Annotated in this window: 53 protein-coding genes (1 of these 53 cut by a window edge); 28 read left to right on the top strand and 25 right to left on the bottom strand. The window is 72.2% G+C overall.

Translation table 11 applies throughout. The features are described from left to right. The 8 genes from AAG827_RS05320 to pilM form a co-directional block, all read right to left on the bottom strand. On the bottom strand, positions 1 to 280 hold the 5' end (the start) of the coding sequence (locus tag AAG827_RS05320) for an EAL domain-containing protein (RefSeq protein ID WP_341924804.1). 1016 nt of this gene lie to the left of the window's left edge; 280 of the gene's 1296 nt are visible here — the first part of the coding sequence; the start codon lies at positions 278 to 280; its stop codon lies off the left edge, out of view. Positions 281 to 371: 91 nt separating this feature from the next. Beyond that, positions 372 to 1748: a bifunctional diguanylate cyclase/phosphodiesterase gene (locus AAG827_RS05315; RefSeq protein ID WP_341924803.1), complete on the bottom strand. Its 1377-nt coding sequence runs from the start codon at positions 1746 to 1748 to the stop codon at positions 372 to 374. 66 nt (positions 1749 to 1814) lie between these two features. Then, a complete protein-coding gene (locus tag AAG827_RS05310; protein WP_341924802.1) occupies positions 1815 to 2633 on the bottom strand; it encodes a prepilin peptidase in 819 nt (272 codons plus the stop codon). A 12-nt stretch (positions 2634 to 2645) separates the two neighbouring features. Beyond that, positions 2646 to 4070 carry a bifunctional diguanylate cyclase/phosphodiesterase gene (locus tag AAG827_RS05305; RefSeq protein WP_341924801.1) on the bottom strand — a complete coding sequence of 475 codons (1425 nt, stop codon included), beginning with the start codon at positions 4068 to 4070 and terminating at the stop codon, positions 2646 to 2648. A 1-nt stretch (position 4071) separates the two neighbouring features. Then, positions 4072 to 4944, bottom strand: a complete 873-nt coding sequence (locus tag AAG827_RS05300; protein WP_341924800.1) for a hypothetical protein — start codon at positions 4942 to 4944, stop codon at positions 4072 to 4074. Between the two features lie 52 nt (positions 4945 to 4996). Next, the gene (locus AAG827_RS05295) at positions 4997 to 5626 is read right to left on the bottom strand and encodes a hypothetical protein (RefSeq protein WP_341924799.1); all 630 of its coding nucleotides are present in this window, start codon (positions 5624 to 5626) and stop codon (positions 4997 to 4999) included. Next, positions 5623 to 6336: a hypothetical protein gene (locus AAG827_RS05290; RefSeq protein WP_341924798.1), complete on the bottom strand. Its 714-nt coding sequence runs from the start codon at positions 6334 to 6336 to the stop codon at positions 5623 to 5625. Before AAG827_RS05290 ends, AAG827_RS05295 begins: the two co-directional genes overlap by 4 nt. Continuing rightward, positions 6333 to 7376: a type IV pilus assembly protein PilM gene (pilM, locus tag AAG827_RS05285; RefSeq protein WP_341924797.1), complete on the bottom strand. Its 1044-nt coding sequence runs from the start codon at positions 7374 to 7376 to the stop codon at positions 6333 to 6335. The genes AAG827_RS05290 and pilM overlap by 4 nt, the downstream gene beginning before the upstream one ends. Positions 7377 to 7517: 141 nt before the next feature. On the opposite strand from pilM, the gene AAG827_RS05280 reads away from it, so the two are divergent. The 5 genes from AAG827_RS05280 to AAG827_RS05260 all read left to right on the top strand — a co-directional run bounded on the left by AAG827_RS05280 (position 7518) and on the right by AAG827_RS05260 (position 13297). Continuing rightward, positions 7518 to 8645 (top strand): PilT/PilU family type 4a pilus ATPase, encoded by a 1128-nt coding sequence (locus tag AAG827_RS05280; protein ID WP_341924796.1) that lies wholly within the window; start codon positions 7518 to 7520, stop codon positions 8643 to 8645. Continuing rightward, positions 8642 to 9103 carry a hypothetical protein gene (locus AAG827_RS05275; protein ID WP_341924795.1) on the top strand — a complete coding sequence of 154 codons (462 nt, stop codon included), beginning with the start codon at positions 8642 to 8644 and terminating at the stop codon, positions 9101 to 9103. The genes AAG827_RS05280 and AAG827_RS05275 overlap by 4 nt, the downstream gene beginning before the upstream one ends. Positions 9104 to 9214: 111 nt before the next feature. After that, positions 9215 to 10930 (top strand): GspE/PulE family protein, encoded by a 1716-nt coding sequence (locus AAG827_RS05270; RefSeq protein ID WP_341924794.1) that lies wholly within the window; start codon positions 9215 to 9217, stop codon positions 10928 to 10930. After that, positions 10917 to 12086 (top strand): type IV pilus twitching motility protein PilT, encoded by a 1170-nt coding sequence (locus AAG827_RS05265; protein WP_341924793.1) that lies wholly within the window; start codon positions 10917 to 10919, stop codon positions 12084 to 12086. Before AAG827_RS05270 ends, AAG827_RS05265 begins: the two co-directional genes overlap by 14 nt. After that, positions 12083 to 13297, top strand: coding sequence for a type II secretion system F family protein (locus AAG827_RS05260; RefSeq protein ID WP_341924792.1), 1215 nt, complete (start codon positions 12083 to 12085; stop codon positions 13295 to 13297). The genes AAG827_RS05265 and AAG827_RS05260 overlap by 4 nt, the downstream gene beginning before the upstream one ends. Positions 13298 to 13483: 186 nt before the next feature. On the opposite strand, the gene AAG827_RS05255 is transcribed toward AAG827_RS05260, so the two are convergent. The 4 genes from AAG827_RS05255 to AAG827_RS05240 are packed head-to-tail and all read right to left on the bottom strand — an operon-like array spanning position 13484 to position 17789. Beyond that, entirely contained in the window at positions 13484 to 14812 is a 1329-nt protein-coding gene (locus tag AAG827_RS05255) for a hypothetical protein (RefSeq protein ID WP_341924791.1), read from the bottom strand. 7 nt (positions 14813 to 14819) lie between these two features. Beyond that, positions 14820 to 15509, bottom strand: coding sequence for a prepilin-type N-terminal cleavage/methylation domain-containing protein (locus AAG827_RS05250; RefSeq protein ID WP_341924790.1), 690 nt, complete (start codon positions 15507 to 15509; stop codon positions 14820 to 14822). Further along, positions 15506 to 17317 carry a prepilin-type N-terminal cleavage/methylation domain-containing protein gene (locus tag AAG827_RS05245; RefSeq protein ID WP_341924789.1) on the bottom strand — a complete coding sequence of 604 codons (1812 nt, stop codon included), beginning with the start codon at positions 17315 to 17317 and terminating at the stop codon, positions 15506 to 15508. The genes AAG827_RS05250 and AAG827_RS05245 overlap by 4 nt, the downstream gene beginning before the upstream one ends. Then, the gene (locus AAG827_RS05240) at positions 17301 to 17789 is read right to left on the bottom strand and encodes a GspH/FimT family pseudopilin (protein ID WP_341924788.1); all 489 of its coding nucleotides are present in this window, start codon (positions 17787 to 17789) and stop codon (positions 17301 to 17303) included. The genes AAG827_RS05245 and AAG827_RS05240 overlap by 17 nt, the downstream gene beginning before the upstream one ends. A 157-nt stretch (positions 17790 to 17946) precedes the next feature. On the opposite strand from AAG827_RS05240, the gene AAG827_RS05235 reads away from it, so the two are divergent. From AAG827_RS05235 to AAG827_RS05225, 3 genes are all read left to right on the top strand, one after another. After that, entirely contained in the window at positions 17947 to 18339 is a 393-nt protein-coding gene (locus AAG827_RS05235) for a prepilin-type N-terminal cleavage/methylation domain-containing protein (protein ID WP_341924787.1), read from the top strand. Between the two features lie 91 nt (positions 18340 to 18430). Next, on the top strand, positions 18431 to 18643 hold the full coding sequence (locus tag AAG827_RS05230; RefSeq protein WP_341924786.1) for a hypothetical protein: 213 nt from the start codon (positions 18431 to 18433) through the stop codon (positions 18641 to 18643). Positions 18644 to 18693: 50 nt separating this feature from the next. Next, complete coding sequence (locus AAG827_RS05225; protein ID WP_341924785.1) at positions 18694 to 19419, top strand: FliA/WhiG family RNA polymerase sigma factor; 726 nt, start codon at positions 18694 to 18696, stop codon at positions 19417 to 19419. 21 nt (positions 19420 to 19440) lie between these two features. Here the strand turns inward: AAG827_RS05225 and AAG827_RS05220 are convergent, their stop codons facing one another. From AAG827_RS05220 to AAG827_RS05210, 3 genes are all read right to left on the bottom strand, one after another. After that, a complete protein-coding gene (locus tag AAG827_RS05220) occupies positions 19441 to 20382 on the bottom strand; it encodes a DMT family transporter (protein ID WP_341924784.1) in 942 nt (313 codons plus the stop codon). Positions 20383 to 20469: 87 nt separating this feature from the next. Next, positions 20470 to 21147 carry a response regulator transcription factor gene (locus AAG827_RS05215; RefSeq protein WP_341924783.1) on the bottom strand — a complete coding sequence of 226 codons (678 nt, stop codon included), beginning with the start codon at positions 21145 to 21147 and terminating at the stop codon, positions 20470 to 20472. Beyond that, entirely contained in the window at positions 21144 to 22298 is a 1155-nt protein-coding gene (locus AAG827_RS05210) for an ATP-binding protein (protein WP_341924782.1), read from the bottom strand. The genes AAG827_RS05215 and AAG827_RS05210 overlap by 4 nt, the downstream gene beginning before the upstream one ends. Before the next feature lie 121 nt (positions 22299 to 22419). Between AAG827_RS05210 and phoU the strand changes: the two genes are divergently transcribed. Continuing rightward, positions 22420 to 23079: a phosphate signaling complex protein PhoU gene (gene phoU / locus AAG827_RS05205; RefSeq protein ID WP_341924781.1), complete on the top strand. Its 660-nt coding sequence runs from the start codon at positions 22420 to 22422 to the stop codon at positions 23077 to 23079. Positions 23080 to 23187: 108 nt separating this feature from the next. Here phoU and AAG827_RS05200 read toward each other — a convergent pair whose 3' ends face one another. From AAG827_RS05200 to AAG827_RS05190, 3 genes are all read right to left on the bottom strand, one after another. Further along, positions 23188 to 23931 (bottom strand): phosphoglyceromutase, encoded by a 744-nt coding sequence (locus AAG827_RS05200; RefSeq protein ID WP_341924780.1) that lies wholly within the window; start codon positions 23929 to 23931, stop codon positions 23188 to 23190. A gap of 4 nt (positions 23932 to 23935) precedes the next feature. Further along, positions 23936 to 24481, bottom strand: a complete 546-nt coding sequence (locus AAG827_RS05195; RefSeq protein WP_341924779.1) for a hypothetical protein — start codon at positions 24479 to 24481, stop codon at positions 23936 to 23938. 75 nt (positions 24482 to 24556) lie between these two features. After that, positions 24557 to 25462 (bottom strand): UbiA family prenyltransferase, encoded by a 906-nt coding sequence (locus AAG827_RS05190; protein ID WP_341924778.1) that lies wholly within the window; start codon positions 25460 to 25462, stop codon positions 24557 to 24559. A gap of 211 nt (positions 25463 to 25673) precedes the next feature. Here AAG827_RS05190 and AAG827_RS05185 point away from each other — a divergent pair, with 211 nt between their 5' ends. Continuing rightward, positions 25674 to 26159, top strand: a complete 486-nt coding sequence (locus AAG827_RS05185) for a CarD family transcriptional regulator (RefSeq protein ID WP_341924777.1) — start codon at positions 25674 to 25676, stop codon at positions 26157 to 26159. A 93-nt stretch (positions 26160 to 26252) separates the two neighbouring features. Then, positions 26253 to 26816 (top strand): 2-C-methyl-D-erythritol 4-phosphate cytidylyltransferase, encoded by a 564-nt coding sequence (locus AAG827_RS05180; protein ID WP_341924775.1) that lies wholly within the window; start codon positions 26253 to 26255, stop codon positions 26814 to 26816. Here AAG827_RS05180 and AAG827_RS05175 read toward each other — a convergent pair. Beyond that, complete coding sequence (locus AAG827_RS05175) at positions 26800 to 27507, bottom strand: 2-C-methyl-D-erythritol 4-phosphate cytidylyltransferase (protein ID WP_341924774.1); 708 nt, start codon at positions 27505 to 27507, stop codon at positions 26800 to 26802. The two genes, AAG827_RS05180 and AAG827_RS05175, sit on opposite strands and share 17 nt — an antisense overlap. 22 nt (positions 27508 to 27529) lie before the next feature. After that, positions 27530 to 27865 carry a YnfA family protein gene (locus AAG827_RS05170; protein WP_341924773.1) on the bottom strand — a complete coding sequence of 112 codons (336 nt, stop codon included), beginning with the start codon at positions 27863 to 27865 and terminating at the stop codon, positions 27530 to 27532. A gap of 123 nt (positions 27866 to 27988) precedes the next feature. On the opposite strand from AAG827_RS05170, the gene nirD reads away from it, so the two are divergent. After that, the gene (nirD, locus tag AAG827_RS05165) at positions 27989 to 28351 is read left to right on the top strand and encodes a nitrite reductase small subunit NirD (protein WP_341924772.1); all 363 of its coding nucleotides are present in this window, start codon (positions 27989 to 27991) and stop codon (positions 28349 to 28351) included. Here the strand turns inward: nirD and AAG827_RS05160 are convergent. The 3 genes from AAG827_RS05160 to AAG827_RS05150 are packed head-to-tail and all read right to left on the bottom strand — an operon-like array spanning position 28327 to position 35748. Beyond that, complete coding sequence (locus AAG827_RS05160; RefSeq protein WP_341924771.1) at positions 28327 to 30129, bottom strand: hypothetical protein; 1803 nt, start codon at positions 30127 to 30129, stop codon at positions 28327 to 28329. The genes nirD and AAG827_RS05160 overlap by 25 nt on opposite strands. Further along, positions 30126 to 32987 carry a PQQ-binding-like beta-propeller repeat protein gene (locus AAG827_RS05155; protein WP_341924770.1) on the bottom strand — a complete coding sequence of 954 codons (2862 nt, stop codon included), beginning with the start codon at positions 32985 to 32987 and terminating at the stop codon, positions 30126 to 30128. Before AAG827_RS05155 ends, AAG827_RS05160 begins: the two co-directional genes overlap by 4 nt. Positions 32988 to 32991: 4 nt before the next feature. Next, positions 32992 to 35748: a M4 family metallopeptidase gene (locus AAG827_RS05150; RefSeq protein WP_341924769.1), complete on the bottom strand. Its 2757-nt coding sequence runs from the start codon at positions 35746 to 35748 to the stop codon at positions 32992 to 32994. 251 nt (positions 35749 to 35999) lie between these two features. On the opposite strand from AAG827_RS05150, the gene AAG827_RS05145 reads away from it, so the two are divergent. Together AAG827_RS05145 and AAG827_RS05140 are read left to right on the top strand one after the other, a co-directional pair. Further along, positions 36000 to 37295 carry a PrsW family glutamic-type intramembrane protease gene (locus AAG827_RS05145; RefSeq protein WP_341924768.1) on the top strand — a complete coding sequence of 432 codons (1296 nt, stop codon included), beginning with the start codon at positions 36000 to 36002 and terminating at the stop codon, positions 37293 to 37295. Continuing rightward, the gene (locus AAG827_RS05140; protein ID WP_341924767.1) at positions 37292 to 38374 is read left to right on the top strand and encodes a hypothetical protein; all 1083 of its coding nucleotides are present in this window, start codon (positions 37292 to 37294) and stop codon (positions 38372 to 38374) included. The genes AAG827_RS05145 and AAG827_RS05140 overlap by 4 nt, the downstream gene beginning before the upstream one ends. A gap of 6 nt (positions 38375 to 38380) precedes the next feature. Here AAG827_RS05140 and ispF read toward each other — a convergent pair whose 3' ends face one another. Further along, positions 38381 to 38866, bottom strand: coding sequence for a 2-C-methyl-D-erythritol 2,4-cyclodiphosphate synthase (ispF, locus tag AAG827_RS05135; RefSeq protein WP_341924766.1), 486 nt, complete (start codon positions 38864 to 38866; stop codon positions 38381 to 38383). A 32-nt stretch (positions 38867 to 38898) separates the two neighbouring features. On the opposite strand from ispF, the gene AAG827_RS05130 reads away from it, so the two are divergent. The 3 genes from AAG827_RS05130 to AAG827_RS05120 all read left to right on the top strand — a co-directional run bounded on the left by AAG827_RS05130 (position 38899) and on the right by AAG827_RS05120 (position 42002). Continuing rightward, the gene (locus AAG827_RS05130; protein WP_341924765.1) at positions 38899 to 40452 is read left to right on the top strand and encodes a molybdopterin-dependent oxidoreductase; all 1554 of its coding nucleotides are present in this window, start codon (positions 38899 to 38901) and stop codon (positions 40450 to 40452) included. After that, entirely contained in the window at positions 40449 to 41207 is a 759-nt protein-coding gene (locus AAG827_RS05125; RefSeq protein WP_341924764.1) for an SDR family oxidoreductase, read from the top strand. The genes AAG827_RS05130 and AAG827_RS05125 overlap by 4 nt, the downstream gene beginning before the upstream one ends. 216 nt (positions 41208 to 41423) lie before the next feature. Further along, entirely contained in the window at positions 41424 to 42002 is a 579-nt protein-coding gene (locus AAG827_RS05120) for a TMEM165/GDT1 family protein (RefSeq protein ID WP_341924763.1), read from the top strand. Between the two features lie 15 nt (positions 42003 to 42017). Here AAG827_RS05120 and AAG827_RS05115 read toward each other — a convergent pair whose 3' ends face one another. Further along, positions 42018 to 43304, bottom strand: coding sequence for a C39 family peptidase (locus AAG827_RS05115; RefSeq protein ID WP_341924762.1), 1287 nt, complete (start codon positions 43302 to 43304; stop codon positions 42018 to 42020). A gap of 86 nt (positions 43305 to 43390) precedes the next feature. Here AAG827_RS05115 and cysS point away from each other — a divergent pair, with 86 nt between their 5' ends. From cysS to AAG827_RS05060, 11 genes are all read left to right on the top strand, one after another. Then, positions 43391 to 44791, top strand: a complete 1401-nt coding sequence (cysS, locus tag AAG827_RS05110) for a cysteine--tRNA ligase (protein WP_341924761.1) — start codon at positions 43391 to 43393, stop codon at positions 44789 to 44791. Between the two features lie 3 nt (positions 44792 to 44794). After that, the gene (gene rlmB, locus AAG827_RS05105; RefSeq protein ID WP_341924760.1) at positions 44795 to 45739 is read left to right on the top strand and encodes a 23S rRNA (guanosine(2251)-2'-O)-methyltransferase RlmB; all 945 of its coding nucleotides are present in this window, start codon (positions 44795 to 44797) and stop codon (positions 45737 to 45739) included. An 82-nt stretch (positions 45740 to 45821) separates the two neighbouring features. Then, positions 45822 to 46487, top strand: a complete 666-nt coding sequence (locus AAG827_RS05100; RefSeq protein ID WP_341924759.1) for a TetR family transcriptional regulator — start codon at positions 45822 to 45824, stop codon at positions 46485 to 46487. A gap of 56 nt (positions 46488 to 46543) precedes the next feature. Beyond that, positions 46544 to 47692, top strand: coding sequence for an acyl-CoA dehydrogenase family protein (locus AAG827_RS05095; protein ID WP_341924758.1), 1149 nt, complete (start codon positions 46544 to 46546; stop codon positions 47690 to 47692). Positions 47693 to 47855: 163 nt separating this feature from the next. After that, complete coding sequence (locus tag AAG827_RS05090) at positions 47856 to 49340, top strand: ABC transporter substrate-binding protein (protein ID WP_341924757.1); 1485 nt, start codon at positions 47856 to 47858, stop codon at positions 49338 to 49340. Between the two features lie 60 nt (positions 49341 to 49400). Next, positions 49401 to 50894 carry an ABC transporter substrate-binding protein gene (locus AAG827_RS05085; RefSeq protein ID WP_341924756.1) on the top strand — a complete coding sequence of 498 codons (1494 nt, stop codon included), beginning with the start codon at positions 49401 to 49403 and terminating at the stop codon, positions 50892 to 50894. A gap of 3 nt (positions 50895 to 50897) precedes the next feature. Continuing rightward, positions 50898 to 52910: an ABC transporter permease gene (locus AAG827_RS05080; RefSeq protein ID WP_341924755.1), complete on the top strand. Its 2013-nt coding sequence runs from the start codon at positions 50898 to 50900 to the stop codon at positions 52908 to 52910. Further along, positions 52891 to 53703: an ABC transporter ATP-binding protein gene (locus AAG827_RS05075; protein WP_341924754.1), complete on the top strand. Its 813-nt coding sequence runs from the start codon at positions 52891 to 52893 to the stop codon at positions 53701 to 53703. The genes AAG827_RS05080 and AAG827_RS05075 overlap by 20 nt, the downstream gene beginning before the upstream one ends. Next, positions 53700 to 54407, top strand: a complete 708-nt coding sequence (locus tag AAG827_RS05070) for an ABC transporter ATP-binding protein (protein ID WP_341924753.1) — start codon at positions 53700 to 53702, stop codon at positions 54405 to 54407. The genes AAG827_RS05075 and AAG827_RS05070 overlap by 4 nt, the downstream gene beginning before the upstream one ends. Next, on the top strand, positions 54404 to 56131 hold the full coding sequence (locus AAG827_RS05065; RefSeq protein WP_341924752.1) for a hypothetical protein: 1728 nt from the start codon (positions 54404 to 54406) through the stop codon (positions 56129 to 56131). Before AAG827_RS05070 ends, AAG827_RS05065 begins: the two co-directional genes overlap by 4 nt. A 5-nt stretch (positions 56132 to 56136) precedes the next feature. Continuing rightward, the gene (locus AAG827_RS05060) at positions 56137 to 56700 is read left to right on the top strand and encodes a hypothetical protein (RefSeq protein ID WP_341924751.1); all 564 of its coding nucleotides are present in this window, start codon (positions 56137 to 56139) and stop codon (positions 56698 to 56700) included. Positions 56701 to 56758: the final 58 nt, after the last annotated feature.

Genomic DNA, 56758 nt, shown 5'->3' with positions numbered 1-56758 from the left:
CCTGGGCGACGGCGTGGTCGGGCTCCACCATCGCCCCGGCGAGGAAGCTGCCGAGTCGGGAGACCCGCAGCAGGTGGCACGGCACGGAGTCGTGCGCCTGGGCGCGACGCACGATCTCGGCAGTGGCGTCGTCGAGGCTCCGCACGCCGTAGACGTCCGCGAGGTCCGGCCCGTTGGAGAGGGAGGCGGCGATCAGCACCAGGCGGCGACCTCGGGCGACCGCCTGCGCGCGCAGGTCGGTGATGGAGGTCGTGAGCGCGGAGGTCGTCGTCGGGGTCACGCTGGTCCGTCCTGTTGGAAGGTTCCCTCCCTCCAGTCCTGGGAGCCTAGTGACTGATGGGACCCCTGGGGAGGATGTGATTCGATGCGGTCTAGACCGAGTGCGCCGGACCCGGCGGGCGGCCACGGTGGTCGATCCAGGCGGTCGTGTCCTCGACGGACGCGGGGGGCGCGACCCAGAAGCCCTGGAGCCGGTCGCAGCCCATCGCGGTGAGGCAGCGGGCGGAGTCCTCGTCCTCGATGCCCTCGGCGACCACATGGACCCCGAGACCGTGCGCGGCCGCCACGATCGCCCGCACCAGCCGTGCCACGGTCTCGTCGGAGACCTGGCGGACCAGCGTGGGGTGGATCTTGACCTCGCTGACACCGGGATACTGCGACAGCGCGGTCAGCGACGACCGGCCGGCGCCGAACTCGTGGATCGAGACGGCCAGCCCGAGCCGGGTCAGGCGTCGGAACAGGTCGACGACCGCCGGCACGGGGAACGGTGCCGGCTCGGTGATCTCCAGGACCAGGTGGGCCGCGGCCGGTGGTGTCGCGGCGAGCAGGCGGGCCAGCTCCGGCAGGAACGCCCGGCCGAGCAGGTCGCGGGGGGAGACGTTGACCGAGACCGACACCGGATTCCCAGCCGCGGCGGACAGGGCCGGCTGGTCGCGCAGCGCGAGCCGGACGGCCACCAGGGTGATCCGGTCGAGGAGGCCCGACTGCTCGGCTGCCGGGAGGAAGGCGCGTGGCGCCAGGAGTCCTCGGGTCGGGTGCTGCCAGCGCAGCAGTGCCTCGCAGCCGACGACGGCACCCTCGACGTCGACCTGGGGCTGGTAGTGCAGCCGCAGCTCCTCGCGCTCCAGCGCGCCGACCAGGTCCTCGACGAGCTCGGTGTCGGGGGTCTCCTGGAACCAGGCTGAGCCACCGACCCGGAGGGCGCCACCGGCCCGGCTGGCGGTCTTGGCGGAGTACATCGCCCGGTCCGCGGCGCGCAGCAGGGCGTCGAGGTCGTCGCCGTCCAGGCCGGTGATCCCGATCCCCAGGGAGCAGCTGATCGCGAGGTCGACGCCCTCGAGCCGGACGGGGCGGCTCAGCCTGTCGACGATCGCGGTGGCCAGGGCCGAGGCCTGCTCCGGGTCCTCCAGGGGTGCGGTCAGCACGGCGAACTCGTCACCACCGAGCCGCACCGCGACATCGTCGTCACCGACCGCGCGGGCGATGCGGGCGGCGACCTCCTGGAGGACCAGGTCGCCGTTGTGGTGGCCGAGGGTGTCGTTGACCTGCTTGAAGCCGTCCAGGTCGAGGAGGAGCAGCGCACGGAGCGTGTCTCCGGAGGAGATCTCGCCGGCGTGGGCGAACAGCAACGCCCGGTTGCCCAGGCTGGTCAGCGGGTCGCTGTGCACGCCCCTTCGACGGTGGACGAACGAGCGCGCGCGGGACGCCGCGAGGCGCCAGGCCTGCTTCGCTCGAGCGTCACGCGTCATGTGGTCTCCCGGCAGGACGGTCCCGGGGCGGTCCGGGGCTGGCGCCAGCCTAGATCGGAGAGGGGGTCAGGCCAGCCCGACGGTCCGGAGGTAGGCCTCGGCGACGGCCGGTCCCGCCAGGAGGCCCAGGGCGGCGCCGAGCAGCATGAACGGTCCGAACGCGATCGCCGTACGCCGTCCCGCGCGGCGGGTGGTCAGCAGGACCGCGCCGACCGCTGCGCCGGTGAGGAAGCCGAGCGCCAGGCCGGTGAGGGACTGTGCCGGGCCCACGGCGCCGAGCACCAGCCCGAGCACGGGGGCGAGCGCGACGTCGCCCAGGCCCATCCCGCGACCTCGGGTGGAGGCCCAGACAGCGGCGTAGACCGTGAGCCAGGTGACGGCCCCCAGCAGGGCCGGGACGGCGCGGTCCCAGGCCGCCCCGGGTCCGCTGTCGACCCCGGTGGAGATCCAGCCGGACGCGAGAGCGGCGAGGGCGAGGCCTCCGGCCCAGCCCGTCACGGCGAAGGGCAGCCGGCCGTGCTCGAGGTCGATCAGGGCCAGCGCGACGCCGGCACCGGTCACGGCCAGGATCGCGAGGACCTCGGGCAGACCGGGCGCGCGGGTGGCGACCAGGGCGAAGAGCAGTGCGGTGCCGGCCTCGACGGCGGGGTAGCGCGCGGAGATCGGTGCACGGCAGTCTCGGCACCGGCCGCGCAGCAGGACCCACGAGAGGACCGGGATGTTGTCGCGCTCGCGGACGAGACCGCCGCAGGAGGGGCACGAGGACCGGGGGCGCACGACCGACAGGCCGGCCGGCACCCGGTGCACCACGACGTTGACGAAGGAACCGACCAGCAGTCCCAGCATCCCGGCAGAGACAGCGGCGAGCAGGGTGAGGTCGGACATCGGGTCTCCGGGTCAGGGTCGAGGGGTGGTGACGCAGGGGTTATCGGCACCACGGATGCCCGACTGGAGGGCAGGGTGGTCACCGCGGGCGCGGGTCCAGTACTCGGTCCACTCGCCGACCTCGAGCAGGGCCATCGGCGGCGCGATCGCGAACCCCTGGAGGGCGTCGCAGCCCATCGACAGCAGGAGGCGGGCTGCTGCACCGGTCTCCACGCCCTCGGCCACGACGCGCAGGTCGAGCCCGTGGGCGGCGCTGACGAGCCCGCGCGCCAGGCGGGCCGCGCCGGGGTCGCGCTCGACGGCGGCCGCCAGGCTCGCGGGCAGCTTCACCTCGCGCACGAGGGTGTTGTCGCTGAGCGCGGTCAGTGACGCGTGCGTCGCGCCGAACTCCTGGACGCTCAGGCTGCAGCCCACGTCGGCGAGGGCGGCGTAGAGGGTCGGCGTCACCGGCAGGCTGGTGGCGGACTCGGAGACCTCGAGCCTCAGGAGGGAGCCCGGCACGCGCGCGGCGACCAGGAGCCCCGCGAGCCGCATCGGCAGGTCGGGGGCGAGCAGGCTGTGGGCCGAGATGTTGACCGACTGGCTCGCGCCGGGGGACCAGGTCGCGAGGGACTCGTGCTCACCCAGGGCGCGGCCGATCGCGGCCTCGTCCACCGCGGCGGCCAGTCCGTGCCGCTCGGCGACCGGGAGGAACGCGGACGGCGCGAGCATCCCCAGCGTCGGGTGCTCCCACCGCAGCAGCGCCTCGTAGCCCACCACGGCGCCACGCGGGTCGACCTGGGGCTGGTGGTGCAGGCGCAGGGCGGGGGTGCCCGGGGTGTCCAGGGCTGCGGCGAGGTCGCGGGCGAGGTCGCGGTCCGCCGGCGGCGTACGACGGGACCGCCGCGCGGTCGTGCCGCGCACCGAGCCGCGCCGGGAGCGCGGTGCGAACTTGTCGGCGTACATCGCCTGGTCGGCGCTGGCCAGCAGGGCCGCCAGGCCGTCGCCGTCGCGTCCGCTCACGGCGAGCCCGACGGACGCGCCGCCCGGCACGACCACGTCGCCGAGCACGACGGGCAGCTGCAGGCAGGCGCGCAGGTCGCTCGCGAACAGCTCGGCCGCCGCCACGTCGGCGCAGGGCTGGAGGACGGCGAACTCGTCGCCCCCCAGACGGGCCAGCAGCGCCCCGCCGCCCAGGCGTCGCTGCAGGCGGGCCGCCGCCTCCACGAGGAGCCGGTCGCCGGCGTCGTGCCCGAGGGCGTCGTTGACCCGCTTGAGGTGGTCGACGTCGACCACGAGCACGGCGACGACCTGCTCCGCCCAGACCGCGGCGGCCACCATGCGGCGTCCGGCCACGGCGAGGTGCCCCCGCCGCGGGAGCCCGGTGAGGTGGTCGCGCCCCGGCGTCGTCCAGGAGGGACGCGGGTAGGCGCGGATCCGGGTCCGCAGGCTGGTCATGTCATCGACCGTCCGCCACGAGCAGGTCGTGGTCGTGCCGGTGCTGCACGTGGGGCGGCAGCACCTGGCGGAGCGTCTGACGGACCAGGTGGGCGTCCTGCGTCGAGGCGGTCGCGGCGTCCGGAGCGGGAAGGGCGCGCACCACGGTCCGGGCCAGCTCACCCAGCAGCGCCGTCACGTGGTCGTCCTCGTCGCCGTGGCGCGCCCCCAGGCCGACCAGCAGCGCGTCGAAGCGGGCGAGCTCGGCCTCGCGGGCCTCGAGCCCGAGCTCGCCGAGGGCGGCCGCGGTCGAGGCACGCAGGGCCCAGTGCTCGGCCAGGGCGAGGGAGGCGTCGCGGTCGCTGGGCACGGCCGTGCGTCGGGCGCCGGCCCGCTGACCCTGGCCGCTCGGGCGCCGCGCGGTCGCGACATGGTCGGCGGGGACGAGCATCGCAGTCACCGAGCCGGTCGAGTCGGCCACGAGCGAGAGCGCGATCTCCCGTGCCCGGGCGAGGGTCGCGGCGGGCGTGTCCGCGGGGAGCCGTGCGAGCCGCTCGGCGAGCTCGGCCTGACGGCCCGACAGATGGGGGGCGAGCACGTGCAGGTCGGCCGCCCACTGCGCCAGCGCCGCACGCTCGGTGCGGCCCTCGGCGGCGAGGTCGCGGGAGAGCCCCGTCCAGCAGGCGACCTGATGCACCGCAGCGACCGCCGGAAGGGCGGGGCGGAGGGGCGCCGGCGCTGGGAGTGTCGGCAGCGCCGGAGCCACCGGGGCGAGGGCGTCGAGGGCGACCGACTGCTGGTCGTCCAGGTGTCGCCGGTGCCGCAGGTGGAGCAGCAGGCCCAGCAGGACGACGGCGAGCACGCCCAGGATGGCGAGGGTGGCGGAGAGGGGCACCGGCAGGCTCGATTCGGTTCGGGGGGTGGTCAGGGGTCGGTGCGGTCCGCAGTCAGCCCGCGGTCGCCGGCGGCAGCACCGGTGGGGCGACAAAGGTCGCTCCACTGAGGGTCACGGTGAAGCCCGTGTCCTCCGAGGTGCCGGTCAACGAGACGGAGCGGACCAGGAAGGCGCGGTCGAGTTGCTCGATCGCCCGGAGCAGGCGGCGGGCCTCGTCGAAGGTCCCCTCCGCCGAGAGCGTCACCACCTGGACGGCGAGGTCGGCCGTCGCCGGGTCGACCTGCTGCTCCGTCACCGTGGTGGTGTCGACCGGCAGGCCGTCGAGGACGGGGACCGGGGCGGAGGGGCTCAGGGTCGTGATGTCGTCGGGGCCGTAGCCGGCCTGACGGGCAGCGCCCACCACGGCGGTGAACAGCCCCGGCTGGTCGGCCGTGGGCGGGAAGAGCCGGTCCAGGTCCTCGGCCACGGCACGGGTGTCGCTGAGGTCGGCTGCCTGCTCCTGGAGGGCGCTGAGCTGTCGGCCGAGGGTGACGTTGCGGTCCTGGGCGTCGGTGACCGCCTCCCGGGACTCGCCGATCTGTCCGGTCACGGGCCCGAGGAGCAGGAGCCACCCGGCGACGAGCAGCAGGACCAGCGCGGCCGAGCCCAGGACCTGCGTGGCGGTGGCGGAGCGCAGGTTCACGAGGTGCCTCCGGGGGCTCGGTCGGGCAGGTCGTCGTAGCGACCGCTGAACGCGGCCGGCGAGAGGGCCACGGAGCCGGTGAAGGCGACCCCGCTGCCGTCACTGGTCGTGGTGGTCGAGACGAACGGCTCGACGAAGAGGCGGTCGCGCCCGAGCGCGACCACGAGGCGGCTCACCTGCGCGCGGTCGGTGGCGGTGCCGCTGAGGTCCAGGCAGCCGATGACCACCGCGGTCGCGAACGGATCAGGCCCGGGGCACACGGCACCGGCGAGGCCCCGGGCCTCGGCGGAGGCAGGCTCTTCCGCGCCCGCCTCCTCCGCGCCAGGCCCGGAGGCCCCAGTGGGCAGGACCACCTGGACGCTCTCGATCCGGGCGCCGTCGGGAGTCGCCCGGGCGAGCGCGTCGAGGACGGAGGAGAACTGCACCTCGGTGAGCATCGCGCCCTGCACGGTGACGGCTCGCCGCTGGACGCCCTGCACGTAGGTGCGGACCTCGGCGAGGTCGTCGATCCGGTCGCTGAGTCCGTCCGACACGGCATCCTCGCCGCGCAGGTCGGCGCGCACCTGCTCCAGCTCGAGACGCTGGAAGGTCCAGGCGCCGGCGAGAGCGAGCACCAGGGCGACGGCGCCGACGGCGAAACGCTGGCGAAGTCGGCGTACGCGGAGCTCCTCGAGCACCCAGGGCGAGAGGAGGTTGAGGGCCGGTCTCATGCCGTCTCCCCGAGACACAGTCCGAGCGAGACCGAGAGGTCGTCGACGGCGGCGGTGCGCAGCCGGGCCACCGACGCCAGGTCGAGCGTGGTGACCGGCATGCCGAACGCGGCCGCGCAGCGCTCGGCGAACCCCGCCTGGGCCGCACCGCCACCGGTGACGACCGCGTGGGTGGCCACGTGCTCGGGGTCGCCGGTGGAGTGGAAGTCCAAGGTGGCGCGGATCTCCGCGACCAGTCGCTCCGTGGCGGCGTCCAGGGCCAGCCGCGCGGTCGCGGGCAGGGCGGAGCCGGGGTGGCGCTTGGCCTCCTCGGCCTCGGTCCAGGTGAGGCCCTCGTCGACCAGGGCGCGCGTGAGGAGCTCCCCACCCACCCCGGGCACGACCCGCACGAAGTGGGGGACCCCCTGCGTGTGAACGGCGACCGACACCGTGTCGGCCCCGACGTCGATCACGGCCTCGGTCGCGGGACCTCCGTCGGGGTCGGCGGGGTGGCTGCTGCGGCTCACGGCCGCGCGGACGAGAGCGAGCGGGGAGAGGTCGGCGGTGACAGGCCGGAGGCCGGCGGCCTGCACGCACCGCACGAGGTCGTCGACGTTGCCGCGTGCGGTGGCGACGAGCAGGATCTCCACGGTGCGTCTCTCGATGCCGGTCTGCGGGTCCGTGCGGGTCTGCTCGCCGAGCAGCACGTGGTCGAGGTTGGCGTCGTCCACGGCCACGGGGAGCAGGTCGGCAACCTGGTAGCGCAACGCGCGTCGCAGGTCCTGGGGTGGCATCCAGTCGAGCTCGAGGTGACGCACGAGCACCGACCCGCTGCAGACGCCCAACCGCACGGAGCGGCTCCCGATCCGGTGCTCGCGCCACAGACGCTTGAGCGCGTCGGTCACGGCGGCCGGGTCGCGGACGACCCCGGCCTCGACGGCGCCCGGGGGGAGCGCGACGCTGCCGTGCCGTCTCACCACGAGCTTGCGGCCGGAGCGACGCAGCTCCACCGCTCGCACGGCGCAGCGGCCGATGTCGAGTCCGACGACGGTGGCGGGCATGGAGGTCCTCCTGGTCCGCCGGCGGCGGGAGCCGCCGGCACCTGGGTCATCGGTCGCCGTCGGGCCGGACTTGACCCCGGCCTACAGGTGGCCGCCCCGGCTGCCGAGACTCTCGGTGTCCCTCACGACAGGAGCCCCGCCGTGCCCTCGCTGACCCCCGAGCTGACCGACCTGCTCGCGGCCGTGCACCGCCTCGACGGGTCCGACCTGCACCTGCGCAGCGGTGCCACGCCCAAGATCCGGGTCTCCGGCTCGCTGCAGGAGGCCGCGGAGGTGGCATGGTCCGCCGAGCAGGTCACCCGCGCGCTGCGCGAGGCGATGAGCGCGACGGTGCTGCGCGACTTCGAGGAGACCTGGGAGGCCGACTTCGCCGTCACGGCCGAGGGGCTGGGACGCTTCCGCGTCAACGCGTTCCGCTCGCGGGGGCAGGACGGTGCGGTCTTCCGGCGCATCAGTGACGGGGCGGTCCCGCTGGAGCAGCTCGGCATGCCCGACGTCGTACGACGACTCGCGCTGAGGCCGCGCGGGCTCGTGCTCGTCACGGGGCCGACCGGCTCGGGCAAGTCCACGACGCTCAGCGCCATGGTCGACGTGGTCAACGCCGCGCGGCCGGTGCACATCCTCACCCTCGAGGACCCGATCGAGGTCGTGCACCGCGACCGGGTCGCCACCGTCACCCAGCGCGAGCTCGGCTCGGACACGCGCGACTGGCCGGCGGCGCTGCGGGCGGCGATGCGCCAGGACCCCGACGTCATCCTCATCGGCGAGCTCCGCGACGCCGACACCGTGCGCGCGGCCCTCTCGGCGGCGGAGACCGGGCACGTCGTCCTGAGCTCCATGCACACCACCGACGCGCGCGAGACGGTGCTGCGGCTGATCGACTTCTTCCCGGCCCACGAGCAGCCACGCGTGCGCGCTGCGCTCGCCGTCACCCTCGAGGGCGTGGTGTGCCAGCGGCTGGTGCCTCGCCTCGACGGCGACGGGCGGGTCTGCGTGGTGGAGGTCGCGGTGCGCGACGCACGTTTCGCCGAGGCGGTCGCCGACCCGGACAAGACCCACGGCATCACCGACGTCGTCGCCTCGGGGGCCTACTCCGGGATGCAGAGCTTCGACCAGCACCTGCTGACGTTGGTGACCGAGGGCACGATCAGCCTCGACACCGCGATGCTCGCGGCGAGCAACCCGCACGACTTCACCGTCGCCCTGCGCCGCACCGGGTGGGCACCGGAGCAGCCGGTCGGGCGTCGTGTGCTGGAATCGGCACCGTGAGCCAGCTGCCCGAGGTGCCCCTCGACACCCTGGACCTGCCGTCCCTGCGGGCCTACCGCCAGCAGCTTCGCGACGAGGAGGACCGGGCGTCCTACTGGCGGCGCCTGGTGCACGCTCGCCTCGACCTCCTCGAGGCCGGGCGCTCGACGGAGGGCTCGATCGCGCTCGAGGACCTGGTGCGCGTCCTCGGCGACACCGGCAGCGGCGCCTCGCGCTCGGCGCTGTTGCGGGTGCGCGCCGAGGAGCCGCTGCCCGACGTGCCGGACCTGGCGCAGGTCTGGCAGGTGCCCTCCACCCCGGAGGAGACCGACGTCGTGCTCGCGAGCCTGCGGCACGCCGAGGCGCAGCTGACCGGCTACCGCACGGCGCTCTTCGCCCGTATCGACGCCGCGACGGCGGCCCTGGTGGAGCGCTACCGCGCCGAGCCGGTGCTGGCCCTGGACGTCCTGCCCCGCTGATCGCGCCCGCTGATCGCCCCCGCTGATCCTCAAGGTGGGCCCCCGGGGTGCCGAGACTCCTGCTGACAGGCGGCCCACGACCGCCTGCGCCACCAGGCGGGAGCGCCACCGATGGACACGGACCTGCTGACCGCGCAGCCCGATCACACAGCGGCTCCTGCGGTGGCCGGGGTGACCGTCGAGGCGCTCCTGGCGGCCGGCCTGGTCACGGCCGCGCAGGTGGAGGAGGCTGCCGCCCACGGTGCCGAGGGCTCGCTGCTCGAGACGCTGGTGAGCCACGGGGCCGTCGCACGTGGCGACCTGCTGCGCCTGGCCGCGGACACAGCGGGCGTGCCCTTCCTCGAGCTCGCCGACCTCGTGCTCGCCCCGATGGCGACCGCCCTGCTGCCGGCGGACTTCGCACGACGAGCGTGCGTGGTCCCGATCAGTGACGACGGCGACACGTTGCTGGTCGCCACGCCCCTGCGGGGCCTGCTCGACCTGGACCTCAAGGACGACATCGGGCGGCTCACGGGGCGGCGCGTCGTCTTCGGCCTGGCGACCCGGGCCGAGATCGAGCACCAGCTCAACCAGGCCTACCGCGCCGAGGGCGAGCTCGCCGACCTGACGTCCGGGCTGACCGAGGAGCCGGAGCCCGAGGACCTCGGCTCGCTCACCGAGGTGACCGAGGACGCCCCGGTCGTCCGCTTCGTGAACCTGCTGATCAGCCAGGCCATCGCGGACCGGGCCTCCGACATCCACCTCGAGCCGACGGAGCACGACCTGCGCGTGCGCTACCGGATCGACGGGGTCCTCCAGGACGCCCACCACGCTCCGCGCAGCATCGTCAACGGGGTCGTCAGCCGGCTCAAGATCATGGCGTCCATGGACATCGCCGAGCGCCGGGTGCCGCAGGACGGCCGATTGACGGTCAGCCACCTCGGGCACGAGATGGACCTGCGCGTCGCCACCTTGCCGACGGTGTGGGGGGAGAAGGTCGTGGCCCGGGTGCTCGACAACTCCAACACCCGGCTCGGCCTGGGGGACCTGGGCTTCAGCGACGGCAACTTCGCACGCTTCGAGACGTCGTACTCCAAGCCCTACGGGATGATCCTCGTGACCGGGCCGACCGGGTCGGGCAAGTCGACGACGCTCTACGCGACGCTCAACATCCTCAACCAGCAGCACGTCAACGTGATCACCGTCGAGGATCCCGTGGAGTACCGGTTGCCCGGCATCAACCAGGTGCAGGTCAACCCCAAGGCCGGGCTGACCTTCGCATCCGCGCTGCGCTCGATCCTGCGCTCGGACCCCGACATCGTGCTGATCGGCGAGATCCGTGACCACGAGACGGCCAACATCGCCGTCGAGGCGGCGCTCACCGGGCACCTGGTGCTCTCCACGCTGCACACCAATGACGCGCCCTCGGCCGTGACGCGGCTGGTGGAGATGGGCATCGAGCCGTTCCTCGTCGGCTCCGCGCTCGACGCCGTCGTCGCCCAGCGTCTGTGCCGTGGCCTGTGCCCCCGCTGCAAGGAGGCCTACCGTCCCGAGCCCGACGAGCTGGCCGCGATCGGCTTCCCACCTCTGGAGGACTCCGACGCGCTCCTGCACCGCCCGCGCGGGTGCTCCTCGTGCGGGCAGACCGGCTACCGCGGTCGCATGGCCCTGCACGAGGTGATGCCCGTGACCGAGGAGCTCGAGCGCCTGACCGTGCGGCGGGCGTCGACCGAGGAGGTCGCCCGGACGGCGCGTGAGCAGGGGATGAGCACGTTGCGCGACGACGGCTGGCTGAAGGTCCGTCAGGGACGGACCTCGATCGAGGAGGTCCTCCGTGTCGTGGGCTGAGACCGTGGAGATGCGTCCACCGGCGCCGGTGCTCGACCTCGACCGGCTGCTGCGCCAGGTCGCCTCGTCCGGCGGCTCCGACCTGCACCTGACCGTCGACGCGCCACCGACGATCCGCGTGCGTGGCGAGATGACCCCGATGCCGGGCGAGGAGGTGCTCACCGCGCGGCTGCTCCAGGAGTCGCTCTACGCGGTGATGACCGAGCGGCAGCGCCAGGTGCTGGAGGAGACCCGCGAGCTCGACTTCGCCTACGCCGTGCCGGGCCTGGCCCGCTTCCGCGTCAACGTCTTCTGGCAGCGCGAGGCCGTGGGAGCGGTGCTGCGCCTGATCCCCTGGGAGATCCGCTCCCTCGACGACCTCGGCCTCCCGGCGGTGGTCGACACCTTCGCGGCCCTGCGACGTGGCCTCGTGCTCGTCACCGGGCCCACCGGGTCGGGCAAGTCGACCACGCTCGCCGCGGTCATCGACCGCGTCAACCGCACGCGCAGCGGGCACATCGTCACCATCGAGGACCCCATCGAGTTCCTCCACCAGCACCAGCGCTGCCTGGTCAACCAGCGCGAGGTCGGCGCCGACACGGTGGACTTCCGCACCGCGCTCAAGCACGTGCTGCGCCAGGACCCCGACGTGATCCTGGTCGGCGAGCTGCGCGACCTGGAGACCATCTCGGTCGCCCTCACCGCAGCCGAGACCGGTCACCTCGTCCTCGCGACGCTGCACACCCAGTCGGCGCAGGACACGGTCAGCCGTGTCGTCGACGTCTTTCCCGCGGGCCAGCAGCAGCAGGTCCGCACCCAGCTGGCCGCGACCCTGCAGGGCGTCGTGTGCCAGTCGCTGGTGCCCACGGTCGACGGCAGCGGTCGGGTCCCTGCCGTCGAGGTGATGGTCTGCAACCCCGGCATCCGGGCGATGATCCGCGACGGCAAGCTCCAGCAGATCCCCGGTGCGCTCCAGTCCGGGGCCCGTGACGGCATGCAGACCCTCAACGGCCACCTCGCCGCGCACGTGCGCGCCGGGCGGATCACCCGCGAGGCCGGCCTGGAGTTCTGCTCCAGCCGCGAGGACTTCCTGGCGCTCGTGGGCTCGGGGTCGGCGCTGCAGGCGTCGTCGTACGTCGGGTCCCCGGCGGGTCCTGCGGGCGGGTGGTCGGAGTGACCGCGACCCAGTACTCCTACAAGGTCCGCGACGCCGGCGGTCGCTTCCGCGAGGGCAAGGTCAACGCCGAGTCGGAGAAGGCGGTCGCGGAGAAGCTGCTCGCGATGGGTTACGTGCCGCTCGAGGTCAAGCAGACCGGCACCGGTCTCCAGCGCGAGATCACCCTCGGCCGCAAGCGGGTCAAGCAGAAGGACCTCGCGATCGCCTCGCGCCAGCTCGCCACGATGGTGGACGCCGGCCTGACGCTGCTGCGGGCGTTGAGCATCCTCGGCGAGCAGGTGGAGCACGCGGAGCTGCGCCGGGCGCTGGCGCGGGTGCGCCAGGAGGTCGAGTCCGGTCAGTCGCTGAGCGCCGCGTTCGCCGGCGAACCCACGATCTTCCCGCCGTTCATGATCAGCATGACCCGCGCGGGCGAGAGCGGCGGGTTCCTCGACGTCGCCCTGCGCCAGGTCGCCGAGACCTTCGAGGCCGACGTGAAGCTGCGCGGCAAGGTGAAGTCGGCGATGACCTACCCGGTCGTCGTCTTCTGCATGGCGATCCTCATGTGCGTCGGCATGCTGCTCTTCATCGTGCCCGTCTTCGAGAAGATGTTCGCCGACCTCGGTGGCACGCTCCCGGTGCCGACGCAGGTGCTCGTCGCCCTGTCCAACTCGATGCGCTACGTCCTGCCGACCGTCGCCGTCGTCGGCGCGGTCGGGCTGGTGTGGTGGCGCAAGCACGGCCAGGACCCCCAGGTCCGCGACGTCGTCGACCCGCTCAAGCTGCGGCTGCCCGTCTTCGGCCAGCTCTTCGCCAAGATCGCCCTGGCCCGCTTCTCCCGCAACCTGAGCACGCTGCTCTCCGCCGGGGTCCCGATCCTCTCCTCGCTGGACATCGTCGCCGACACCACCGGCTCGGTGGTGATCGCCCGAGCGCTGCACGACGTACGCCAGTCGGTCGCCCAGGGCGAGTCCTTCGCCGAGCCCCTCGGCCGGCACGACGTCTTCCCCTCGATGACGGTGCAGATGATCGCCTCCGGGGAGGAGGCCGGTGCCGTCGACCAGATGCTGCGTCGCATCTCGCAGTTCTACGACGAGGAGGTCGAGGCCACCACCGAGGCACTCACCTCCCTCATCGAGCCCCTGATGATCGCGGTCCTCGGCGTCCTGGTCGGCGGCATGATCGTCGCGCTCTACATGCCGATGTTCTCGGTCTTCGACCTGATCCAGTAGGGCGGCCGCCGAACCGGGGGTCGTGTGCCGGAGAGCGCGCTGTGCCGCTGGGTGGGGCACACGACGCGCACCTCGGCGCCACCATTCGATCGCCGAGCCGATCAAGCCACCTGGCACAACCTGGGCCCAGCGCCTCGCACCCCGTCCGCCCGCGGCGTGGTCAGCACGTCCGCCGCGGGACCAGCGTCAGCGGTCGAGCTCGCGGTAGTCGTCGACCACGACCGAGTAGAGGCTCGGGCTGAGGTTGTCGATGAAGCACTCGTTGAGGCTGATGTCGATCGTGCCGGCGAGGTTGACGGTGTTGGCGAACATGGTGCCGACGAAGTCCGGTGTGCCGTTGCCCTTGTCGACCTCGCCGTAGGTGCGCGAGGTCAGCACGATGCTGGCGGCGACCTCGCCGTTGCCGTTGAGGCGGACGTTCCCACCGTCGATCACGATCAGCAGGGACCGCTGCTGGCAGCCGTCCTGTGCCCAGGTGCTGCCGAGTGCCTTCAGGTCGACCACGCCGCCCGGGTCGGACGTCGCGAGGTCGAAGAACATCACGGCGTCGGGGGTCACGGCCGGGTCCGGCACAGTGTAGGTCCGCGTCGTGAAGTAGGTGCCCTGCGACTGCGCGACCGCGCGCAGCTCCTCGAGCTTGTCGAGGGGCAGCGGGTCGTCGTCGAGGCCGAAGAGCTCCAGGAGCGCGGCGTCGTCCTGCAGGAAGGTGCCGTCGACGTCGTTGGCGGCGTCGGCGTCGAGGTCCTGCGCCTGGTAGTACGTCGGGTAGGCGGCGGCGAGTGCGGCGCAGGCCGCCCCCTGGGAGTCCTGGTCCCAGCGCAGCGGGTCACCGGAGGCGCGGCACCGACCGGCGGCGGTCTTGTGGATCGCCTTGTTGTCGGTCGGGCTGCAGCTGCTGCCGCTGCCGTTGCCGTCGGTGATCACCTTGGAGGAGTGGACGGCCGGTGGGATCCCGTAGGCCGCGTCGAGACTTCCGAAGAACTCGATCTTGGTGCGGTTGAACACGCAGCCCGTCGTGAAGATGCTGATGCCGTCGAGGTCCGGCGTCCCTGCGCCCTGGACCGAGCGGGCGAAGATCCCGAGCGGCAGCCCGAGCTGACGCAGCGTCAGCGTGACGTCGACCTGGACGTCCCGCCGTCCCTGGCCGGCGGTGCCCGAGGACGTGATGCGATAACGCCGGTCGCGTGCGTCGCTGGCGGGCAGCGGCGCGATCGTGACGCTGTAGTCCTGGGCGGGACTCCCCACGACCTCACCCACGATCGGCGTCGTGCGCACGCTACGGCTGCCGGTGGAGCGCAGGTAGGCGATCGCCTGGGTGATCCCCGCGTCCGCCGCGTCGAGCGCCCGCGCGGAGTCCTGGGCGCGGCGCGTGGAGCCGAGGTTGGTCACGGTCGCGGTGAGCACGGTCGTGGTCAGCACGGCCACCAGGGCCATCACCATCAGCGTGATGACCAGGGCCGCGCCCTCGTCGCGGGGACGGCCAGGGGGGAGCACGTCGTACGTCGCGTCGCTCATGTCTGCCTCATGTCTGGGAGCGGTTGCGCAGGTCGGCCTGGAAGGAGAAGGTCTGGCTGCCCGAGCCGTCGGCGACCTCCAGCCGCACCGAGACCAGGTCGACGTGCTCGAGCTCGGGGTCGTCGGGTCGCCCGTTGCCGTTGCCCACGGGCGCGCCCGCGGCATCGAGCTCCTGCCAGGAGGTCGTGCCGTCGAGGACGCCGTCGAGCTCGCCGTCGTACTGCCAGAGGCTGCTGCGCAGCTGGAGGTCCAGGCTCACGACGTCCCCGGCGAGGATCGGTCGGGTGACCGCCGTGCCGGAGGCGTCGTCGGCCGTCAGCGTGAGGCGGGCGGTGCCCGGCTCCCAGCGGTACGTGAGCACCTCGGGGTCGGCGGCGCTCAGGTCACGTACGCCGTCGCCGTCGAAGTCGGTCCAGAAGGTGATCGCGGTGGTGGTCGACGTCGCGCTGTGGAACTGGACGGCGATCACGTCGCTGGCCTGGCGCAGCTCGCGCGCCATCCGCTCCATGGCGAGCCGCGACTCGCCGGTCAGGTCGCTGCTGGAGCGCGCGTCGTCACTCACCGACGCCGTCGAGAGGGCGAAGCCGAGGAGCAGGGTGCTCACGAGACCGAAGAGCCCCATCGCGACGAGCACCTCCACCAGGGAGAAGCCGGCGTCGCTGACCTCGGGCTGCTGGGAGTCGTCGGTCGGACTCATCGGGCGTCCTCGGCGCCGCACGCGAGGGAGCCGAGCGTGAGGGAGACCGCCGAGGTCGGGTCGGCCAGCTCCACGGTCGTCTCGGGAGGCACGGGAGTGGGTGTCGGCTGGCCGTCGGTGAAGGCGACGGACTCGCTGGCGGCGGTGGGGGAGCGCACGGGCTGGGTCAGGATGCTGACGATCCCGGGCAGGTCGAGCGTCGCCGTCCCCGCCACGGCGACGCGGGACACGCGTGCCGTCGTGAGCGAGGACCACGAGGCGACGTAGTCACCCAGGTCGCGGTCGGGCCCGAGCGGCACGGTCCGGGGATCGACGGCGGCGAGGTCGGTCGATCCGGGCGTCACCGTCGCCACGACGACATAGCCGCTCGGGCTCCAGCGCTCGACGACGGCCCGGTAGTCGTAGGTGGAGCTCGGGGTGTGGGCGCCACCTGACACGGCGCACCTGACCGAGGCACGCTCGAGCCGCACCCGGAGGACACCGTCGGGGGCGAAACCGGTCGGGAGGACCGACATGACCGCGGTGCGGGTGGTGCCGCACGCCTCGACCAGCGTGGGGGTCGGGTCGGTCGGCGACGTGGTGCGCAGCCAGCCTCCTGCCGTGACGCGGTTGCTGCCGCCGTCGCTGCTCGCCGCGCACGAGGCAGACACCCCTGGGCTGACGCCGGCCCCGTTGTCGACGCGGACCAGGGGGAGGGCCAGGCCCAGGCTGGGACGGTACGTCGCACCGGCCCCGCCCGAGAGCACGAGGGCATCACGGGAGGAGTCGGTGACCGAGGCGGTCACCGGTGTCGTCGGCGAGCCCACGCGGGGCAGGGCGTCCAGGGCGCTCACGGTGACGGAGCTGTGACCGGTCGAGCCCCAGCAGACCAGGGCGCAGCCGCTGGCGTCGAGCTGGCCGGCGCCCTGGCTGCCGGCCACTCCCGTGGTGTCGGGCGGCGCTTGGACGCTGGTCGTGGCACCGCTCGCCTGCTGGCCCGTGCCGAGACCCGTGAGGGTCGCGGTCAGGACGGCCCGGGCCTCGCTGGAGCCCGTGAGGGAGGCGGTGAGGTCGACGAGTCCCGCCGAGAGCGTCAGCGGCAGCTGGTCGATCGTGCCGGTGCCGATCTCGACCGCGGTGACCTCGACGGAGCTGCTCATCCGGGCCTGCACGACGTCCTGGCGCCCGATCTGGGTGGAGGAGGTGACGGGTGAGTGCGCGGTGCCGCGGGTGGGGAAGACGGTGACGGTCACGGCGACCTGGGACGCCGGGGGCGTGGCGCGACCGCTGACCTGGCTGCTGTAGCCCGTCGGTGGGACGACGACCGTGGGCGGAGTGGTGTTGGACAGGAAGCGGGTGTCGGTGACGACGACGTAGCCGGTCAGGTCCGGGTTGCTCGGCCCCGTCGCCGCTGTGCGCACGTGGCGGTAGAGCGGCCCCGTCGGCTCCCAGCCGCACCGCGGCGCGGTCGCGGGGACGTAGCCGGTCCAGGAGGTGGTCGGGACCGTCCAGCGCTCGCTCTGCCCGCAGGAGACGGGTCCTGTCGGCGTGGTGAGGTCGCGGTAGTAGCGGTCTAGCACGTCGATGTAGTCACCCGCCTCCGGGGCGACGTGGAAGGGCAGGTTGCGCATCCGCTCCAGCTCGGCCTGCGCCAGGCCCTTGGCCTGCGTGTTGGTGCGGGCCAGGTCGTTGCCGCGGATCCCCACCACGAGCTGGGGGAGGACCGCCACGACCAGCACACCGAGCAGCCCAAGGGCGACCAGCACCTCGACGAGGGTGAACCCCTCGTCGGGGCGGCCCGCCCCACGTCGGTCAGCGCGTCTCGACACGACCCGTGAGCCCTTCCACGCTGATGGTCCAGATCCGCGACGAGCCGTCCCGGCTGACCACGACGCTGCCTGGCGTGGCGGTCCCGCGGGAGCTGAAGGTCACTCCGGTCGTGGAGCCCGCACCGGCGCTGAAGGCGGCGCTGCGGAGGTGGACGCGCGCGCTGTCGACCTCGACGGGGCCTTCGATCGCGGTGCGTCCCGGGTCGGCGCAGGTGCCGCGGAAGAGCGTCCAGCGATCGCCTGTCGTGTCGAACTCGACGCACGTCGCCCGGCCCTCTGTCACCGCCCGCTGCTGGGCCTGGCGCAGGACGGACTGCACCTCGGTGGCGGCACCCTCGTGCTCGCTGGAGCGTGCCCAGGAGGCGTAGCCGCCCACGGCGATCGCCATCAGCATCCCGACCAGGGCGATCGTCACCACCAGCTCGACCAGCGTGACGCCGGCGTCGAGGGGACGCTCGTGGCGGGAGGACATACGGGGTTCCTCGGTCGTCGCGTGCCCCGCCTTGAGGCTGCAGGTCCCTGGTCCAGACCGGGCTCAAGGCCGCTGTCGGCCGCCCCGACAACCCCGGTGCAGCACCACCGCCGACTCGGGGCGGCAGCTCCCTCCCCCCTCACCCAGGAGAATCCTCATGCTCAAGACCCCCCAGCCCCGCTCGAAGGACCAGGGCTTCACCCTGATCGAGCTCCTCGTGGTCGTCGTGATCATCGGCGTCCTCGCCGCGATCGCGATCCCGACCTTCCTCAACCAGCGCGAGAAGGCCGCCGACGCCGGCGCCAAGTCCGACCTCAAGAACGCCGCCACCATCCAGGAGACCCTGTTGGCGAACGGAGGCACGACCTACACGACGGACCTGACTGCCCTCGAGGCAGAGGGTTTCAACCTCACGGTCGACCCTGCTGACTTCATCATTCTCAGCGCCGACGAGACGGGCTACTGCATGTCTGCTGTCGCCGCCCCGTCCGAGACGACTTGGTACTACGACTCTGAGAGCGGCGGCGTCAGCGAGACCGTCTGCACCTGATTCCGACTGCGGCGCGTCGCGGGGCCGACCCCCGCGGCGCGCCGTACCGGCACTGACCGCACCACCCGCACGACCGACTCGGAGGAGCACGATGGGCATCGAGAAGCACGAGGAACCCGGTCTCGTCGAGGACCCCGGACCGGCCCCGACACTGGGCGCCGACCTGGCCACGCTGACCCGGCTGCTCCTCGACCTGCCACTCCCCGTCCGTGAGTCACCGGCCGAGCCAGGGGCCGTGGATCCGGCGCCGGACTCCCGCCGCTCGACGGCGCTGCTGGCCGAGCTCGCCTTCCTCGACGAGTGAGCGTGGGAGACTGCGCGGGTGTCCCTACCCGCACGCACGCCCCGCAGCCGGTGAGCGAGCAGGACGCCGCGGCGACGCTGTGGCAGGAGTTCCAGGCCCAACCCTCGACCGAGCTGCGCAACCGGCTGGTCCTGCAGTACTCCCCGCTGGTGAAGTACGTCGCCGGTCGCGTCCGCGCCGGCCTGCCGCCCAGCGTCGAGTCCGCCGACCTGGTCTCCGAGGGCGTCATCGGGCTGATGGACGCGATCGACAAGTTCGACCCCGACCGGGGGTTGCAGTTCCAGACCTACGCGGTGTCGCGCATCCGCGGCGCCATCATCGACTCCATCCGTGCCGCTGACTGGGTGCCCCGCAGCGTGCGCACCAAGGTCCGCGACCTCGACCGGGTGCGCGAGGAGCTGCTCGTGCGGCTCGGCAGACCGCCGGAGGACACCGAGCTCGCGGACGCCGCCGGGCTGCCGCTGAGCGAGGTGCGCGAGGTGCTGGGGCGCCCCACCTCCGTCGCGAGCGTCGACCACGACGAGCTCGCCGAGATCCACGACGCCGGCCCCCGCCTCGACGACGCCTTCGAGGACGAGGGGATGCGCGACCTGCTGATGCGCGCCGTGCGGCTGCTGCCCGAGCGTGACCAGGTCATCGTCGCGCTCTACTTCTTCGAGGGTCTCACCCTCGCCGAGATCGGGCGGGTCCTCGACGTCACCGAGTCACGGGTCAGCCAGCTGCGCAGCCGTGCCACCAGGGCGCTCCAGGTCGAGCTCGCCGCGTCGCTGCGCTGAGGCCTCTTCCCACGAGGCCGGTCAGGCGGGAGGTGTGGCGGCCGTGGCCCTCGTGCGGGGCTTGCGTCGCGCCACCGCGACGCCGACGAGCGCGAGCGCACCGCCGAGGTAGGCCATCGTCGGCGGCGTCTCCCCGAGGAGGACGAGCCCCATCACGATCGTGATCGGCGGGACGAGGTAGGTCGTGACGCCGAGGCTGGAGGCGCTCATGTGCTTGAGGGCGAAGGCGTACGTCGTGAAGGCGATCGCCGTGGGGAAGATGCCGAGGTAGAGCACCCACAGCACCGACGACGTCGGCGCGGCACGGGTCTCGGTGAGGAGGGTGCCGAGGAAGGGCAGGCAGGCGACGGCACCGACCGTGCAGGCCAGCCAGGTGACGGTGAGCGCGGGCAGGCGGGCCACGAGCGGCTTCTGCAGGATCAGGCTGATCGAGTAGACGACGGCCGCCAGCAGGCAGAGCAGCACCCCGAGCACGTCGCTCTCGCCGCCCTCGGGCTGGGCCAGGCCGATCAGGGCGACGCCGCCGAACGCGAGGGCGAGCCCCAGGCCGAGGTAGAGCGTGAAGCGCTCGGACAGGAAGAGCGCCGCCAGCAGGGCGATCAGCACCGGGGAGACCTGGATCAGCATCGCGGCGGTGCCGGCGTCGATGCGCTGCTCGCCCTCGTTGAGAGCGACGTTGTAGACGCCGAACCACAGCACGCCGATCGCGACGATCGAGACCCACTCGCGACCGGTCGGCCGGGGGAGGCCGCGCGTCACGGCCAGGCCACCGAGCACGACGGCCCCCACGAGCAGGCGTCCCAGCGACAGCGGACCGGCGGAGAAGTCCTCGCCCAGGTGGCGGATCGCGACGAAGGCCGAGGCCCAGAGGACCAGGGTGACCGCCACGGCGGCCGGCGGGAGCCAGGTGGGCGCGCCGGCCTGGGGCTCGGCTGCGGTCGCGGGGTTCGTCGTGCTGCTCATCCGGTCAGCGTAGGTGCCGCCCACCGCCCCTGACACGCGGGTTTCGGACATGGGCCCGCGAGATGCGGCCAGGTCGCCGCACGCAGCTCAGAGATCGAGCTTGTAGCCCAGCCCACGCACGGTGACGAGGTACTTCGGCTCACTCGGCTCGGGCTCGAGCTTGGCGCGCAACCGCTTGACGTGGACATCGAGGGTCTTGGTGTCGCCGACGTAGTCGGAGCCCCAGACCCGGTCGATCAGCTGCCCGCGGGTGAGGACGCGACCGGGGTTGCGCAGGAACATCTCGAGGAGCTCGAACTCCTTGAGCGGGAGTCGCTGCTCGCTGCCGTCGACCGTCACGACGTGGCGCTCGACGTCCATGCGGACCGGACCGGCCTCCAGGGTGTCGGGGGCGAGGTCCGGGTCGGTGCCGCGGCGCAGGACGGCGCGGATGCGCGCGACCAGCTCACGGGGGGAGTAGGGCTTGGTGACGTAGTCGTCGGCGCCGAGCTCGAGCCCGACCACCTTGTCGACCTCGTCGTCCTTGGCGCTGACCATGATGACCGGCACGTTGGAGGTCTGGCGGATCGTGCGGCAGACCTCGGTGCCGGGGATCCCGGGCAGCATCAGGTCGAGCAGGACGATGTCGGCGCCGTTGCGGTCGAACTCCACGAGCGCCGCGTTGCCGTCGGCTGCGATCGCGACCTCGAAGCCTTCCTTGCGGAGCATGTAGGCGAGCGCGTCGCTGTAGCTCTCTTCGTCCTCGACGACGAGTACTCGCGTCACGATCTGTCCTCCTGGTGGGTGCTGCTCGGGGTCCCGAACGAATGGTGGGGCAAGGTGAGGGTGAACGTCGAGCCCTGGCCCTCGGCGGACCAGACCCGGATGTCGCCACCGTGGGTGGCGGCGACGTGCTTGACGATGGAGAGGCCCAGCCCGGTGCCGCCGGTGGAGCGGTGGCGGGCGGGGTCGACGCGGTAGAACCGCTCGAAGATCCGGTCGATCTCCCGGTTGGGGATGCCGATGCCCTGGTCGACGACGGAGATCTCGACCTGGCCCTCGCTCTCGCGGGTCGTGACGAGCACCGTCGAGTCGGGCTCGGAGTAGGCGACCGCGTTGGCGACCAGGTTGGCCACGGCCGCGGTGATCTGCTCCTCGCTGCCCAGGACCTTCAGGCCGTGGGTGCCGCTCGTGACGATGGTGATGTGCTTGGAGCCGGCGTCGATGGCGCTGGTGTCGGCGGCGATCGCGACGACCGCGTCGAGGTCGACCGGGGTCGGGGAGTCGGGCGGGTCGTCTCCCTGGAGCCGCGAGAGCTCGATGACCTGCTGCACCAGCCGGGAGAGCCGGTCGCTCTCGTGGAGCATCCGGTCGGCGAAGCGCTTGACCGCGACCGGGTCGTCCGCCGCCTCGTGCATGGCCTCGGCCAGCAGCCGGATCGCCCCGACCGGGGTCTTGAGCTCGTGGCTGACGTTGGCGACGAAGTCGCGCCTCACGGCTTCGACCCGCCGCTCGCGGGTGCGGTCCTCGACGAGGGCGAGCACGAGTCGGGAGCCGAGCGGTGCGACGCGGGCGGTCACGTGGCGGGCGGGCCCGATGGAGCGCGCCATGACCAGCTCGGTCTCGCGGATCTGTCCGTCGCGGCGGACCTGGCTGACCAGGTCGGCGAGCTCCGCGGACACCAGCTGCGTGCCCCGGACCAGGCCGAACGCGTAGGCCGGCGCGGAGGCCTTGAGCACGACGTCGGCCTCGTCGACGACGACCGCGCTGCTGCGCAGGACCGAGAGGACGGCCGCGACACCGGGGGGCACCACGGGCTCCTGGACGGCGGGGACCCGCTGCTGCTGACGGTCGCTGATGGCCCACGCCAGCACGGCGCTGCCGGCGACGACAGCACCGAGCAGCGCGGCGAGGAACGCCTGCGTCGTCGGGTCCATGCGTCGAATCGTACGGGCGAGTTCACCACGAATTCGCCGACCTGAGCGGGGCTTCGCACTGTTCACCCCGCGTTCACGACCCGACCCCGACCCGTCACCTGCGTCTTCTAGGGTGTCCCTCATGCGTGAGCTCTTCCATGACCAGCTGGATGCGATGTTCGTCGACCTCGCCGGCATCTGCCGCCAGGTCGAGACGGCCGTCGGTCTGGCCACCCAGGCCCTGATGACCGGTGATGCCGCGATCGCGGAGCAGGTGATCAGCGGTGACATCGAGATCGACCGTGCTCGCGAGGCCGTCGAGGAGACCGCGTTCTCCCTGCTCTCGCTGCAGCAGCCCGTGGCCGGTGACCTGCGCACCGTCGTGTCCGCGCTGCGGATGGTCAGCGAGCTCGAGCGGATGGGCGACCTGTCGGTCCACGTCGCCAAGATCGCCCGGCTGCGGGTGCCCGAGCTGGCCGTGCCCGTCGAGGTGCAGCCCACCGTGAGCCGGATGGGCGAGGTGGCCGAGGACATGGTGCGCCGCGTCTCGCAGATCATCACCGGCCGTGACGTCGAGGCCGCCATCGCCCTGGGCCGCGACGACGAGGTCATGGACCAGCTGCGCCGCAAGAGCTTCACCGAGCTGCTCTCCGACGACTGGGCCGGAGGCGTCGAGGCTGCGGTCGACATCGCCCTGCTGGGGCGCTACTACGAGCGCATCGCCGACCACGCGGTCTCGGTCGCCAACCGGATCGTCTTCGTCGTCACCGGGCACAACCCCAGCGCGCTCCCGCTGCAGTAGGGCCCTCGCCGGATCTCGACCCGCCCGTCACGACCTCGTTCCTCGGTCGTGGGGCTCGCTCGATCTCCCTGAGCCCACGCGCCGAGCTCGTGCCTCGCTCGGCGCTGCTCAGCGACCCTGGTTGGCGACGGCCGCGGCGGCGGCTGCGGCCGCCTCCGGGTCGAGGTAGGTGCCGCCGGGGGTGACCGGGCGGAACGCGTCGTCGAGCTCGTAGACCAGCGGCATGCCGGTCGGGATGTTGAGCCCCGCGATGTCCTCGTCGCTGATGCCGTCGAGGTGCTTGACGATGCCGCGCAGGCTGTTGCCGTGGGCGGCCACGAGGACGGTCCGGCCCGCCGACAGGTCGGCGGTCACGTCGGACTCCCAGTAGGGGAGCATCCGCGCGATGACGTCCTTGAGGCACTCGGTGCGCGGCAGGTCGGCGCCGAGGTCGGCGTATTGCGGCAGGTGGGCCTGGGAGAACTCGTCGTCGTCGTCCAACGGCGGGGGAGGCGTGTCGAAGCTGCGGCGCCAGAGCATGAACTGCTCCTCGCCGTACTCCTCGAGCGTCTGCTTCTTGTCCTTGCCCTGGAGGGCGCCGTAGTGGCGCTCGTTGAGGCGCCAGGACCGCTTGACGGGGATCCAGTGCCGGTCGGCGGCGTCGAGCGCCAGCGCGGCGGTGTTGATCGCGCGGCGCTGGAGCGAGGTGTGCACGACGTCAGGCAGGACGCCGGCGTCCTTGAGGAGCTCACCGCCGCGGACGGCCTCCGCGCGACCCTTGTCGGTCAGCGGGACGTCGACCCAGCCGGTGAAGAGGTTCTTGGCGTTCCACTCGCTCTCGCCGTGGCGGAGCAGGACCAGCGTGTAGGTCATCGCGTCACTCCGAGTGCTCTTCGGGGGCCTCGCACAAGTAGGGCTCGGCGTCGGCCGCTGCTGCGCCCTCGACCTCGGGGGCGGTGTCGAGACCCTCGTAGAAGTCGCAGGCCCGCACGACGGGGACGTCGAGCACGACCTCGTCGCCGTTGGAGAAGGTGAACGCCACCGGGATCTGGTCACCGGCGATGAAGTCGCCCGAGAGCCGGACGCCGCCGTCGACGCTCTCGACGTTGACGCCCTCGCGAGGGCCGATCACAAAGGAGCCGATGGTGCTCGAGGTCAGGACGGTGTCGCCCGAGCCCGCGACCGAGACCAGCTCGGTGGCCGTCGAGGCCCCGTTGACCAGGCGCGCGTGGAGCGAGCCGGAGCCCGGTGCCTCGGCGATGACCTGTGCGCCGATCACGTCGACCGCCTTGTCGCGGTTGAAGGTGGCGTTGGTGGTCGTGTTGACCCGGTCGGTGGCGTAGTTGAAGCCGCAGCCCGTCAGGACGGGAGCGGACAGCACGAGCGCGCCTACCGTGAGCGCGAGCTTGCGGTGGTGATGCATCGTCAAGGGCCTTCGGGATCGGACGGGCGCCGGGGCGGCGATGAACGCGCCCAGCCTAGCGTCCGGCGTCGGCAGTCACTGGCGCAGCCCGACGTACGTCGCCGCGAACGCCATCAGCACCAGCACGACCGAGGTGTAGACGCCTGCCAGCGCCAGCAGCCGGGTCGCGCCGAGCCGCAGCCCGAGGGTCAGCGGGAGGTAGGTCCAGCCGTCCTCGTTGTCGGCCACGAGCCCCCACAGGGCTCGGAGCACGTGGACGCCGACACCGAGCAGCGCGAAGAGCGCCGTCATCTGCCACGTGGGCGGCCTGCCCTCGAAGGCGCCGCCCCAGCCGCCGTAGGAGAGGTAGGCCGGGAAGAGCCCGAAGGACACCGCCCAGGGCAGCCACGACAGCTTGCCCTTGCGCAGCACGACGTTGCCCAGGAGGCCGACGACGAGCGAGAGCAGGTAGGCGCTGCCGGCGGTGATGCCGGAGGTGATGGAGAGGGGCACGACGAGCAGCACCCCGCAGGTGAGGGCGAACCACGCGGTGCCGGGATCCAGCCGCTCGGTGGCCAGCGGCTTGCCGGGCTGCTCGTGACGGGCGTCGCGGCGGCGGTCGACCAGGTCGTTGTGCCACCCCAGGATCACCTGACCCACGAGCACGGTCGCCAGGACGACCGCCACCTCGCGCGTCGGGCGTCCCGAGAGTGCGGCGGCGGCCGCCAGGCCGGCCGCGGTCAGCACCGCCTGGCGCGGGTGGGCGGCCTGCAGGAGCAGGACCGGCAGCCGGTCGCGCAGCCCGAGCCGCCCGGAGCTCCGTCGTTGGGGGTCGGGGGCCGTCGTGACCGGGGGTGCGAGGGTCTCGTCGGCCGGCGGCACCTCGGTGAGGACCGTGTCCCCTCCCCGGGACACCTCCTCGCCGTGGGTGCTGTCGCCGGTCCCCGGGACCGGCCCCTCCCCGGCGGAGCGACGTGACTTCCAGCGCTGCGTCTTCGCCATCCGTGCAGTATCGGTCACGAGGTGGTCCGGGTGAGGCAAACAGGCGGGATGCGGGGCGAGAAAGACCTGTCCGCAGGCCTCCGCGGCAGGGGCGCCACCACATGAGCAGCGATTCTGTCAAGCCCAGAATGGGCCTCTGACCTGCACAAACGCTGACGAGGTCGGCTGAAACCCGTGTTAGAATGGTCACCTAGGAAGGGGTCTACTACATATGACTTTCACCGTCGGCGAAACGGTTGTCTACCCAAATCACGGGGCCGCCATCATCGAGGACATCGAGATGCGGACGATCAAGGGCGAGGACCGGGAATACCTCGTCCTTCGGATCGTTGCCCAGCAGGACCTGGTCGTGCGCGTCCCGGCCTGCAACCTGGACCTGGTCGGAGTGCGCGACGTGGTCGACAAGGAGGGCCTCGACCGTGTGTTCGACGTCCTTCGTGCCGAGCACGTCGAGGAGCCGACCAACTGGTCGCGTCGTTACAAGGCCAACCTGGAGAAGCTGCACAGCGGCGACGTCATGAAGGTCGCCGAGGTCGTGCGTGACCTGTGGCGTCGTGAGCGTGACCGTGGCCTCTCGGCCGGCGAGAAGCGGATGCTGGCCAAGGCGCGCCAGATCCTGGTCTCCGAGCTGGCCCTGGCCGAGCACACCAACGAGGACAAGGCCGAGGCGATCCTCGACGAGGTCCTCGCCTCCTGATCCACCGCAGCACCTGATCCACCCAGCATCGATCGAAGGCCCCCGGCGCCGCGCCGGGGGCCTTCGTCGTGCCCGGCCTAGAGTGGCCGCACCATGACGACGTACGACGACGAACCCACACCTGCTCTCGGCGCCGTGATCGAGCAGGAGCGGGGCTCGCTGCCCTTCGCGCTGCTCCACGGCGAGGCGCTCGTGACCTGCGCCTCCTGGGCCCTGGGGGAGTCCGGCGTGACGCCGGTGGACCTCGGCACCGAGTGGGCCGGCCTGGTCGACGCGGGCGAGCCCTTCGTCCTGCACGACAGCCTGTGCCCGATGACACCCGGGTGGTTCATCACCGCCTGCCTCGAGCGGGCTGCGGCGACCTCGGCGGTCGTCGTCGGGGTCCGCCCGGTCACCGACACCGTCAAGGGCGTCGTCGACGGCGTGGTCGGTGAGACCGTCGACCGCGACGGACTCCTCACGATCTGCTCCCCGGTCGTGCTGCCCGCGGGCGTGGTCGCGGCGCTCGAGGAGCTGCCGAGCCTGGACTTCACGGTGCTCGTGGCGGCGTTGGCTGCCCGCTTCCCCGTCGACTACGTCGAGGCGCCGGCGCAGGCGCGTCGCGTCGGGTCGCTGGACGACCTCGCCGTCCTGGCGGCCCTCACCCAGCCGGCGTGACGTCCGGCGTGACGTCCTGCGTGAGCGCCTCGGCGACCGCGACGTCCTCGGGGAAGGTGATCTTGAGGTTGCGCGCGGAGCCGCGCACCGCGTGGATGGTGACCGAGCCGAAGCGCTCGAGGCAGCTCGCGGTGTCGGTGCCGCCGAAGCCCGCCGCCTCCGCCTGCTCGTAGGCGGCCAGCAGCGCCGGAGCGGCGAACGCCTGGGGGGTCTGCACCCCGCAGGGCTGCCCGCTCGGCAGGGGGGAGCCCGACCGGCTGACCACGCCGGCCAGCGGCACCACGGGGATGGCCCCCCCGCGCTCGCGCGCGGCCTCGAGGACGGCCTGGAGCAGTGCCTGACCGGCCAGGGGACGGGCCCCGTCGTGGATCGCGACCACGTCGACGGCGCCGGAGGTGATCTCGGGGGCGAGCGCCTGGAGCGCCGCCCACTCCGAGTCGTGGCGCGCGGCCCCACCGACGACCAGTCCGACCTCGCCGTCGCCGAGGAACGGCTCGAGGGCCGTCGCCACGGCCTCCTGCTCGCCGTCGCGCACGACCAGCAGCACCCGTCGTACGCCAGGGGTGGCGAGGGCGTCGCGGACCGACCAGGCGAGCACCGGACGGTCGAGGAGGGGGAGCAGGACCTTGTTGACCGCGGCGCCGACACGGGTGCCGGACCCGGCGGCGAGGATCACGACGGCGGCAGGCACGTGCACAGCGTAGGAGTCGTGCTCAGGCCGTGCGCGGGGCATACATGATCACCGCGACCCCGACCAGGCAGACGAGCGCGCCGATGACGTCGAAGCGGTCGGGCCGGAAGCCGTCCACGACCATGCCCCAGACGAGCGAGCCGGCGACGAACACCCCGCCGTAGGCCGCGAGGATGCGGCCGAACTCGGCGTCCGGCTGGAGCGTCGCGACGAAGCCGTAGAGGCCGAGCGCGATGACGCCGGCGCCGATCCAGAGCCAGCCGCGGTGCTCGCGGACGCCCTGCCAGACGAGCCAGGCGCCGCCGATCTCGGCGAGCGCCGCGAGGGCGAACAGCAGCAGGGACCGCGTCACCGTCATGCGTCCGATCCTCGCAGGTGAGCGCGCGCGGGTGCTGTCAGGTTTCCGTTTCACGGCTGTTACACGACGAAACAGGCCCCACACACGGGGCACCTATGTTCCAGATCACGAAAGGAGGTCGCGATGGCGCCTCGCTCCCCTGACGCCGTGGAGTGGCAACCAGTCTGCCGGGTGGCCGAGCTCGAGGTCGAGCGCGGTGTGACCGCACTGGTCCACGGCCAGGCCATCGCGATCTTCCGCACGACCGACGACCACGTCTACGCCCTGGGCAACCACGACCCCTTCGCGAAGGCCTCCATGATCGCCCGCGGCATCGTCGGCACCCGGGGCGACGTCCCGTTCGTCGCCTCGCCCGCCCACAAGCACGCCTTCGACCTGCGCAGCGGCAAGTGCCTCGACGACGCCCACGTCTCGGTGCCGGCCTACGACGTCAAGGTGGTCGAGGGCGTCGTGCTCGTGGGTCACCGCAAGGTGGACGCGGCCTGAGGGCTGCCCTCGGGCCCGACCTCGTCCTCCTCCGCGTCCTCGACGAGGTCGTCGGCGCGCGGCACCAGCTGGCGCCCGAGCAGCCACGCCGCGATCGGGATGCCGAGGTAGTAGAACGCGGCGTTGAGCTGGGCGTCGGGCGTCTGACCGTGGCTCGCGGCGTCCCAGTGCAGGATCGTGACGGAGAAGAGCAGATAGCCCACGAAGAGCAGGACGCGTGAGCCCTGCGGCAGGCGGCGGCTGCTGGTGGCGGTGAAGCCGGCGTCGCTCGCCACGACGTAGGCGATGCCGAAGACGGTCACCACGATCGCGGGCAGCCCCAGGACCGAGCCGAGGAAGGCGATGTAGTCGCCCCGGCTCATCACCAGCCACGCGAAGAGCGTGATCGCGGCCAGCGACACCAGCCCGGGTCCCTCCCAGCGGCGCCACCAGACGAGCAGGGCGCCCAGCACCAGCAGGGTGATCGCCACGTCGAAGAGCTGGTCCTGGAAGCCGGCGGTCAGCCCCGCCTGCGCGATGAGCAGCGAGGGGAGGGCCCAGGCCGCGACCACGACCAGGCCGGAGCCGAGCTCCGCTCCCAGCGTCGTACGACGGGCACGTCGCAGCAGCCAGGTCCCCACCGCGAGGGCGACGACCGCGACGGCGACGGTGCCCCAGTCGACCAGCCAGTCCGCGGTGAACCAGCCGACGAAGCCCGGCACGGCGTCGGTCTTGACCACCGTGACCGCGAAGATGCCGGCGCACGAGGCAGTGACCACGACGAGGAAGGTCAGCGCGAAGCCGACGCTGGAGCCGTAGATCAGCCGCTCCCGGGCGGTCCCGAAGTCCGGGGTGACGCTGAAGCGCGTCACGAGCCAGACGACCAGCGCCAGCAGCGCCAGCGACACCAGCGTGCGCACGACCGAGGGCCCACGCCCGGAGGCGTAGGTCAGCCAATAGTCCCAGCGCGAGACGAGCACGAACCACAGCTTGACCAGCACCAGCGCGAGGACGACCAAGCGCAGCGCGCGGACGGTGAGCTCGTCGAAGGTGCTGGTGATGCTGGTCGACACGTCGAGGCCGAACTTCACGACCGCCACCGCGGCGGCGTAGACGAGCGGCACCAGGAAGGCGTCGATCTCGTTGATCGCCCCGCCGACCAGCGACTGGGTGGTGGAGTCGAAGCCCTGGTCGACGTAGGCCACGTGAACCGCGAGGTCGCCGAGGAAGAACGCGACGACCGCCAGGAGCGAGACGAGCTGGAGGACGAGGGTGCCCCACCGACGCGCGCGGGGCAGGGGATGGAGGAGTGCGGAGACGACGACGCAGCCGAGGACGGTGTAATAGCCGACCTTGACCACCGTGGGCCCGTGCTCGAGGACCCAGGAGTCGCTGGTGTTGATCGAGCTCGGCGCGACGAACAGCGCGCCGGTGAGCCCGAACATCGCGCCGACGAAGACCTTCACCAGCGGCCCGGCCGACAGGGCTCCCCACAGCAGCAGCGACCACGCGATCGTCATCGTCACGAGCGTGACCGGCATCAGGCCGCGTGGCACGAAGGTCGGCGTCAGCTCGAAGTAGAGGCTCAGCAGCTCGCCGCGGCGCCACACGTCGCTGAAGAGCACCGAGACCAGCAGCAGGGCGGTCGCGACGAGCCCGACCTTGGCGAGCTGGCGCTGGAGCCCGGTCAGCCCGTCGAGCCGCAGGTGGCCGTCGCGCACGGGGTCGCGCAGCGTGGTCTCCCAGAGCGGCCGCGCGACCTTGGTGGCGCGGCCGACGGCCCGGCGGGGGCGGTTCACGAGCGGGGCTCCATCAGCAGCAGCGCGCCGAAGTCGGTGCCGTTGGGCACGACGACCCGCCCGTCGGGCGTGGCGGTGAGGACGGGCTGGGTGACGAACGGCGTGGTGGCCGGCTCGTAGGCGCCCAGGAACGCACCGGTGCGCAGGTCGTGGATGCTCAGCCGGAAGTCGCGGCTGAAGAGGTCCTCGGTGCGGCCGAGCTCGAGCAGGAAGACGCGGCCGTCGATGATGACGGGCCGGCCGCCGGGCGCCGTCTGCAGCTGGAGTCCCCACAGCTCGCTGCCGTCGGTGGCGTCGACCGCCACGACCCGCCCGCCGGCGTCGACGTCGACCACGACGCCGTCGTCGATCGCCGGCCCTCCGCCGAAGAGCGGGTTGTCGCCCTCGACGGTCCACCGCTGCCGGCCGGTCCCGGCGTCATAGGCCACGAGGCCGCTGGTCCCGCCGAAGCGCAGGACGTCGGCGACCACCAGCCCGTCGTCGTACGCCGGGAGGCCGGGCAGCTGCGCGTCGACGTCGGTCCACCGCGCCTCACCCGTGGCGCCGGCCAGGCGACTGAGGCCGCCGGCGCCGTAGAGGACGTCACCGCCGGGCAGGGGGAGCGGGCTGGTGGGGGCGAAGGCGTTGGGGATGGTGATGTCCCAGCGGGGCGTGCCGTCTAGCTCGACCGCGGCCAGGCCCTCGTTGTAGCGCGGGAGGAACACCGCGTCCTCGCCGATCGCAGGGCTGACGCCGGGCGAGGCGTCGGTCGCGGGCGCCGTCCAGAGCGGCCCGCCCGCGAGGTCGTCGGTCGCGTAGGCGACGAAGCGGTCGTCGAGCTGCCCCACCACGAGGCCCTGGCCGGCGGCCGGTGCCGGCTCGAAGACCGACGTGGTGTGCAGCCCGGTGGCCGTCCCCGAGGCGGGGACGGAGTAGAGCACGGAGTCGAACCCACCGACGAAGGCCAGGTCGCCGTCGAACGCGGGCGGCCCCGTCGGGGTGGCGCCCACGGAGCGCACGTCGTCGGTGGTGAGGAAGACGCCGGGCGTCGCGGGCACGTCGCCGAACGGGTAGGCGTAGAGCGCTGCGGTGGTCTCGGCAGCGGTGACCGCGGCGCCGAGCACGAGCGCGTCACCGACCACCGTCGGGTCGATGTCGGCGTCCAGCCTGGCGTCCGGGGTGACCCGCGGCAGCGACCAGCGCTCGGCGACGTCCCCGGTCGCGAGCGACCGGACCACGACCTGCCCGGGAGAGGAGACCGTGACGACCTCGTCGCCCACGACGACCGGGGCGCCGTAGAGCCGCGAGCCCGTCCCGCTCCACCGTGTCGAGCCGTCCTCGAGGTCGAAGGCCTCGATGCGCTCGGCGTCCTCCACCGCCACCACGAGTCCGTCCGCGACCGCGAGCGCCTCGCTGGGGAAGCCGCGCGGGGTCGTCTCCCACGCGAGCGCCCCGTCGTCGACGGCGTAGGCGTAGAGGACCCCGCCCAGGTCGGCCAGCAGCACCCGCTGCTCGTCGGCGGCGTCACCGATCGCGGGCCCGACCGCCAGGCCCTCCTCCAGGGAGGCGTCCCACAGCTCCTCGCCCGACTCGGCGTAGGCCGTCACCGCGCCCGACTCGTCGGCGACCACCCAGCGGTCGGCCGTCGCAGCGGGGGGACGTCGGGTGGGCGCGGACCGCAGGTCGCTCCAGGCGACCGCCCCGTCGGCCAGCGAGAGCGCGCTGACCCGGCCGTCGTCGGTCGCCACGAGCACGCTCTCGCCGAGGGCGGCGGGTGCGGCGGAGACCACGTCGTCGAAGTGGTGGACCCAGCGGGCATCACCCGTCTCGGTGGAGAGGGCGAGCAGGTTCTTGTCGGCATCGGCGACGAGCACCACGTCACCCACGACCACGGGCGGCGCGACGATGGGCCCGGGCACGGCCAGGCGCCAGCGCACCGCGCCGGTGGCGACCTCGGTGGCCGCGAGGTCACCGACCTGGTCGCCCATCACCATGACCTCGCCGTCGGAGGCCGGCCCGAAGAGGAAGCGCTGGTCACGCGTGTCGCTCCACGCCAGCTGCGAGGACAGCGCACCGTCGGGCACCGCGTTGGTCCGCGTCGGGGTCAGGGCCGCCGTCGCGCCGAGGGGTACGACGGACGGCTGGGCGACGCGGTCGGCCTCCGCGGAGCGCCAGTCCCGGTGGACCCCGTGGAACTCCACGAGCTCCTCGGTCACCACCCGGTCCTGGGCCTCGATCGTGGAGATGATGCGCACCGGGCCGTAGCCCGGGCAGGTCCACTCCTCGGTGGTCTCGTGGTCGCCCGGGGTGCCGTCGGCGAACACCAGGTCGAGCTCGGTGACGGAGTAGGCGCAGTCGGTGAACGTGCGACCACCGACCTGGATGTCCTCGATCCGCTCGAGCGTGACCTCGTAGGTGATCGCGGTCTCGCCGAGCGTGCCGTCGTAGGAGAACGCGGCGCCCTCCTCGAGGGGCAGCCGGTAGGCCGGCGCCGGCGGGTCGAGCGGGGTGTCGACGCGGTCCTGGCGCAGCGACAGCTGCTCGATCGCCTCGTCGCGCACGCTGAGGTAGACCAGGTTGGAGGACGGACCGGTGCCGGGGTAGTCGGTGTAGACGCTGGTGAGCTGCACCGCGTCGACCAGCCCGTCCTCGTCGATCAGTCCGGCGTCACCGCGCACGCTGCGGGTGCGGGTGCCCGACGGCTGCCCGTCGACGGAGACCGCGTAGACCCACGTCGTCCCCGGCTCGAGCGGGTGCAGCCGGGTCAGCTCGGGGAAGGACTCCTCGGGCTGGGAGACGACGAAGGCTCCTGCCATCGCCAGGGGCGCGACGACCAGGGCGGGCACCCAGGAGGCGGCCCGGCGCAGTCGCGCGCCCATGGACTCAGAGGCCGGAGGGGATGGTGGCGGTCAGGATGTCGTCGCCCCCGAAGGCGGCGTCCTGCCAGACGATCCGGTCACCCGAGACGGCCGGGAAGCCCTGCTGACCGGTCTGGGTCATCAGGGCGTAGATCGTCCCCGTCGCGAAGGAGTAGAGGAACAGGTCGGTGTCGGGGTAGCGGGACTCGCCCCCGACGACCGCCGCCCGCAGCGGTGCGACCGCCTCCGCCCAGATCGCGTAGTCCTCGTTGGCGGCCGCGCCGAACGGCGAGGCCGACGAGCTGAGCTCGGTCCGGTTGCCGGCAGCGTCGAAGAGCGCGGCGTTGCCGTCGAGGTCGACGGCGACGACGCGGTCGCCGTGGGCCGCCACCGACACGACGGCGCCGGGCATGGAGCCCAGCTCGCGGGGCTCGCCCTGTCCCGGTGTCCACAGCAGCACGGAGCCGGGGTCGGTGCCGATCGCGACCGTGCCGTCGCCCGTGCCGAGGCCCACGACCGAGGAGCTCCCGGCCGGCAAGGAGGTGCTGGTCAGGGATCCGGCGGCGTCGACGTAGTAGACGAGGCCCTCGGCGGCCGAGACCCAGGCCGCACCGGTGTCGGAGCCCGCCAGCCCGGCCGCGACGGCCGCGTCGGCCTGCACGCTCGCCAGCGCCTCCGAGCCGCCGTCGCCGAAGCGCGTCACCACCCCCCGGGCGTCGAGGGTGACCAGGGCGTCACCGGCGTAGGCCACCTGGATCGTGTCGCGGGCCCCGCCGACGGCCGAGGGGGTCGCACCGACCCTGGCCGAGGAGGCGACCCCGAAGAAGCGGTCGGCGGCGCTCAGGTCGAGCCACGCGATCTGGTCGCCGGAGACGGTGGGCGACTGCTGCGTCTGGGAGGCACCGGTGACCGGCGTGCCGGGGATGCTCCCGAGGTCCGAGCAGCCGGCGCAGATGTTGAGCTGGTCGAAGATCTCGCGGGCGGTGCGCAGCACCACCGGGTCGGCACCGGCGTCGGTGATCGTCTGCTCCACGGCCTCGCGGGCGTCGAAGAAGCCCGACGTGGGACCGAGCTGCGTCGTGAGCGCGGCGTAGACGATCTTGTCGAAGTCCTGCGCGAGCGGCGACTCGTTGCCGCTGACCCCGTCGATCTGGGCCAGCCGCGAGCGGATCGACCAGAGCGCGTTGTTCCAGATGGCGGAGTTGGAGTGCACGCCGCCGTAGTCCTGGTCGATCTGCAGGAGCAGGAAGCGGTAGCCGAGGTCGAGGACGCGCAGGTAGTCGTCGAAGGACGTCCCGTTGAGCAGGTAGCGCTGGGAGAGGCGGCCCTCGGGGTCGGTGGAGCAGTAGACGGTGTCGGCCGGGACGGCCGAGCAGCCCCCCTCGAAGAGCGACGCCCCGTCGTCGCCCGTGGCGGCGTTGCCGATGACGTTGCCGAAGTAGTCGGCGAACGCCTCGTTGAGGGCTCCCGACTGACCGGAGTAGGTCAGGTTGGCGGAGGTGTCGATGACGCCGTGGGTGATCTCGTGGCCGGCGATGTCGATGTCGACCTCGGTGGTGTCGAGGAGCTCGGCACCCGGCTGGCAGGGCTCGCCGTAGACGATCTGCGGGGGCTGCAGGCCCGAGCTGAAGAACGCGTTGCAGAAGTCGGACTCGCCGTAGTTGACCGACGAGACGAGGGTGCCGCCCAGGCCGTCCCACGAGGCGCGGCCCAGGGCGGCGTAGTAGTCGTAGACGGTCCGCGCCGCGGCATGCGCGCCGATGGCCTCGGGGTCCGCGATCCGGGCACCGGGGCTGGTGACCAGCCGCCCGGGCAGGTCGGCGTCGCCGCCACCGGCCACGTCGTAGGTCTCGATGCCGCCCTCGGTCGTCGCGGCGTCGTACGTCGGCACGGTGGTGTCCCACAGCGCGATCGTGCCGTCGTCGAGTCGCACACCGGTCGCGCTGAGCGGGCCTCGGCCGGTCGGGTCGTCGCCGCTGACCTCGACCGCGTCCGCGGCGGTGGGGTCGAGGAGCCCGGAGGCGGGCAGGGGTCGGACGGTGCGGGCCCGCCCGAGGTAGTCGGCGATGGCTCCGGCCGCCGGCGTGAGGAGCTTGCCCTCCGCGGAGGCGGGCCGCACGCTGTCGAGCTCCCCGGTGGCGGCGTCGATGAGGTAGGCACCGTCAGCGAGGGTGCTCCCACCCTCGACGGTGGCGGTGCCGGCGACGTAGACCCGCCACGCCAGCCGGCCGGTGCCGGTCGGGACGACGACGAGCTCCGCCGTGCCCTGGGACGAGCCTCCGGAGAGGCGTGCGGCGATGCGCGAGGCCCGTGCCGCCGTGACCTCCGGCGTGGTGGGCGTGGTCAGCTCGGGGAAGACCCGGCCGCGGACCGCGGTCAGGCTGGGGTCCTCGGCGGCCTGACCGATCGTCAGCACCAGCTCGCCGTCGAGCACGGGCACCCCGTCGATCTGCTGCTCGGCGCGCAGGGTCGCGCTCCCGGTCACCGTCGGGGCCGAGGGCGGTCCGAGGGTCAGCTGCTCGGGGGCGACGCCGAAGAGGTCCAGGGCGGTCGCGTCGACGAAGGCCTCAGCCGGGTCCTCGTCACCCTCGGCGACGTAGCGACCGCCCGACAGCTCGGTGAGGAAGCCGGTCACGTCGTCCTGGCGGCCGACCCACCCGGAGCCGGTGGAGTCGCGCAGGTCCTGGACCCCGGCCCGCAGCGCGGCGATGCGCGACTGGCTCGCGTCGCGGTCGGCGTCTGCGCCCTGGAGCCAGACGTCGGAGACCACCAGCACCTGCACGGCGGCACCGTCGGCGGACAGGGGCGGGTCTGACTGACAGGCGGTCAGGAGCAGCGCACTGGTACAGACCAGCGGAACGACGCGCGACGCCCAGCGCGCGGGACGACGCTCGCCTGCGCGGAAGGGAGACAACCGGAGTCGCGACATGGTGGCGAGAGTGTGGGCGGGGCCGTCGGCGCTGTCAATGGCCCGCCACGCCGTCGGGGGATTTGCCGACAAACCTGGCGCGGACGGGTGGGTTCGGTGTCATCATGCGCGCGTCGGCGCTCCGACATCCGGTCCACGAGGAGGTCCTCATCGTGTCGTGCCCCACCTGTTCCTCCGACAACCCGGACGTGGCGGCGTTCTGCTACCGGTGCGGGACGTCGCAGCACGCCAACGCCACGGCGCAGCGCACCTATGCGGTGCAGTCGTCCGAGGGGGTCAACCAGTTCGCGCTGATCTCCACGATCATGCCGCACACCAACCGTGAGACGGCTGACAGCTATCGCTGGGCGATGATCATCTCCGCGGTCCTCATCGTCGCCGCCACGGGCCTGGGCCTGCTGCCCATCGCCATCGCCGCCGCGGCGTTCCTGATCCCGATCTCCTACCTGGTCTACATCTACGACGTGAACCTCTGGGAGGACGCGCCCGCGCCGGTCGTGATCGGGCTCTTCCTCGTCACGGGGATCCTCGCGGCCCTGGTGTCATTGGTGTTCTTCCAGTGGGTCTTCGACACCGAGTTCGCCAGTTTCGCGGCGCGTGGGGGGATCGACGGGCTGTCGATCCCTGCGCTGCTGATCTTCGCGGTGCTGCTGCCCGTCGTCGCCGAGGTCGTCAAGAACCTGCCGGCGGTCTTCCTCGCGCGGCTCCCGCAGTTCGACGACATGATCGACGGGCTGACCTTCGGCGTCGCCGCCGGGACGGCGTACGCCGCGTTCGAGACGATCGTGCTCTACCAGGCGGTCTTCACCAGCGGCCAGTTCCGCACCGAGCAGGGCCTCGCGACCTGGATCGTGGTCGTAGTCAACCTGATGGTCGTCAAGTCCCTGATCTACGGCACCGCCACGGGCATCGCGGTCGCCGCGTTCTCCGGCAAGGGCGAGGGCTACGACGGGTTCACCGCCTACTACGCCAAGAACTTCGCGCTCGCCGCCGGCGTCAACGTCCTCTACTGGGTCGGCGTGCGGCTGACGTCCTACCTGCCCTTCGGTCAGGCGCTCGGTCTGGTCTGGGGCTTCGTCATCCTCGGGGTCCTGGTCATCCGGATCCGCGTGATGATGCAGGCCGCGCTGCTCGAGGCCGCCGTCGAGGCCGCCGCCAAGTCCGACGTCTCCTCGCGCGAGACCTTCGTGGAGACCTTCTGCCCCGAGTGCGAGAACATGCTGCTGACGGGCTCCCACTTCTGCATCGTGTGCGGCACCTCGGTCCGCTCCACCTCGCGGCAGGCCCGCAAGGTCATGACCACGCAGGCCGCGCCCGCCGACGGGAGCCCGCCCTACGGCGCACCGGCTCCCGATGCCGGCGCCGATGCCGGCTCCGGCACGACGGGAGGCGTGGCATGAGCGACCCGACCCAGCCCCCGGTCACCCCCCAGCAGCCGGGACAGCAGCCGGGACAGCAGCCGGCGCCCGCGACGCAGATGGTGCCCCAGCAGCAGCCCGGCCAGCAGCAGCCACCGGCCTATCCCCAGCAGGGCTACCCGCCCCAGCCCGGCTATGCCGCACCGCAGCAGGGCTACGCGCCTCCTCAGCCCGGCTACGCCCCACCCCAGCCCGGCTACCCCCCGCAGCAGGGCTACCCGCCCCAGCCCGGACAGGCCTACGCCGGTGGACCACCTCCGGCGGCCCCGTGGCAGCAGACCGGTCCACCGGCGGGCAGCAACCACAGCTCCAGCAAGGGCAAGACGATCGGGCTGATCGTGGCCGGCGTCGTCGCGGTCGGCGCGATCGGTGGGATCGGTGCCCTCGTGCTCGGTGGCGGCGACGACGAGCGGCCGAGCTCGGCCGAGGTGACCCCCGGCGGCAACGGGTCGGGCATCCTCGACCCGGAGCCGGTCGGCTCCGCGCCGCCGCAGCCCGACGGGTCGACCTCGCCGGAGCCCACGCCCACCGAGCCCGCCCCGACCGAGCCCGCCCCGACCGAGCCTCCGCCCGCTCCTCCGGCGCCCAGTGGCAACGGGGTGGTGATCGGGTCCAACGGCGTCCAGGTGATCGTGCCGCCGGACTGGCAGATCGACGCCCAGGGCGCCGACGACATCGGGCTGAGCAACGGGCAGAACAGCTGGGTCTACGGCCTGACCGGCGTCGAGGACCCCTCGGTGGAGGCCGGCAACGTGCTGCAGGCCAACCTGTCCTACTTCACCGGGGGCGACAGCTACACGCAGCTGGAGACCTATGACACGGTGCCGCAGCAGGCCTACGGCGCGATCGTCTCGCTGGCGTCGATCGACTACCAGGCACTGTGGGTCGACTCGCAGAGCACGTTCCCGCTCTACGGCAAGATCTTCGCCGCCGTGCGCCAGGACGGGGCGGTGCTGATGATCGCCATCGAGCACACGCCGCCGGAGGAGTTCGACGCCTCGATCCCGGCGTGGTCGCCGATCCTCCAGGGCTCGCTCGACACCTTCGCCGGGGTCGGCTGAGGCGGGTCAGGTCGGGGCGAGGACGAGGGCGGTCGCGATGGCGGCGACCCCCTCGCCCCGGCCGGTGAGACCGAGGCCGTCGGTGGTGGTGGCCGAGACGGAGACAGGAGCGCCCACGGCGGCGGTCAGGGCCGCCTCCGCCTCCGCCCGGCGCGGGCCGACCTTGGGTCGGTTGCCGATGACCTGCACGGCCACGTTGACGATCTCGAAGCCGGCCGCGCGCAGCCGGCGGGCGGTCTCGCCCAGCAGGGCCGCGCCCGAGGCCCCGGCCCACTGCGGCTCGGCGGTGCCGAAGTGCGAGCCGAGGTCGCCGAGGCCGGCGGCGGAGAAGAGCGCGTCGCACGCCGCGTGCGCGGCGACGTCGGCGTCGGAGTGCCCCTCGAGACCAGCCGGCTCGTCGGGCCAGTGCAGCCCGGCGAGGTGGAGGGGGGTGCCGGCGACGAGACGGTGCACGTCGGTGCCGACACCAATCCGTAAGGACTGTTGGTTCACGTGCTGATCATGCCTGAGCCACACTGGAGCGCGTGAAGACGACGCGTTCCGCCTGGGCCCTGGCCGGGCTCCTCGCCGGCCTGGCCGGTCTGGCGACCAGCTATTTCCTGGCCGCTGCCCTCTCGATCCGCGAGTCACCGGTGGTGGCGATCGCCGAGGGCATCGTCCGTCTGGCGCCCGGCGCAGCCGTCGAGCAGGGCATCCAGACGCTGGGCACCAACGACAAGCCGATCCTGGTCGCGGTCATCCTCGTCGTCGTCTCGGGCCTCTTCGCCTACGTCGGGGTCCTCGCCCGTCGCTCGTGGTGGGTGCCCGCCCTGGTCTACCTGCTGCTGGCCGTCGTCGGTGGGGTCGCGGTGCTGGCGCCGGCCGCCTCCACGACGACCGATGTGTTCCCGGTCGCGCTGGGCTTCGTCACGTGGATGGTCGCGCTGTCGATGCTGACCGACCCGCTGCGCTCGGCCGACCGCTACGCCGAGGCCTCCGACGAGCCTGCTCCCAGCACCCTCGAGGGCAGCGGTCAGACCCGGCGCGGCTTCGTGCTGCGCGCCGGCATCGTCGCCGGTGCGGTCGGCGTCCTGAGCCTGGGCGGTCGCTTCCTGGGAGCCGGTCGACGTCGGGTCGAGGAGACCCGTCGGCTGCTGCGCCTCAACGGCATCACCGAGCCGGACGTGCCCCGCGGCGCCCTCGTCGACGTCGACGGGATCGCCCCGTGGATGACCCCGGCCGACGACTTCTACCTGATCGACACCGCCTTCGTGAAGCCCGCCATCGACCCCAAGGACTGGTCGATCCGCATCCACGGCATGGTGGAGCGCGAGATCGTGCTGACCTACGACGAGCTGATGGCCCGACAGATCGACGAGTCCTGGATCACCATCTGCTGCGTGTCCAACCCGGTGGGCGGACCCCTGATCGGCAACGCCTGGTGGAGCGGCGTCCGGCTCGCCAGCATCCTCGCCGAGGCCGGCGTCGACCCCGAGGCCGACGCGGTGCTCCAGACCTCCGAGGACGGCTGGACCTGCGGCACCCCGATCGAGGCGCTCACCGACGACCGCGACGCGATGCTGGCGGTGGCGATGAACGGCAAGCCGCTGCCGATCGAGCACGGCTTCCCGGTCCGCACGATCGTGCCGGGGCTCTACGGCTACGTCTCGGCGACCAAGTGGGTCGTCGACATGGAGGTCACGAAGTTCTCCGACTTCGACGCCTACTGGACCACCAAGGGCTGGGGCGAGCTCGGCCCGATCAAGATGTCCTCGCGCGTCGAGGTGCCGGGATCGGGGGACCAGGTCGACGCCGGTGAGGTGACCTTCGGCGGGACCGCCTGGGCGCAGCACACCGGTATCGCCGGCATCGAGGTCGCCGTCGACGGCGGCGAGTGGCTCCCGGGCGAGATCTCCAGCCCCGGCACCGACGACACCTGGGTGCAGTGGCGCGCGGTCGTCGACGTCGAGCCCGGTGACCACACCGTCCGCGTGCGGGCCACCGACAAGTCCGGCCTCGTGCAGACCGGGGCGCTCGCCGACGTGCTGCCCGACGGCGCCACCGGCTGGCACACCATCGACTTCACCGCGTCGTCGTGAGTGGGGTCGCGAGCGAGGTCGTGGGCGACTTCGCCGGGCGCTCCGGCGGCGCCCTGGTCGTCGGGGGCAGCGGCGGCCTCGGCGCGGCGATCGCCGCGATGCTGGCCGATCGGGGGTCGGCGGTGGCCGTCACCTACCGCACGCGGCGCCCGGACGGCGACCACCCGGCGTACGCGCTGGACCTGGGGGACGACGCCGCCGGTGCGGCCGTCGTCGAGCAGGCGGTCGCCGACCTCGGTGGCCTGCACACGCTGGTCTACGCCGCGGGGCCGCACGTCCCGATGCGGCACCTCTCCGCCGTCGAGCCCGGGGCCATGACCGCCCAGCTCGCGGCCGACGCGGCCGGCTTCTTCTCCGTCGCCCAGCCGGCCCTGGTCCACCTGCGGGACAGCGCCGGGTCGATCGTCGCGGTGACGACCGCCGCGACCAGCCGCTTCCCGGTCCGTGACGGGCTGTCCGCCGCTCCCAAGGCGGCGGTCGAGGCGATCGCCCGCGGCCTCGCCGCCGAGGAGGGACGCTTCGGGGTGCGCGTCAACTGCGTCGGTCCCGGCATGCTCACCGACGGCATGGCCGAGCGGCTGATCAGCTCCGGCGAGCTCGACGACGCCGCGCTCGCCGTCACCCGTCGCAACATCCCGTTGCGCCGCTTCGGCGACGCGACCGACATCGCCGAGGCCGTGTGCTTCTTGGCCTCCGACCGTGCGGGCTTCATCAGCGGCCAGAAGCTCGACGTCGACGGCGGCTACGGCGTCTGATTGGTCCACCGGGCGGCCCGCGGGCTAGCCTGGTGCCACCGAAAGGGAGTAGTCCCCAACAGTCGTATCGACACACTGACCTCCGGGTCCGGTGCGGCAGGCCACGCGAGTGGCGGACGAGACTTTCGACCAGATTCACGACCCATCAACGGACGTGCCTGGTCGAAGGCCCGTCACCCCGGCAGGTCTCGTCCGGGCGGACAGGACCCCCTTCACATGAGTGCCTTCCTCATCAGCACCGCCGTCATCTTCGTCGCCGAGCTCGGCGACAAGAGCCAGCTCATGGCGATGACCTTCGCCGCGCGCTACCGCGCCCGCGACGTGCTCATCGCGATCACGGTCGCGACCGCGATCGTGCACCTGGCCTCGGTCGCGATCGGCGCCCTGATCGGCGACCAGTTCGAGGACAGCCAGGGCACGATCTCGGTGATCGCCGGCATCGCGTTCCTCTTCTTCGCCGCCTGGACCCTGCGCGGCGACGAGCTCACCGAGGACGAGGCCGACAAGGCCCGCACCAGTGCCGGTGCGGCGATCCTGGTCGTCGGCGTGGCGTTCTTCCTCGCCGAGCTGGGCGACAAGACCATGCTGGCCACCATCACCCTGGCCACCCAGGAGGGCTGGCTCGGGACGTGGATCGGCAGCACCGTCGGCATGGTCGCCGCCGACGCCCTCGCGATCGGCGTCGGCGCCGTGCTCGGCAAGCACCTGCCCGAGAGGGCGATCAAGATCGGCGCCTCGTTGGCGTTCGTCGTCTTCGGCGTGCTGCTGATCGTCGACGGAGCCGGCTGGCTGTGAGCGGGCGCCCGCTGCCTACCAGTTGGTGTACTTCTCCGGGGTGGGCAGCGGGTGGGCGTCGTCGGTGATGACGTAGGCGGTGCCGCCCGAGCGCGGGAGCCACACGTCCTCGAACTGCCCGCGGTCATACGTGCGCCGCACCCCGGCGCGGTTGGCGGCCGCGGGGTCGTTGACCACGACGTCGCCGGTCTCGGTGAAGCCGACGATCACCAGCAGGTGGCCGTCGGAGGCCGAGATCGGTGCCCCGGAGAGCTGGCCCCGGTCGAAGGCGATGGAGGCGATGACCGGGATCCCGGCCTTGATCAGCTGCTCGGCCTCGCGCAGCGAGCGCAGCCGCGTGACGAACGCACTGCCGGCCAGCGGCGCGGCGTAGGCGGTGTTGAAGGGCCAGTTGCCCGTGCCCTCGTAGGCCGCGTCGTAGGTCATGCGGGCGGCGTGGTCGACCCACGGGTCGACGTGCCCCTGCGGCACGTAGGTGTAGGCCGCGGGGTCGGGCGGCGCGTCGTAGTAGCCGAGCACCATCGACGTCGACGTCGGCGAGCACCAGGCCTCTCCGCCGTTGCCCCACTGGGGGTAGTGGCCCTGATGGATCATCTGGGAGTAGCGCGGCACGTCCAGCACGATGCCGCGGGCCACGCCCGGCTTGGAGGTCGCGACGCTGCCGCTCGGGACCCGGGAGGCCATCGCGCCGACGGCGTCGAGCGTGGGGGAGGCGGCGCGGGCGCCGGGTCGCCGCATCAGCGAGACCCGCAGCTGCCACGACGTCAGCCCCCCGGCGGCGGTGCTGCGCCACGTGTCGACGCTGACCGCACCGAGGTCGTCGGTCTGGCCCGAGACGGTCTGGCGGCGGGTGAACCCGTCACCCGACGTCCAGCGCCCCAGCACGTCGTACGACGACAGCGTGCCGGCGGCGTCCTTGCCGCGCACCTCGACCTCGATCCAGCTGTCGCCGGGGGTCGTGGCCTCCCAGGAGGCGATGAGCTCGGTGAGCCCGAAGCGGGGGGCGACCCAGGGTGAGGTCCAGCGACCCAGCTCGTAGGCCTTGCCGGCATAGGTGCGCCGGGCGCTCGGTGCCTTCACGACCCCGAGGCTGCCCTTGATGAAGAGGGTGCCGGCCATCGTCCCGGTGCGGAAGTCGGTGCCCGACTCCCACTGGGTGTGGGCGATCCGCCGCGGCTCCGCGGCGCGCTGTGCCCGCTCGGCGGGCTCCTCGGCAGCAGCCGGGGCTGAGGGTGCGGCGAGCGCCCCCACGAGGCCGAGGGTCAGGAGTGGGCGGAGCAGGGCGGCGGGGGAAGGGCGCACCGCTCCACGATAAGTCACTTCCGTCCCATGCGTCACAGCCTTGCTCGATGCGGCCGCCGGGGCCGGTCGCTCCTAGACTGGAGGGTGTGACGTTCAGGCTCTATGACACGGCGACCCGCGGGGTCCGTGACTTCGCACCCCTCGAGGAGGGGAAGGCGGGTCTCTACCTGTGCGGGCTCACCGTGCAGTCCGAGCCGCACGTCGGTCACGTCCGCTCGGGCGTCAACTTCGACGTCCTGCAGCGCTGGCTGCGCCACCTCGGCTTCGAGGTGACCTTCATCCGCAACGTCACCGACATCGACGACAAGATCCTCACCAAGGCCGCCGAGCAGGGCCGGCCCTGGTACAACCTCGCCTACGAGATGCACCGCGAGCTCGACCGCGCCTACGCCGCGCTCAACGTCGCGCCCCCGACCTACGAGCCGGGCGCCACCGGGCACGTGCCCGAGATGGTCGAGCTCATCACCGAGCTGATCACCCGCGGGCACGCCTACCCCGCCGCGGACGGCTCGGGCGACGTCTACTTCGACGTGCGCTCGTGGTCCGCCTACGGCGAGCTGACGCGGCAGGGGATCGACGACATGGAGGCCGCTACCGACGCTGACCCCCGTGGCAAGCGGGACGCTCGCGACTTCGCGCTCTGGAAGGGCTGGAAGAAGGAGTCGGAGCCGGAGACGGCCGCCTGGCCCTCGCCGTGGGGTCCGGGTCGCCCCGGGTGGCACATCGAGTGCTCCGCCATGGCCGGCAAGTACCTCGGCCCGGCCTTCGACATCCACGGCGGCGGCGTCGACCTGCGCTTCCCGCACCACGAGAACGAGCAGGCCCAGTCCCGGGCAGCCGGGCGACCCTTCGCGTCGTACTGGATGCACAACGCGTGGATCACCACCGCCGGCGAGAAGATGAGCAAGTCGCTGGGCAACTCGCTGACCATCCCGGCCGTGCTGGAGCGCTACCGCGGCATCGAGCTGCGCTTCTACCTCCTCATGGCCCACTACCGCTCGCACGTCGAGTTCAGCTTCGAGGCGCTCGACGAGGCGGCGGCAGGCCTGCGCCGCATCGAGCACTTCCTCGATCGCGCTCCCGACGCGGTGGCCGGCTCCCTGCCGGCAACCTTCGTCGACGCGATGAACGACGACCTGGGCACCCCCGCCGCCGTCGCCGTGCTCTACGACGCGGTGCGCGAGGGCAACCGGCTGCTGGCCGCGGGCGAGGACGCCTCGGTCCAGGCGGCCGAGGTGCTGGCCATGCTCGAGGTGCTGGGCCTGCACCCGGACGACCCTGCCTGGGGCGGTCGCGGGGGAGACGACGCCAGGCTCACGGCGGCGGTCGACGCCCTCGTCGCCGGGCTGCTCGAGCAGCGGGCCCAGGCCCGCGCCGACAAGGACTTCGCGCGCGCGGACGCCATCCGCGACCAGATCAAGGCGGCCGGGATCCTGGTCACTGACACCTCCGACGGACCCCAGTGGTCGCTGGAAGCAGGAAGCTGAGCAATGCCGGGAAACTCGAGCCGCAAGGGCGCCATCCGCAAGACGACCAAGAAGCCGACCGCAGGCTCGGGTGGTCGGGTCAAGCGCGGTTTGGAGGGCAAGGGGCCGACGCCCAAGGCCAACGAACGGCCCTACCACGCCGCCTACAAGGCGGAGAAGAAGACGCAGCGTTCCGCCTCGCAGCAGAGCCAGCGCCGCCGCAAGAGCACCGACGCCGAGTGGATCGCCGGGCGCAACTCGGTCCTCGAGGCACTGCGTGAGGACGTGCCGGTGACGGCCGTCTACGTCGCCGAGGGCGCCGAGCGCGACGGCCGGCTGCGCGAGGTCTTCAAGATCGTGGCCGACAAGGGCCTCAACATCCTCGAGGTCTCCAAGGGTGAGCTCGACCGGATGACGTCGACCGCGGTCCACCAGGGCCTCGCGGCGCGGATCCCGACCTACGAGTACGCGCACCCCGACGACCTGCTGGACCTGGCGCGGGCCAACCACGAGCCGCCGCTCATCGTGGCGCTCGACTCGGTGACCGACCCGCGCAACCTCGGGGCCGTGATCCGCAGCGCAGCCGGGTTCGGTGCCCACGGCGTCGTCATCCCCGAGCGGCGCGCCGCCGGCATGACCGCCGCAGCCTGGAAGAGCAGCGCGGGTGCGGCAGCCCGGATCCCGGTGGCGCAGACGGTCAACCTGGTGCGCCAGCTCAAGGCCTTCCAGGACGCCGGCTGCATGGTCATCGGGCTTGCGGCCGAAGGTGAGGTCTCCCTGCCCGACCTGGACCTCGCCGACGGCCCGCTCGTGGTCGTCATCGGCTCCGAGGGCGACGGGCTGTCCCGCCTCGTGACCGAGACCTGCGACCAGCTGGTGTCGATCCCGATGGCCAACAACCTCGAGTCCCTCAATGCAGGAGTCGCGGCGTCCGTGGCGCTCTACTCCATCGCACGGGCCCGCGCCTGACCCCTAGGGGGGTTGCCGGGCCAGCGTTGCATCCGGCTAACCCGGAGCCAATTAGCAACCACGCGGTGACTAAAGTGAGGGAATGCTCACCACGAGGCAGCGCCTGATCCAGGCCGCGGCGCAGGGGTTCGCCGACCACGGCATCCAGGCTGCGTCCCTGGTCGAGATCACGCGCCAGGCCGGCCAGCGCAACCGGGGTGCGGTGCACTACCACTTCCGCTCCCGCGAGGGGCTGCTCGCGGCGATCCTCGACGAGCACGCCGACTTCATGGCGGTCCGCCAGGGGGAGCTGCTCGCCCGGGCGATGCAGCAGCCCGACGACGACGTGACCTCGGTGATCGAGGTCATCGTCCGGACCTGTGTCGAGGTGGCCGAGAGCAGCGTCGGCGGTCGCAACTACCTCAAGATCGTTGCCGAGCTCGCGGAGCAGGACCCCGCGACCTACACCCCGGAGGTCAAGGCCGCTCTCGTCCGCTCCGGCGGCTACCAGGTCTACGCCGTCCTCATGAAGCGTGCGCTGGAGGCGGTCGACGGACTGGACGAGGAGGTGCGGGACCACCGGATCCTCCAGATGACCTCGTTCGTCCTGGGCTCGATCGCGCGCCGCGTCCGCAGTCTCGACAGTGCCGGCTCGCCCGGCTCGCGGCCCCAGCTCGACACCGCACGGTTCGTCGAGGACCTGATCGCCATGGCCTCGGCCATGCTCCTCGTCCCGGTCCCGGTCCCGGGCGTGGCCGCCTCGGTGTGACACCGCAGGGCTCCGACGGCGTCGCAGCGTGACACGCCTGCGCCTAGACTGACGCTGTGCCGACCTCCGTGGACCGTCTCCTGCCCGACGAGGACGCCGAGGCGTTGCTCGAGCTCACCCGCGACATCGCCCAGCGTGAGCTCGCCCCCCAGGTCGATGCCATGGAGGAGGCGGCGACGTTCCCCGCCGACGCCTACCGGCTGCTCGGGAGGTCGGGACTGCTGAGTCTTCCCTTCGCCGAGGAGCACGGTGGTGGCGAGCAGCCCTACGAGGTCTACCTCCAGGTGATCGAGGAGATCGCGACCGCCTGGCCCAGCGTCGGTGTCGGCGCGAGCGTCCACTCGCTCACGGCCTCGGTGGTCGACATGAACGCCGACGACGAGCAGCGCTCCACCTGGTTGCCGCGGATGCTGGCCGGAGACTGGCTGGGGGCCTACTGCCTCTCCGAGCCGCAGGCCGGCTCCGACGTCAGCGCGATCAGCACCAAGGCCGTCCGCGAGGGCGACCACTACGTCGTGACCGGCACGAAGCAGTGGATCAGCAACGGCTCGTGCGCCGACTACTACATCCTCTTCGCGCGCACCGGCGAGGATCCCAAGCGCGGCCTCTCCGCCTTCATCGTGCCGGCGGACACGCCGGGCATGACCTTCGGCGCCCCCGAGAAGAAGCTCGGGCTGCACTGCGACGTGACCACCCAGGTCCTGTTCGAAGGTGCGCGGATCCCGGTGGAGCAACGCATCGGTGCGGAGGGGGCCGGCATGAAGGTCGCGTTGTCCGCCCTCGATGCCGGGCGGCTCGGGATCGCTGCGGTGGCCACGGGCATCGCGCAGGCGGCGCTCGCCCATGCGGTCGTCTATGCGCGCGAGCGCACCCAGTTCGGTCGGGCGATCGGGGAGTTCCAAGGGATGCAGTTCCTCCTGGCCGACATGGGCGCCGACGTCGAGCGCGCTCGTGCGACGTACCTCCACGCGGCCCGGCTCAAGGACGCGGGGCGCCCCTTCTCCCGCCAGGCGAGCATCGCCAAGCTGACCGCCTCCGACGTCGCCATGCGCGTGACCACCGACGCGATCCAGGTCTTCGGCGGCAACGGCTACACCCGCGACTACCCCGTCGAGCGGCTCTTCCGCGACGCGAAGGTGACCCAGATCTTCGAGGGCACCAACCAGATCCAGCGCATGGTGATCGGGCGCGACCTGCTGGCGTGATCGCCTCCCCGCGGGCGGGCGGGCACGCCCGAGTAACCGATCGGTAGAACTAGAACACGTTCCACCGACTGGACCAGTGCTGTGGCACGCGTCACCTTTGCGGCACGGTGTCGTTACTGAACTAGTACTTGTTCTAGTTTCGACCATGGGGAGTTGTTCCAGCGTGCCTGCAGTCCGTCGAACGCCTACCGCCCTCGTCTCGGGGGTGCTCGGCCTGTCGTTGCTCCTCGCCGGGTGCGGCTCCAACCTCGACCCCACCGAGGTCGCCGGCGCCAACGGCCAGGTCGTGGCCGCCGACGGCACGCTGGTCGACGGCACCGTCCCGGGTGCCACGACCGGGGGCACCACGGGAGGGACCACCGGCGGCACGACCGGGGGGACCACGGGCGGGACCACCGGCGGGACCACCGGCGGCACGACCGGCGGGACCGGCAGCACCGGGGGCTCCGGCACGGTGACGCCCGGAGATGGCTCCACGGAGCCGCCCGTCGCCGCGTCCGAGAAGGGCGCCTGCGAGGGCTTCAAGAACACGACCGGCGTCACCGACGACACCATCACCATCGGCAACTCCTCCGACATCTCCGGTCCGGTGCCGGGGCTCTTCGAGTCGAGCTCGGATGCCACCAAGGCCTTCGTCGCCTACTTCAACGCGACGGTCCCCGACGGCATCTGCGGGCGATCGCTCGTGCTCAAGACCTACGACAGCCGCACGGACGCGTCGGCGGACCAGCAGGCCTACACGGCTGCCTGCGACGAGGTCTTCGCGATGATCGGCTCGATGTCGGCCTTCGACTCCGGCGGCGCCCCGACCGCCCAGGCCTGTGGGCTGCCCGACATCCGCTCGGCCGCCGTGACCAACGAACGCAACGCCTGCTCGACCTGCTTCGGCGCCCAGTCGACCCAGACCGGCGAGGTGCAGAACAGCGTCGCGGACTTCGTGATCAAGAACTACAAGGACTCGGCCGACAACGCGGCCTTCCTCTACATCAACGCCGGTGCGTCCTCGCAGAACGCGACCAAGCAGGCGTCGGCCTGGGGCAAGCGCGGCCTGACCTTCGACTACATCCAGGGCATCGACATCTCGGAGTTCAACTACGCCCCCTACGTCCAGCAGATGAAGGACAAGGGGATCGAGGTCGTGTTCTGGACCGGCGCCTACCAGCAGTCGGTGCGGCTGCGTCAGGCGATGCAGCAGCAGGGCTACGAGCCGAAGCTCTACCTGCGTGACCCCACCGACTACAACCCGGACTTCGTCTCGTCGGGTGGCGACGCGGTGGAGGGCACGGTGATCTTCACCAACTTCGTCCCGTTCGAGGAGGCCGCCTCCAGTCCCGAGATGACCAACTACATCAGCTACCTCAACCAGGTGAAGCCCGGCGCCAACCCCGACTTCTTCGGCGTCTTCTCGTGGTCGGCGGCGCGGCTCTTCGTGGAGCTCGCGACCAGGCTCGGCGGCAAGCTCAGCCGCGAGACCCTGCTGGCCGAGGTCAAGAAGACCGCCGACTGGACCTCCGAGGGCCTGCACGCCCCCCAGGATGTCGGCCCCAAGCAGACCGGCGACTGCTGGCGCTACATCCAGCTGCGCGACGGCAAGTGGGTGCCGGTCGGCGGCACCAAGTACAGCTGCACCGGGCTCACCCAGGGGTGACCCGCGTCACCTGCGGCCCGCTGGGTCGTTCTCATCGATACCTAGCTCTCTGGAGGATCCATGGCTCGTCCGAGCCGAGACCGCACCGCCGGCGTACGTCTGCTCGCCGTGGCGACGCTGACGCTCGCGCTGGCTGCCTGCGGGTCCCAGCTCGAGCCGGGTGACGTCCGCACCGCCGGCGGCACGACCGCGGTCGACGGGACGGTCCCCGGTGCCGACGGAGCCGTCCCCGGGGCGGTCGTGCCGGGTGCGGATCCTGGAGCTCCCGACGTCCCCGGCACGGACCCGGGCGCGACGACGCCGGGTGGCTCGACGGGCGGCACCGGGTCGACGGGCGGTGACGCGGGCGGCGACACCGAGGGCGACAGCACCGGCACCGGCGAGAACGCCCCCACAGGCACGACCGAGGCCGGGAGCTGCGAAGGCTTCGACAACGACCAGACCGGCGTCACCGCCGACACCATCACCATCGCCAACGCCAGCGACATCTCCGGCCCGGTGCCGGGCATCTTCGAGTCCGCTCAGCTGGGCACCCGCGCGTTCGCGGCCTACTTCAACTCCACCGAGGAGCTGTGCGGACACAAGCTGGAGGTGCTCGCGCTCGACAGCCGCGCCGACGCGGGGTCCGACCAGCAGGCCTACCAGCGGGCCTGCGACGAGACCTTCGCGGCCGTCGGCTCGCAGTCGGCCTTCGACTTCGGTGGCGCCGGCACCGCCCAGGCCTGCGGTCTGCCGGACCTGAGGGCCTACTCGCTCAGCACCGACCGCACCAACTGCACGACCTGCTACGCCGCCTACGGCGTCCGCCCGGGCCAGGTGCCCAACGCGATGCCGCAGTTCTGGGTGAAGAAGGAGCCCGACGCCGTCGAGCACGTGGCGATGCTCTACGTCAACGCCGGCGCCGCCCCCGAGAACGCCTCCGCGTTCCGCAAGGCCTGGGAGGCCAACGGGTGGAACGTCGACATCTTCCAGGGCATCGACGTCTCCGAGTTCAACTACGCGCCCTACGTCCAGCAGATGAAGGACGCGGGCATCGAGTTCGTCAACTACATCGGGCCCTACCAGTTCACCGTCAAGCTGCAGCAGGCCATGGCCCAGCAGGGCTTCACGCCGAAGGTGTTCCTCCAGGACGCGACCATCTACGACTCCGCCTACGTCGAGCAGGCCGGGGAGCTCGGCAACGGGGTCTACGCCTACTCACAGACCAACCTCTTCGACGACTTCTCCATCGCCGAGATGAAGCTCTACCGCGCGTGGCTCGACCAGGTCTCGCCCGGCGCCGAGCCCAACATCTACGGCGTCTACGCCTGGTCGGCGGCGCGCCTGTTCGTCGAGGAGGCCACCAAGCTCGGCGGCAAGCTCACCCGCAAGACCCTCCTCGCCGCGCTCGCGGAGGTCCGTGACTGGACCGCCAACGGGATGCACGTCCCGCAGGACGTGGGTGCCAAGACGACGGCCAACTGTGCGTCGGTCATCCAGCTCGACGGTGGCACCTGGTCCAAGGTGTCCCCGGGCGAGTTCCTCTGCGGCTCTATGTCGAACCTAGGGAGCTGACCCATGAGCTCGTTCATCTCGTTCACGATCTTCGGCCTGGTGTCCGGGGCGGCGTATGCCATCGCCGCGTCCGGCCTGGTGCTGACCTACACCACGACGCGGGTGTTCAACATCGCCCACGGCGCCTTCGGGATGGTGCTGGCGTTCGTGTTCTGGGACTTCTCCGAGCGCCAGGGGCTGCCGTTGTGGTTCTCCCTGGTGCTGGTGCTGCTCGTGGTGGCGCCGGCGGCGGGGTGGTTCGTGTCGCGGTTCGTGACCAAGGGCCTGGGCGAGGCGCCGGTGTCGTCATCGTTGGTCGTCACCGTGGGCCTGTTCGTGGGCCTGATCGGTCTGGCGCAGCAGATCTGGCCGCCAGAGGCACGCTTCGTCCCGCCGTTCTTCCCCGAGACGAGCTTCCAGCTGGGCGACACGTTCGTCACCGCGCACCAGCTGATCACGATCCTGTCCTCGATCGTGGTCGCGGTGCTGCTCTACGTGCTGCTGAACCGCACCCGGATCGGCACCGCGATGCGCGCGTCCGTGGACAACCCGGAGCTGCTGAAGCTCTTCGGTGGCCGCCCCGAGCGGGTCGCATCACTGTCGTGGGCGATCGGGATCTCGTTGGCCGGCCTGGGCGGGGTGCTGCTCGTGTCGGTGGTGGGCCTGGACTACTACGCACTCACGTTGCTGGTCATCAACGCCTACGCCGCCGCGATGCTGGGCCGGCTCAAGAGCCTGCCGCTCACGTTCGTGGGCGCGATGGGCCTGGGCCTGCTGACGTCCTACGCCTCTGCCTACCTGCCCACCGAGGGCCTGCTCAACTCGGTGCGCAACGTGGTGCCGGCGCTGTTCCTCTTCGCGGTGATCATCATCCTTCCCCAGGCCCAGCTGCGGATCGGGCAGGTCAAGGGCATCGTGTCCGCACCGCTGCCGTCCTTGGGCAAGGCTGTCGGGTGGGGCCTGGGCCTCCTCGCCTTCGTCGGTCTGCTCGCCGGGTCGTCGTCGCAGGCCAACCTGCTGCTGGTCGGCACGGCGGCGACGTACGCGATCGTGATGCTGTCGTTGGTGCTGCTCACCGGCTACGGCGGGCACGTGTCCCTGGCCCAGCTGACCTTCGCCGGGGTCGGGGCGTTGGCCTACGCCAAGCTCGAGCAGCCCAACCTCTACGGCCTGGTGCTCTCGGCGCTGATCGCCGCCGCGGTCGGCGGCCTGGTCGCGCTGCCGGTGCTGCGCCTCACGGGGCTCTACCTCGCGCTGTCGACGCTCGCCTTCGCCTCGATCATGGACAAGATGATCTTCCAGGCCGACTTCGCGTTCGGCTTCAACGGCACCCTGCCGGCGGGGCGTCTCTCGATCCTCGGCAACGCGATCACCTCCACCGGGGGCTACGTCTTCGCGATGAGCGTGTTCCTGGTCCTGGTCGCGTGGGGCCTGCTGCTCCTGCGCCGCGGGGTGCTCGGGCGGATGCTGATCGCGATGCGCGACAGCCCCGCCGCGTGCGGCACGCTGGGCCTGGACATGCGGTGGTTCCGCGTCGGGCTCTTCGGGATGTCGGCCGGCATCGCGGGACTGGCGGGGGCGCTCTTCGCCGGTCTGCGGGGCACGATCGGGTCCGCGGACTTCCAGTCGTTCAACTCGCTGCCGCTGCTGCTCCTCGCGGTCGTCTTCGGGGTCACCTCCGTCACCGGCGCCGTCCTCGGCGGGACCGGTCTGATGCTCCTCCCCGTGCTGTCCTCGGGGGACCCGCAGCTCGGTGGGCTGCTCTTCGCGCTGATCGGCTTCGGTGCGGTGTTCGCGGGCCGGGACCCCAACGGCCTGGCCAACCTGATCTTCCGCGGTGGCCACCTCATCGAGTCCCGGGTCGCGCCGCAGGTGATGTCGCGGCTGCCGGACCTGCCCGGCCGTGGTCGCCGCCGCGCCGACGGCGACTCACCCGGCGACGGCAGCGTCGAGGTGCCCCTGTCACAGCTCACGCACGAACCGGTCCCAGCTGGCAACGAGAAGGAGGTGGGGGCTCATGTCGCTGCTCGAGGTTGATGACGTCGTCGTCCAGTTCGGTGGCGTCACCGCGGTGAACCACGCGAGCTTCGTGGCCGAGGCCGGTCGCATCACGGGTCTGATCGGCCCCAACGGTGCAGGGAAGACCACCTGCTTCAACGTCATCAGCGGCCTGCAGAAGCCCACAAGGGGCAAGGTCCGCTTCGACGGCAAGACCGTGACGAACATGCCGGTCCACCGCCGCTCGAAGCGGGGGATGGGTCGCACGTTCCAGCGCCTGGAGGCCTTCGGGTCCCTGACCGTGCGGGAGAACGTGCGGGTGGCGCTCGACATCCACCGCGGCCTGCTGGGCCTGGTCAAGCCCGGTGCGGCCGACATCGACGCGCTGCTGGAGCGGGTGGGGATCTCGGCCTACGCCGGTGAGCGGGCGGACTCGATCCCCACGGGGACTGCGCGGCTGCTGGAGCTGGCACGGTGCCTGGCCGGGGAGCCGAAGCTGCTGCTCCTCGACGAGCCGTCGTCCGGCCTGGACGAGTCGGAGACCGACGCGTTCGGTGACCTGCTCAAGGAGCTCGCGGCGTCCGGGTGCGGGATCCTCATGGTCGAGCACGACATGGACCTCGTGATGGCGGTGTGCGACGAGATCCACGTCCTCGACTTCGGGTCCGTGATCGCCTCCGGGCTCCCGGCGATGATCCGCAACGACCCCAAGGTCCAGAAGGCCTACCTCGGCTACTCCGACGAGGCCCCCGACGAGTCGGCTGCCCTGGCCGGCATGCACGACAGCACCCATGACACGACGGTCCTGCCGGTCGTAGGAGCGCACTCATGAGTGTCCCGATCCTGGAGGTCATCGACCTGACCGCGGCCTACGGGCGCATCGAGGTCCTGCGCGGGGTGAACCTCGCGGTCCCGAAGGGCGCGGTGATGGCGTTGCTGGGTCCCAACGGTGCCGGGAAGTCGACGCTGACGAAGGTCATCTGTGGGCAGAAGAAGGCCACCGGCGGTGACATCCACCTCGGCGGGGTCAACGTCCGCAACGCCTCACCGGAGGAGCTGGCCCGGCTGGGGTTGTGCACGGTCCCCGAAGGACGCTCGGTGTTCCCGAACCTCACGGTGCAGGAGAACCTCACGCTGATGTCCTACGCCGGGGTGCCGGCCGAGGCGGTCCTGGAGACCGCGTTCTCCTACTTCCCCCGGTTGTTGGAGCGCAGGGGCCAGCTGGCGGGGACGATGTCGGGTGGTGAGCAGCAGATGCTCGCGATGTCGCGGGCGTTGGCCTCGGACCCGGCGTTGCTGTTGCTGGACGAGCTCTCGATGGGGCTCGCGCCGTTGATCGTGGACGAGCTCTACGACACCGTCGCGCAGATCGCCGCCTCCGGGGTGTCGATCCTGTGCATCGAGCAGTTCGCGAGGACCGCGTTGCGCGTCTCGGACTATGCGGCTGTCATGTCGGGTGGTCGCGTCGTCGCGACCGGTGAGCCCGACGAAATCATGGAAACCATGCAGGACGTCATCCTCGGAGGTGCCGCATGAAGCGGCAGTCACACCACACCCACACCCGGTCCCACACCCGCGCGCGGGCCTACGTGCTTCCGCTCGCGGCCGCAGCTCTGGTCGGCGCGATGCTGCCGATCACGAGCGGGTCCGCGGTGGCTTCCCCCGCACCCTCCAGTGCGGAGGAGGGCGAGCCCGCGTTCAGCGGCTTCTCCGGCGAGGCGGTCGGCACCCCGGTCGAGATCGAGATCTACGAGCCGTCGATCCCGATCCCCTCGACCCCGCAGGCGGAGTTCCTCTTCGGCTACTCCCGCGTCGAGGCCGACTCGTCCAGCTCGGCCGGTCGCGCGAGCTACCTGTGGCCCGGCGACTCGCTGGGCGAGGGCGCCAAGACCGTCTTCGAGAACCTCGGGCTCCCGCCGGAGATCTCCGGGCCGATCGCGGCCCAGGGCTATCCCTTCCAGGTCAACTCCAACTTCCCCTCCGGCGAGGATTTCGCCTCCGACGAGCCCTTCCCCGGCGTCGTGCAGCGGACCGGTGCGGCGGACGGCAAGGTCTACGCCGACATGGCCTACTCCTCCGACTGCCAGGCGCAGGACCCCGACGACGGCGGTGGTGACGACGGTGGGGGTGGTGGCGCGCCAGGACTTCCGGGCCTGCCCGAGCTGCCCGGTCTGCCGGGACTCGCCGGGATCACCGGCGGGCTCACGAGTGCGCTGACCGGCGGGTCGGGCGCGTCCGCTCAGACGTCGGGTCAGGGTGGCTCGGCCGCTGCGGCCGAGGAGGAGACGCCGTGCCAGTTCCCCGCGGAGCTCGCGGCCCTCGTCGACGTCGGTGGCTACACCTCGACCAGCAGCATCGTCGACGACCCCACCCAGGTGCGCAGCGTCAACCGTGCCGTCCTGAGTGACATCAGCCTGCTCGGCGGGGTCGTGCAGATCAGCTCGATCCAGGCTCGGTCGGTCTCGACCAGCAACGGCAAGACCAGTGACGCCGACGGCGGCGCCTCCTACGGAGTGATCACCGTCGCCGGGCAGAAGTTCCGCTTCGGTCCGGATGGGTTCGAGGCCGCCGGCCAGTCGCAGGGTGCGCCCGAGACACCGGCCGAGGTCGCCGCCGCGCTGGAGGAGCTGGGCCTGACGATCACGCTGCCCAAGCCGGAGACCGAGGCCAAGGGCGGCAAGGCCACCAGCAAGGTCGTGGGCATGAGTGTCGAGGTCGACCTCAAGACCCTCAACCTGGTCCTGACCCAGCTGCCGCTCTCCGACATCTTCATCGAGCTGCCCGACGACCTGGGCCCGATCAAGAGTGCTCTGCTCTCCGCGGCCAACCTCGCCTCCCGGGTCGTGGTCAACCTCGGTGTCGCCGAGAGCGGCGTCGAGACCGTCCAGGGCATCGACATCCCCGTGCCTCCGACACCGGAGCCCGAGGAGGAGACCGACGAGGGCGAGGGTGACGGTGCCTCGGGTGGCAACACCTCGGGTGGCGCGACCGGCTCGAGCGCCGGCGTACCTCCCTCGAGCACGCCGGCGGCCCCGGGCAGCGACGTCGCACCGACCGCGGGCCCCCTGCCCGTCGACGCAGCGCTGACCTCCGGCCTGCCCAAGCTGTTCTCCATCCCCGGTGTCCTGCTCTTCGGGGGTCTCGCGCTCGCGACGGTCCTGGGCTCCTACATGCGCAAGATGGGCGCCCTCGCCCTCGGCGGCGGCGCCGCCTGTCCCCACGGCCTCGACAGCGGCCTGCCCGACCTGAGAAAGGCCTGACCACGATGAGCACCACGACCAGCACCCCCGCGAGCGGGGCCCGCACCGGCGCCCTGCCCTCCGACCTCCCGCGTGCCGGATCGCGCGGCGGGTCGGGGGCGGCGCCACTGAAGAACAACTACTCCTCGCTGCTGCAGGTCGTGCTGTTCTGGCTCGGCGCGATCCTGATGCCCACCGGCATCATCGTGATCCTGCTCGGCTACTACGGCGTGGCCAACGCGGCCTTCGACTTCGACCGCGAGGCCTACTCCTACTCCGGCGGGTTCCTCGGCCTCGCGCTCACCTTCAGCGGCGGGTTCCTCTACTTCGGGGCCTGGCTGGCCCGCATCGCCGAGGACAACCGCGAGTCCTCCAAGCGCCTCGCCGACACCCTGCTCGTCCTGGCCGACGTCACCAGCCGGTCCGCGGCGATCAGCGACAACGGCGTCGACGTCGCCGCCCTGCCCGTCGTCGCCGGCAACGGCACCACCATCCACCGCCGCGACTGCGCCCTCATCGCCCACCGCGACGACCTCCGCCCCGCCGGCGACACCCCCGGCCTCACCACCTGCCGCGTCTGCAAGCCATAAGCCGGGATAGTGCGGGACGTTTTCGACCTCGCTGGCTGCGCAGCAGGTCGAAAACGTC

The organism is Nocardioides psychrotolerans, assembly GCF_943371775.1.
In the GTDB taxonomy this organism is placed as follows: domain Bacteria; phylum Actinomycetota; class Actinomycetes; order Propionibacteriales; family Nocardioidaceae; genus Nocardioides; species Nocardioides psychrotolerans_A.
Note: the sequence above shows the minus strand (reverse complement) of the source record. Positions and strands in the feature narration are given on the sequence as shown.

Coding starts and splice junctions, on each gene's coding strand:
- AAG827_RS05315 (WP_341924803.1), bottom strand. CDS start 1,748: ATGACGCGTGACGCTCGAGCGAAGCAGGCCTGGCGCCTCGCGGCGTCC.
- AAG827_RS05310 (WP_341924802.1), bottom strand. CDS start 2,633: ATGTCCGACCTCACCCTGCTCGCCGCTGTCTCTGCCGGGATGCTGGGA.
- AAG827_RS05305 (WP_341924801.1), bottom strand. CDS start 4,070: ATGACCAGCCTGCGGACCCGGATCCGCGCCTACCCGCGTCCCTCCTGG.
- AAG827_RS05290 (WP_341924798.1), bottom strand. CDS start 6,336: ATGAGACCGGCCCTCAACCTCCTCTCGCCCTGGGTGCTCGAGGAGCTC.
- pilM (WP_341924797.1), bottom strand. CDS start 7,376: ATGCCCGCCACCGTCGTCGGACTCGACATCGGCCGCTGCGCCGTGCGA.
- AAG827_RS05270 (WP_341924794.1), top strand. CDS start 9,215: ATGGACACGGACCTGCTGACCGCGCAGCCCGATCACACAGCGGCTCCT.
- AAG827_RS05255 (WP_341924791.1), bottom strand. CDS start 14,812: ATGAGCGACGCGACGTACGACGTGCTCCCCCCTGGCCGTCCCCGCGAC.
- AAG827_RS05250 (WP_341924790.1), bottom strand. CDS start 15,509: ATGAGTCCGACCGACGACTCCCAGCAGCCCGAGGTCAGCGACGCCGGC.
- AAG827_RS05240 (WP_341924788.1), bottom strand. CDS start 17,789: ATGTCCTCCCGCCACGAGCGTCCCCTCGACGCCGGCGTCACGCTGGTC.
- AAG827_RS05235 (WP_341924787.1), top strand. CDS start 17,947: ATGCTCAAGACCCCCCAGCCCCGCTCGAAGGACCAGGGCTTCACCCTG.
- AAG827_RS05230 (WP_341924786.1), top strand. CDS start 18,431: ATGGGCATCGAGAAGCACGAGGAACCCGGTCTCGTCGAGGACCCCGGA.
- AAG827_RS05220 (WP_341924784.1), bottom strand. CDS start 20,382: ATGAGCAGCACGACGAACCCCGCGACCGCAGCCGAGCCCCAGGCCGGC.
- AAG827_RS05210 (WP_341924782.1), bottom strand. CDS start 22,298: ATGGACCCGACGACGCAGGCGTTCCTCGCCGCGCTGCTCGGTGCTGTC.
- phoU (WP_341924781.1), top strand. CDS start 22,420: ATGCGTGAGCTCTTCCATGACCAGCTGGATGCGATGTTCGTCGACCTC.
- AAG827_RS05200 (WP_341924780.1), bottom strand. CDS start 23,931: ATGACCTACACGCTGGTCCTGCTCCGCCACGGCGAGAGCGAGTGGAAC.
- AAG827_RS05195 (WP_341924779.1), bottom strand. CDS start 24,481: ATGCATCACCACCGCAAGCTCGCGCTCACGGTAGGCGCGCTCGTGCTG.
- AAG827_RS05190 (WP_341924778.1), bottom strand. CDS start 25,462: ATGGCGAAGACGCAGCGCTGGAAGTCACGTCGCTCCGCCGGGGAGGGG.
- AAG827_RS05185 (WP_341924777.1), top strand. CDS start 25,674: ATGACTTTCACCGTCGGCGAAACGGTTGTCTACCCAAATCACGGGGCC.
- AAG827_RS05180 (WP_341924775.1), top strand. CDS start 26,253: ATGACGACGTACGACGACGAACCCACACCTGCTCTCGGCGCCGTGATC.
- AAG827_RS05170 (WP_341924773.1), bottom strand. CDS start 27,865: ATGACGGTGACGCGGTCCCTGCTGCTGTTCGCCCTCGCGGCGCTCGCC.
- nirD (WP_341924772.1), top strand. CDS start 27,989: ATGGCGCCTCGCTCCCCTGACGCCGTGGAGTGGCAACCAGTCTGCCGG.
- AAG827_RS05155 (WP_341924770.1), bottom strand. CDS start 32,987: ATGGGCGCGCGACTGCGCCGGGCCGCCTCCTGGGTGCCCGCCCTGGTC.
- AAG827_RS05145 (WP_341924768.1), top strand. CDS start 36,000: ATGCGCGCGTCGGCGCTCCGACATCCGGTCCACGAGGAGGTCCTCATC.
- AAG827_RS05140 (WP_341924767.1), top strand. CDS start 37,292: ATGAGCGACCCGACCCAGCCCCCGGTCACCCCCCAGCAGCCGGGACAG.
- AAG827_RS05120 (WP_341924763.1), top strand. CDS start 41,424: ATGAGTGCCTTCCTCATCAGCACCGCCGTCATCTTCGTCGCCGAGCTC.
- rlmB (WP_341924760.1), top strand. CDS start 44,795: ATGCCGGGAAACTCGAGCCGCAAGGGCGCCATCCGCAAGACGACCAAG.
- AAG827_RS05100 (WP_341924759.1), top strand. CDS start 45,822: ATGCTCACCACGAGGCAGCGCCTGATCCAGGCCGCGGCGCAGGGGTTC.
- AAG827_RS05085 (WP_341924756.1), top strand. CDS start 49,401: ATGGCTCGTCCGAGCCGAGACCGCACCGCCGGCGTACGTCTGCTCGCC.
- AAG827_RS05080 (WP_341924755.1), top strand. CDS start 50,898: ATGAGCTCGTTCATCTCGTTCACGATCTTCGGCCTGGTGTCCGGGGCG.
- AAG827_RS05075 (WP_341924754.1), top strand. CDS start 52,891: ATGTCGCTGCTCGAGGTTGATGACGTCGTCGTCCAGTTCGGTGGCGTC.
- AAG827_RS05070 (WP_341924753.1), top strand. CDS start 53,700: ATGAGTGTCCCGATCCTGGAGGTCATCGACCTGACCGCGGCCTACGGG.
- AAG827_RS05065 (WP_341924752.1), top strand. CDS start 54,404: ATGAAGCGGCAGTCACACCACACCCACACCCGGTCCCACACCCGCGCG.
- AAG827_RS05060 (WP_341924751.1), top strand. CDS start 56,137: ATGAGCACCACGACCAGCACCCCCGCGAGCGGGGCCCGCACCGGCGCC.